This is a genomic window from Bacillus sp. B4EP4a (assembly GCF_006680105.1).
Lineage (GTDB): Bacteria > Bacillota > Bacilli > Bacillales > DSM-1321 > Peribacillus > Peribacillus simplex_E.
The window spans coordinates 1-57,671 of sequence record NZ_VHIK01000037.1; the positions used below are offsets into that span (position 1 = coordinate 1).

At 38.3% G+C, this 57,671-nt stretch carries 58 protein-coding genes, 1 other RNA gene and 4 pseudogenes (1 of these 63 running past the window's edge); 12 read left to right on the forward strand and 51 right to left on the reverse strand.

Going from position 1 to position 57,671, the window contains the following annotated elements; all coding sequences use genetic code 11:
* Nucleotides 1–867 (reverse strand): RNA-guided endonuclease TnpB family protein (locus tag FNK51_RS18065; protein WP_141994202.1); only part of this gene is annotated, 867 nt, incomplete at its 3' end.
* 219 nt (nucleotides 868–1,086) lie between these two features.
* Here FNK51_RS18065 and FNK51_RS18070 point away from each other — a divergent pair.
* Nucleotides 1,087–2,172: an MBL fold metallo-hydrolase gene (locus FNK51_RS18070; protein ID WP_286178760.1), complete on the forward strand. Its 1,086-nt coding sequence runs from the start codon at nucleotides 1,087–1,089 to the stop codon at nucleotides 2,170–2,172.
* A gap of 314 nt (nucleotides 2,173–2,486) precedes the next feature.
* On the opposite strand, the gene FNK51_RS18075 is transcribed toward FNK51_RS18070, so the two are convergent.
* The gene (locus FNK51_RS18075) at nucleotides 2,487–3,434 is read right to left on the reverse strand and encodes a DMT family transporter (protein ID WP_098372212.1); all 948 of its coding nucleotides are present in this window, start codon (nucleotides 3,432–3,434) and stop codon (nucleotides 2,487–2,489) included.
* Between the two features lie 643 nt (nucleotides 3,435–4,077).
* Between FNK51_RS18075 and FNK51_RS18080 the strand changes: the two genes are divergently transcribed.
* Nucleotides 4,078–4,404 (forward strand): YnfA family protein, encoded by a 327-nt coding sequence (locus FNK51_RS18080; protein WP_098372211.1) that lies wholly within the window; start codon nucleotides 4,078–4,080, stop codon nucleotides 4,402–4,404.
* Nucleotides 4,405–4,510: 106 nt separating this feature from the next.
* On the opposite strand, the gene FNK51_RS18085 is transcribed toward FNK51_RS18080, so the two are convergent.
* From FNK51_RS18085 to ssrS, 4 genes are all read right to left on the reverse strand, one after another.
* The gene (locus FNK51_RS18085; protein ID WP_286178776.1) at nucleotides 4,511–5,812 is read right to left on the reverse strand and encodes an MFS transporter; all 1,302 of its coding nucleotides are present in this window, start codon (nucleotides 5,810–5,812) and stop codon (nucleotides 4,511–4,513) included.
* A 279-nt stretch (nucleotides 5,813–6,091) separates the two neighbouring features.
* Complete coding sequence (locus FNK51_RS18090) at nucleotides 6,092–6,280, reverse strand: hypothetical protein (RefSeq protein WP_098372209.1); 189 nt, start codon at nucleotides 6,278–6,280, stop codon at nucleotides 6,092–6,094.
* Between the two features lie 313 nt (nucleotides 6,281–6,593).
* Nucleotides 6,594–7,961: an MFS transporter gene (locus FNK51_RS18095; RefSeq protein WP_141994203.1), complete on the reverse strand. Its 1,368-nt coding sequence runs from the start codon at nucleotides 7,959–7,961 to the stop codon at nucleotides 6,594–6,596.
* A gap of 287 nt (nucleotides 7,962–8,248) precedes the next feature.
* A non-coding RNA gene (gene ssrS, locus FNK51_RS18100) (6S RNA) lies at nucleotides 8,249–8,436 on the reverse strand.
* A gap of 374 nt (nucleotides 8,437–8,810) precedes the next feature.
* On the opposite strand from ssrS, the gene tatA reads away from it, so the two are divergent.
* The gene (tatA, locus tag FNK51_RS18105) at nucleotides 8,811–9,017 is read left to right on the forward strand and encodes a twin-arginine translocase TatA/TatE family subunit (RefSeq protein WP_141994204.1); all 207 of its coding nucleotides are present in this window, start codon (nucleotides 8,811–8,813) and stop codon (nucleotides 9,015–9,017) included.
* Between the two features lie 327 nt (nucleotides 9,018–9,344).
* Here tatA and FNK51_RS27780 read toward each other — a convergent pair whose 3' ends face one another.
* From FNK51_RS27780 to bcaP, 3 genes and pseudogenes are all read right to left on the reverse strand, one after another.
* On the reverse strand, nucleotides 9,345–9,980 hold the full coding sequence (locus tag FNK51_RS27780; protein WP_483296130.1) for a methyl-accepting chemotaxis protein: 636 nt from the start codon (nucleotides 9,978–9,980) through the stop codon (nucleotides 9,345–9,347).
* Between the two features lie 123 nt (nucleotides 9,981–10,103).
* A pseudogene (locus FNK51_RS27785) lies at nucleotides 10,104–10,643 on the reverse strand (protoglobin domain-containing protein); the annotation flags it as partial.
* A gap of 631 nt (nucleotides 10,644–11,274) precedes the next feature.
* Nucleotides 11,275–12,681 (reverse strand): branched-chain amino acid transporter BcaP, encoded by a 1,407-nt coding sequence (gene bcaP, locus FNK51_RS18115; protein ID WP_141994206.1) that lies wholly within the window; start codon nucleotides 12,679–12,681, stop codon nucleotides 11,275–11,277.
* A 513-nt stretch (nucleotides 12,682–13,194) separates the two neighbouring features.
* On the opposite strand from bcaP, the gene FNK51_RS18120 reads away from it, so the two are divergent.
* Nucleotides 13,195–14,265, forward strand: coding sequence for a DUF3900 domain-containing protein (locus FNK51_RS18120; protein ID WP_141994207.1), 1,071 nt, complete (start codon nucleotides 13,195–13,197; stop codon nucleotides 14,263–14,265).
* A gap of 405 nt (nucleotides 14,266–14,670) precedes the next feature.
* Here the strand turns inward: FNK51_RS18120 and FNK51_RS18125 are convergent, their stop codons facing one another.
* Nucleotides 14,671–15,549, reverse strand: a complete 879-nt coding sequence (locus FNK51_RS18125; RefSeq protein WP_141994208.1) for an acyltransferase — start codon at nucleotides 15,547–15,549, stop codon at nucleotides 14,671–14,673.
* Between the two features lie 505 nt (nucleotides 15,550–16,054).
* Between FNK51_RS18125 and FNK51_RS18130 the strand changes: the two genes are divergently transcribed.
* From FNK51_RS18130 to FNK51_RS18140, 3 genes are all read left to right on the forward strand, one after another.
* Nucleotides 16,055–16,918, forward strand: coding sequence for a hypothetical protein (locus FNK51_RS18130; protein WP_141994209.1), 864 nt, complete (start codon nucleotides 16,055–16,057; stop codon nucleotides 16,916–16,918).
* A 487-nt stretch (nucleotides 16,919–17,405) separates the two neighbouring features.
* Nucleotides 17,406–18,158 carry an alpha/beta fold hydrolase gene (locus FNK51_RS18135; RefSeq protein ID WP_141994210.1) on the forward strand — a complete coding sequence of 251 codons (753 nt, stop codon included), beginning with the start codon at nucleotides 17,406–17,408 and terminating at the stop codon, nucleotides 18,156–18,158.
* 7 nt (nucleotides 18,159–18,165) lie between these two features.
* Nucleotides 18,166–18,750 (forward strand): TetR/AcrR family transcriptional regulator, encoded by a 585-nt coding sequence (locus FNK51_RS18140; protein ID WP_141994211.1) that lies wholly within the window; start codon nucleotides 18,166–18,168, stop codon nucleotides 18,748–18,750.
* 333 nt (nucleotides 18,751–19,083) lie between these two features.
* On the opposite strand, the gene FNK51_RS18145 is transcribed toward FNK51_RS18140, so the two are convergent.
* From FNK51_RS18145 to FNK51_RS18160, 5 genes are all read right to left on the reverse strand, one after another.
* Nucleotides 19,084–20,688, reverse strand: a complete 1,605-nt coding sequence (locus FNK51_RS18145; RefSeq protein WP_141994212.1) for a phosphodiester glycosidase family protein — start codon at nucleotides 20,686–20,688, stop codon at nucleotides 19,084–19,086.
* Between the two features lie 713 nt (nucleotides 20,689–21,401).
* Nucleotides 21,402–21,455 carry a hypothetical protein gene (locus FNK51_RS27565; protein WP_353617923.1) on the reverse strand — a complete coding sequence of 18 codons (54 nt, stop codon included), beginning with the start codon at nucleotides 21,453–21,455 and terminating at the stop codon, nucleotides 21,402–21,404.
* 338 nt (nucleotides 21,456–21,793) lie between these two features.
* A complete protein-coding gene (locus FNK51_RS18155) occupies nucleotides 21,794–22,126 on the reverse strand; it encodes a M15 family metallopeptidase (RefSeq protein ID WP_286178762.1) in 333 nt (110 codons plus the stop codon).
* A 21-nt stretch (nucleotides 22,127–22,147) separates the two neighbouring features.
* Entirely contained in the window at nucleotides 22,148–22,276 is a 129-nt protein-coding gene (locus FNK51_RS27285; protein WP_286177114.1) for a hypothetical protein, read from the reverse strand.
* Nucleotides 22,277–22,443: 167 nt separating this feature from the next.
* The gene (locus FNK51_RS18160) at nucleotides 22,444–22,659 is read right to left on the reverse strand and encodes a hypothetical protein (protein ID WP_141994213.1); all 216 of its coding nucleotides are present in this window, start codon (nucleotides 22,657–22,659) and stop codon (nucleotides 22,444–22,446) included.
* A gap of 545 nt (nucleotides 22,660–23,204) precedes the next feature.
* Here FNK51_RS18160 and FNK51_RS18165 point away from each other — a divergent pair.
* Genes FNK51_RS18165 through FNK51_RS18175 form a run of 3 tightly spaced genes read left to right on the forward strand, consistent with a single transcriptional unit; the run spans nucleotide 23,205 to nucleotide 24,265 of the window.
* Entirely contained in the window at nucleotides 23,205–23,570 is a 366-nt protein-coding gene (locus FNK51_RS18165; RefSeq protein ID WP_098372194.1) for a DUF2089 domain-containing protein, read from the forward strand.
* 13 nt (nucleotides 23,571–23,583) lie between these two features.
* Complete coding sequence (locus tag FNK51_RS18170) at nucleotides 23,584–23,973, forward strand: SHOCT-like domain-containing protein (RefSeq protein WP_098372193.1); 390 nt, start codon at nucleotides 23,584–23,586, stop codon at nucleotides 23,971–23,973.
* Nucleotides 23,974–23,983: 10 nt separating this feature from the next.
* On the forward strand, nucleotides 23,984–24,265 hold the full coding sequence (locus tag FNK51_RS18175) for a hypothetical protein (RefSeq protein ID WP_098372192.1): 282 nt from the start codon (nucleotides 23,984–23,986) through the stop codon (nucleotides 24,263–24,265).
* 1,201 nt (nucleotides 24,266–25,466) lie between these two features.
* Here the strand turns inward: FNK51_RS18175 and FNK51_RS27570 are convergent.
* The 3 genes and pseudogenes from FNK51_RS27570 to FNK51_RS18185 all read right to left on the reverse strand — a co-directional run.
* Nucleotides 25,467–25,550, reverse strand: coding sequence for a helix-turn-helix domain-containing protein (locus FNK51_RS27570; protein WP_353617924.1), 84 nt, complete (start codon nucleotides 25,548–25,550; stop codon nucleotides 25,467–25,469).
* Nucleotides 25,522–25,584: pseudogene (locus tag FNK51_RS27575) on the reverse strand (hypothetical protein); the annotation flags it as partial. The pseudogene FNK51_RS27575 and the gene FNK51_RS27570, both read right to left, overlap by 29 nt.
* 63 nt (nucleotides 25,585–25,647) lie before the next feature.
* Nucleotides 25,648–26,221 (reverse strand): annotated as a pseudogene (locus tag FNK51_RS18185) (thiolase family protein); the annotation flags it as partial.
* Between the two features lie 749 nt (nucleotides 26,222–26,970).
* Here FNK51_RS18185 and FNK51_RS18190 point away from each other — a divergent pair.
* Nucleotides 26,971–27,885: an iron-hydroxamate ABC transporter substrate-binding protein gene (locus FNK51_RS18190; RefSeq protein ID WP_141994214.1), complete on the forward strand. Its 915-nt coding sequence runs from the start codon at nucleotides 26,971–26,973 to the stop codon at nucleotides 27,883–27,885.
* Nucleotides 27,886–28,564: 679 nt separating this feature from the next.
* Here the strand turns inward: FNK51_RS18190 and FNK51_RS18195 are convergent.
* The 16 genes and pseudogenes from FNK51_RS18195 to FNK51_RS18270 form a co-directional block, all read right to left on the reverse strand.
* Nucleotides 28,565–29,241, reverse strand: a pseudogene (locus FNK51_RS18195) (endonuclease V).
* The gene (locus FNK51_RS18200) at nucleotides 29,238–29,699 is read right to left on the reverse strand and encodes a toxin-antitoxin system YwqK family antitoxin (protein ID WP_141994215.1); all 462 of its coding nucleotides are present in this window, start codon (nucleotides 29,697–29,699) and stop codon (nucleotides 29,238–29,240) included. Before FNK51_RS18200 ends, FNK51_RS18195 begins: the two are co-directional and overlap by 4 nt.
* Nucleotides 29,683–30,408: a YwqJ-related putative deaminase gene (locus FNK51_RS18205; protein WP_286178763.1), complete on the reverse strand. Its 726-nt coding sequence runs from the start codon at nucleotides 30,406–30,408 to the stop codon at nucleotides 29,683–29,685. The genes FNK51_RS18200 and FNK51_RS18205 overlap by 17 nt, the downstream gene beginning before the upstream one ends.
* 303 nt (nucleotides 30,409–30,711) lie before the next feature.
* Nucleotides 30,712–31,179 carry an antitoxin YezG family protein gene (locus FNK51_RS18210; protein WP_141994216.1) on the reverse strand — a complete coding sequence of 156 codons (468 nt, stop codon included), beginning with the start codon at nucleotides 31,177–31,179 and terminating at the stop codon, nucleotides 30,712–30,714.
* Nucleotides 31,180–31,181: 2 nt separating this feature from the next.
* A complete protein-coding gene (locus FNK51_RS18215) occupies nucleotides 31,182–31,847 on the reverse strand; it encodes a DNA/RNA non-specific endonuclease (protein ID WP_286178764.1) in 666 nt (221 codons plus the stop codon).
* A 534-nt stretch (nucleotides 31,848–32,381) separates the two neighbouring features.
* A complete protein-coding gene (locus FNK51_RS18220; protein WP_141994323.1) occupies nucleotides 32,382–32,846 on the reverse strand; it encodes a hypothetical protein in 465 nt (154 codons plus the stop codon).
* Between the two features lie 2 nt (nucleotides 32,847–32,848).
* Complete coding sequence (locus FNK51_RS18225) at nucleotides 32,849–33,436, reverse strand: hypothetical protein (RefSeq protein WP_286178765.1); 588 nt, start codon at nucleotides 33,434–33,436, stop codon at nucleotides 32,849–32,851.
* A gap of 325 nt (nucleotides 33,437–33,761) precedes the next feature.
* Nucleotides 33,762–34,229 (reverse strand): antitoxin YezG family protein, encoded by a 468-nt coding sequence (locus FNK51_RS18230; RefSeq protein WP_141994217.1) that lies wholly within the window; start codon nucleotides 34,227–34,229, stop codon nucleotides 33,762–33,764.
* A 4-nt stretch (nucleotides 34,230–34,233) separates the two neighbouring features.
* Complete coding sequence (locus FNK51_RS18235; protein WP_141994325.1) at nucleotides 34,234–34,401, reverse strand: DNA/RNA non-specific endonuclease; 168 nt, start codon at nucleotides 34,399–34,401, stop codon at nucleotides 34,234–34,236.
* Nucleotides 34,402–34,743: 342 nt separating this feature from the next.
* The gene (locus FNK51_RS18240; protein WP_141994218.1) at nucleotides 34,744–35,256 is read right to left on the reverse strand and encodes an Imm6 family immunity protein; all 513 of its coding nucleotides are present in this window, start codon (nucleotides 35,254–35,256) and stop codon (nucleotides 34,744–34,746) included.
* Nucleotides 35,257–35,272: 16 nt separating this feature from the next.
* On the reverse strand, nucleotides 35,273–35,989 hold the full coding sequence (locus FNK51_RS26665) for a hypothetical protein (protein WP_181762296.1): 717 nt from the start codon (nucleotides 35,987–35,989) through the stop codon (nucleotides 35,273–35,275).
* Between the two features lie 443 nt (nucleotides 35,990–36,432).
* A complete protein-coding gene (locus FNK51_RS18250) occupies nucleotides 36,433–36,918 on the reverse strand; it encodes an immunity protein YezG family protein (RefSeq protein WP_141994219.1) in 486 nt (161 codons plus the stop codon).
* Nucleotides 36,919–38,946, reverse strand: a complete 2,028-nt coding sequence (locus FNK51_RS18255) for a T7SS effector LXG polymorphic toxin (RefSeq protein ID WP_141994220.1) — start codon at nucleotides 38,944–38,946, stop codon at nucleotides 36,919–36,921.
* Nucleotides 38,943–39,233 (reverse strand): YwqI/YxiC family protein, encoded by a 291-nt coding sequence (locus tag FNK51_RS18260; RefSeq protein ID WP_141994221.1) that lies wholly within the window; start codon nucleotides 39,231–39,233, stop codon nucleotides 38,943–38,945. Before FNK51_RS18260 ends, FNK51_RS18255 begins: the two co-directional genes overlap by 4 nt.
* Nucleotides 39,233–39,661, reverse strand: a complete 429-nt coding sequence (locus FNK51_RS18265; RefSeq protein ID WP_098373750.1) for a YwqH-like family protein — start codon at nucleotides 39,659–39,661, stop codon at nucleotides 39,233–39,235. Before FNK51_RS18265 ends, FNK51_RS18260 begins: the two co-directional genes overlap by 1 nt.
* Nucleotides 39,662–39,900: 239 nt before the next feature.
* Nucleotides 39,901–40,149, reverse strand: a complete 249-nt coding sequence (locus FNK51_RS18270; protein WP_141994222.1) for a hypothetical protein — start codon at nucleotides 40,147–40,149, stop codon at nucleotides 39,901–39,903.
* Nucleotides 40,150–40,531: 382 nt separating this feature from the next.
* Here FNK51_RS18270 and FNK51_RS18275 point away from each other — a divergent pair, with 382 nt between their 5' ends.
* The gene (locus tag FNK51_RS18275) at nucleotides 40,532–40,936 is read left to right on the forward strand and encodes a hypothetical protein (RefSeq protein WP_098373752.1); all 405 of its coding nucleotides are present in this window, start codon (nucleotides 40,532–40,534) and stop codon (nucleotides 40,934–40,936) included.
* A gap of 170 nt (nucleotides 40,937–41,106) precedes the next feature.
* Here FNK51_RS18275 and FNK51_RS18280 read toward each other — a convergent pair whose 3' ends face one another.
* The 17 genes from FNK51_RS18280 to FNK51_RS18360 all read right to left on the reverse strand — a co-directional run.
* Complete coding sequence (locus tag FNK51_RS18280) at nucleotides 41,107–41,400, reverse strand: hypothetical protein (protein WP_098373753.1); 294 nt, start codon at nucleotides 41,398–41,400, stop codon at nucleotides 41,107–41,109.
* Between the two features lie 343 nt (nucleotides 41,401–41,743).
* Nucleotides 41,744–42,769 (reverse strand): serine hydrolase domain-containing protein, encoded by a 1,026-nt coding sequence (locus FNK51_RS18285; RefSeq protein WP_141994223.1) that lies wholly within the window; start codon nucleotides 42,767–42,769, stop codon nucleotides 41,744–41,746.
* A 116-nt stretch (nucleotides 42,770–42,885) separates the two neighbouring features.
* Entirely contained in the window at nucleotides 42,886–43,716 is an 831-nt protein-coding gene (gene nadE, locus FNK51_RS18290) for an ammonia-dependent NAD(+) synthetase (RefSeq protein ID WP_141994224.1), read from the reverse strand.
* 34 nt (nucleotides 43,717–43,750) lie between these two features.
* Nucleotides 43,751–45,220, reverse strand: a complete 1,470-nt coding sequence (locus FNK51_RS18295; protein WP_141994225.1) for a nicotinate phosphoribosyltransferase — start codon at nucleotides 45,218–45,220, stop codon at nucleotides 43,751–43,753.
* Between the two features lie 61 nt (nucleotides 45,221–45,281).
* On the reverse strand, nucleotides 45,282–45,833 hold the full coding sequence (locus FNK51_RS18300; RefSeq protein WP_141994226.1) for a cysteine hydrolase family protein: 552 nt from the start codon (nucleotides 45,831–45,833) through the stop codon (nucleotides 45,282–45,284).
* A gap of 14 nt (nucleotides 45,834–45,847) precedes the next feature.
* Nucleotides 45,848–46,612 (reverse strand): NUDIX domain-containing protein, encoded by a 765-nt coding sequence (locus tag FNK51_RS18305; protein WP_141994227.1) that lies wholly within the window; start codon nucleotides 46,610–46,612, stop codon nucleotides 45,848–45,850.
* Nucleotides 46,613–46,805: 193 nt separating this feature from the next.
* Nucleotides 46,806–48,335, reverse strand: a complete 1,530-nt coding sequence (locus FNK51_RS18310) for a carboxyl transferase domain-containing protein (protein WP_179891086.1) — start codon at nucleotides 48,333–48,335, stop codon at nucleotides 46,806–46,808.
* A 23-nt stretch (nucleotides 48,336–48,358) separates the two neighbouring features.
* Nucleotides 48,359–49,141, reverse strand: coding sequence for an enoyl-CoA hydratase (locus FNK51_RS18315; protein WP_141994228.1), 783 nt, complete (start codon nucleotides 49,139–49,141; stop codon nucleotides 48,359–48,361).
* 19 nt (nucleotides 49,142–49,160) lie between these two features.
* The gene (locus tag FNK51_RS18320) at nucleotides 49,161–50,060 is read right to left on the reverse strand and encodes a hydroxymethylglutaryl-CoA lyase (protein WP_141994229.1); all 900 of its coding nucleotides are present in this window, start codon (nucleotides 50,058–50,060) and stop codon (nucleotides 49,161–49,163) included.
* 17 nt (nucleotides 50,061–50,077) lie between these two features.
* Nucleotides 50,078–50,290, reverse strand: coding sequence for an acetyl-CoA carboxylase biotin carboxyl carrier protein subunit (locus FNK51_RS18325; RefSeq protein ID WP_076371237.1), 213 nt, complete (start codon nucleotides 50,288–50,290; stop codon nucleotides 50,078–50,080).
* Between the two features lie 38 nt (nucleotides 50,291–50,328).
* Complete coding sequence (locus tag FNK51_RS18330; protein WP_141994230.1) at nucleotides 50,329–51,678, reverse strand: acetyl-CoA carboxylase biotin carboxylase subunit; 1,350 nt, start codon at nucleotides 51,676–51,678, stop codon at nucleotides 50,329–50,331.
* A 12-nt stretch (nucleotides 51,679–51,690) separates the two neighbouring features.
* Nucleotides 51,691–53,328 carry an AMP-binding protein gene (locus FNK51_RS18335; RefSeq protein WP_098372021.1) on the reverse strand — a complete coding sequence of 546 codons (1,638 nt, stop codon included), beginning with the start codon at nucleotides 53,326–53,328 and terminating at the stop codon, nucleotides 51,691–51,693.
* A gap of 124 nt (nucleotides 53,329–53,452) precedes the next feature.
* Nucleotides 53,453–54,595, reverse strand: a complete 1,143-nt coding sequence (locus tag FNK51_RS18340; protein ID WP_141994231.1) for an acyl-CoA dehydrogenase family protein — start codon at nucleotides 54,593–54,595, stop codon at nucleotides 53,453–53,455.
* A 60-nt stretch (nucleotides 54,596–54,655) separates the two neighbouring features.
* Nucleotides 54,656–55,327: a TetR/AcrR family transcriptional regulator gene (locus FNK51_RS18345; RefSeq protein ID WP_141994232.1), complete on the reverse strand. Its 672-nt coding sequence runs from the start codon at nucleotides 55,325–55,327 to the stop codon at nucleotides 54,656–54,658.
* Nucleotides 55,328–55,504: 177 nt separating this feature from the next.
* Nucleotides 55,505–56,263 carry a hypothetical protein gene (locus FNK51_RS18350; protein ID WP_141994233.1) on the reverse strand — a complete coding sequence of 253 codons (759 nt, stop codon included), beginning with the start codon at nucleotides 56,261–56,263 and terminating at the stop codon, nucleotides 55,505–55,507.
* 28 nt (nucleotides 56,264–56,291) lie between these two features.
* Nucleotides 56,292–57,338 (reverse strand): cytochrome d ubiquinol oxidase subunit II, encoded by a 1,047-nt coding sequence (locus FNK51_RS18355; RefSeq protein ID WP_141994234.1) that lies wholly within the window; start codon nucleotides 57,336–57,338, stop codon nucleotides 56,292–56,294.
* Nucleotides 57,339–57,353: 15 nt separating this feature from the next.
* Nucleotides 57,354–57,671, reverse strand: partial view of a cytochrome ubiquinol oxidase subunit I gene (locus FNK51_RS18360; RefSeq protein WP_098371973.1) — the end only. Its footprint extends 1,044 nt past the window's final position; 318 of the gene's 1,362 nt are visible here — the last part of the coding sequence; the start codon falls outside the window, past its right edge; it ends in the stop codon at nucleotides 57,354–57,356.

A 57,671-nucleotide genomic window follows, 5' to 3' on the forward strand; every position in this document is an offset into this window, starting at 1 on the left:
GTGGTTTTTGATGATTTCGGTAGAAACTTTATGTAAGTAATCCATTCGGGCATTTGAAATTTTTTCGTGTAGGATAGCCACTTTTCTTTTTTGTTTTTGATAGTTTTTGGCTTCAGCCAATGGGTTATTTTGATTCAAGGCTATTCCTTGTCGCCTTGAAAGAATCCGTTGTGCTTTGGCCAATTTCTTTTCGACCGTCCTGAAGAATTTTGGGTTTTGATAGACCGTACCATCTGAAAGAATCGCAAAGTTCTTCAAACCAACATCTACACCGCACGAACGATTCGTTTTAGGAAGTACTGGTACATCGGTTTCGGCTAAAACGGAAATGAAATATTTACCCGAAGGGTTCCGCCTGATTGTGGCATTAATGATTCGCCCTTCGACTTCGCGGCTTTTAGCAAAACGTACTAGACCGAGTTTGGGCAATTTAATTTGGTTTCCAATCATTCCGATATTTCCATTGGTATGTTTAGTCGTGTAGGATTGGACCGAGTTCTTTTTCGATTTGAAACGTGGTGACTTGTTTTGTTTTTTATAATATCGACTATAGGCATCTGCTAAATTTTCGACTGATTTCTGTAAGGCTATACTGTCTACTTCTTTTAGGAAAGAATACTCCTTCTTTAAAGCTGGAAGTTTTTTGATTGTTGCGTATTTATTCAGAAAAGAACCTTTCCATTCATTAGAGGGTAATTGTCCGTTTTGCTTCATTTCTTCACAGATATACCAGTAGGCATCTTTCTCCTTTTGTTTGCCTAAAAAGAAGTTGTAGACAAAACGAGAGCAGCCGATCGTTTTATTGATGAGAACTAGTTGTTCTTTAGTTGGGTATATCCGAAATTTATAAGCTTTGTTTACGACCATTAATTTCACCCCCTTATAGTTATTATCAACCACAGAACGTACGTTTGTCAAAAGATCACTTTGGCTTTGGCTTAAATGCCAACCGCCATTCATCTCCCCCTTACCGTCAGGCTCTTGCCCTTCAAACGATTGAAGAGGGAGTCTTCTGGCGGGAAATGATAAATTCTGTGATATGATATGTTTTAATAAAAGGTCTGATTATTATGGGAGGAAGCTATCATGATGAAAATTATTAAGATCCTCATTTCTTCTTTTATAATATTGTTACTTTTCCTAAACCTCTATCCTCCACTTGGAAGACGGACAAACAAAGAAAAAGTGAGAAGTTTCACTACAAAAGAGAATTTTGCCAAGGGAAAATTCCAAAATCAGATTCCTGCAAGTCAAGCGATGAGTCTTAAACATACTGGTTCCATTTTACGTGATTTCATTAAACCTAATCCAAAAAGGAGGCCCGACCGTCCCATCGTAATTGGAACAAAAGAACCTGTATCTGTGAATTCCAATAAAATCACCTGGTTTGGTCATTCTGCATTCATGTTGGAGTTAGATGGGAAAACCATTTTAGTGGATCCCATGTTTGGCAAAGCACCCACTCCCTTTCCTTGGTTTGGGAACAAGCGCTTTAGCGGGGAGCTGCCTATCGATTTGGATATGCTGCCTCCTATCGATGCCGTCCTCCTCTCACATGATCACTATGATCACTTGGATTATTTCTCAATAAAGAGATTAAAAGATAAGGTAAGTCAGTTCATTGTCCCACTAGGTGTCGGTGGACATCTTGAAAGATGGGGCGTTAAACAAGAACTGATTCAGGAACATAATTGGTGGGATGAAGTTTCATTCAAGGATTTACAATTTGTTTGTACGCCTGCAAGGCATTTTTCTGGAAGAAGTTTACGCGATGGCAATACGACACTATGGTGTTCTTGGGTAATTAATGGCAAACAAGAAAAGGTATTTTTCAGCGGCGATAGTGGATATGGCAGCCATTTTAAAGAAATCGGCGAAAAATACGGACCTTTTGATATAACTTTAATGGAATGCGGCCAATATGATGAACGTTGGTCAACCATCCATATGGTTCCAGAAGAAACTGTTCAAGCACACATCGAAGTACAAGGAAACCGGATGATCCCCATTCATTGGGCTGGGTTCACCTTGTCTTTTCATGACTGGACAGATCCGATAGAACGTGTAACAAAAGCGGCCAATGATCTTGGTGTCCAGGTCTGCACACCTCAAATAGGCGAACCAGTAGTGATTGGTTCAACAGATTTCCCTCAAACAAGATGGTGGAAATGAAAATGCCCCATTCAGTTAGTATAAAAAAGGGAGTCGGTAAACGTATCTTTCATAAAATGATGTTCTCGAACCAACTGACCCAAAGCCATACCTTCAAAACCTACTGTATCGTTTCTATTTAAATGTTATACCTAAGTTGATCGGAGCGGGTGTGCGAGACTCCTGCTTAGAAAAGCGTGTCCAAGTGAGACCCCTGCAGGCGCAAGCCGAGGGCGGGCAGCCCGCGTAAGTGAGTGCCTGGAGCGGAAATCAACGACCGAAAATACCGTAGACAAACTGAATGGTCCGTCCCTAATGGGAAGGACCATTTTCATTCACATTTTCCCTTCATTATATTCCAGATTCACTTTTATTGAATGCTCTTTCTTCACACCAAAATAATTCGTTCCTATTACACCTAAAATGATTAATATCGACCCCAAAATATCGTAGATGGTAATCGTTTCATTTAGAATGAGAGCTCCTGCTGTTATCGTTACAACTGTGGAAAGATTAGCAAACACACTCATTTGGGATGCTTTGATTTTTGATAAAATCGTATTGGATAATAACGAAGTGACCAATGAAGCCAATATTCCCAAGTACAAAATGGAACTGATGAATTCCGTGCTCGACCATGGTGTAAAGAATTCCGCCATCGATCCTTGTTTTAAGTGGGTGAAGAGGGCAGCCACGTTAAATATGACAAAGCCTGTTCCCATCATGAAAAAGGACATTTCGCCTGGTGTATAGTCCTTGGCAAGTGAACGGGTCATCGTTGTGTAACAGGCAGTTGCAATACAGGATAGCAAGATCAACAGCATCCCAAGCATGTCGGAAAAATCGATGGTGCTCCCTTTCATCACAAAAATAAAAATGACCCCCACTACCGACAAAACAATCGAAAGCTTTTGATATAAAGATGTTTTCTCCTTCAGGAAATATCCAGCTATCATCAATGTTAGAATTGGGGTGACAGCAGACAGAATTCCAGCATCGGTGGATTGCGAATACTTAAGTCCGAAAGTTTGAAAGGCAAAGAAAAGAGTTGGGAACAACAAGGATAGCGGGATCAGATTTTTAACCGACTCCCAGGAATAGCTCACCTTAATGACTTTAACGGCGACCAGGAATAAAATGATGACGAAAGAAACCGTGAATCGGAACGCCAAAGTATCAAGCGGATTCGATTCTGCAATCGCCATTTTCGTAAATAAGAAAGATAGACCGACAATACTTGAATGAAATAGCGCTAACATGTATGCAAATGTTCGGGATTTCATGGCTGCAACTCCTCAACTAGATTACTATATTCCTATTTAGGTATAGTACCCTTTGCATCTGTTTTGCAATCCAAGTTAGAGTTAAAAAATCCTGGTCTTTTTTGGGATATTTTACGTATTTGAAATTTTAAAAAAAGACAACAATGTGGTGTTGACATGTTAATTTATTAGCCTTTTTTGTTGTTTTAATTTGTAAGAACATAGGAGAAAAATGGATGCCCGCTTATCATGAGGAACGATACTCCCATTTTTCATATAGCTTGAAATTATATTGAGGATTATGAATGCATTTTGTGCTATGCAAATTAAAGCCTATTACAATAATGTATGGTTGAATTAAATCTGAATGCATCATATCGTAAGAAAGTAATAATTATTAATCGACATTGACAGTGTTTTTTTGATTGGTTTCTTCTACTTCAATGCTATTGTAGGCAATCGGTTCTTTAAAAGTGGTCTGAGCTTTCTGTTTTCTTTTCAAATACATACTAATTGTATAAGTAACACAACCTCATAACTATGTCTCTTTAATGAAGAATCCAGATGTTGCACCAGTAACTTTCAATTAGTTAGAACTTTGTTGAAGTATGATCATTTACAATTCATATATGATAAAATTTCAACGAGGAAGCGAGGTATATATATGTTAGTTACTACTTTAATTTTCATTATGGCTGGCCTAGCGGAAATTGGCGGCGGTTACCTTATTTGGCTCTGGCTAAGAGAAGGTAAATCCATTTACCTAGGTTTAGCCGGAGGTTTCGGATTGGTGCTATACGGGATCATTGCAACTTTCCAAACGTTCCCTACCTTTGGACGTGTCTATGCTGCATATGGCGGGGTTTTTATTGTTTTATCGGTTTTATGGGGATGGGGCATCGATAAGAAAACCCCTGATTTATATGATTGGATTGGTGCTGTAATCTGTTTGGTCGGGGTTTCAGTCATTATATGGGGTCCTAGACACTAAAAAAATTAAAGGGCATAAGGCCCTTTAATTTCTTTTACCAAATTCTCCATTATTGTTTGGCCGATCTTCATCTGATTTTAATACAGTGATTCAGCCTTGGTATACGTTATATCAATTTCTTTTCCTGCCTGATTGCAGTCAAGTTGCTGAAATTATCCTGAATGAAACAAATCGCCGCTGCAGCAATGATGCATGGTATGGCAAAAGCTAAAAAATTGACTTGCAATGACAACTTCATATCAAGCAGGATCCCGCAGAAAGTAGGGGCGAGTATTCCGCCAATTCTGCCGATGCCCAATGCCCAGCCGACACCTGTAGAACGGATTTCATTCGGATAATACTGGGATACATATGCATTCGTTACGATTTGTGTACCAGTTGTCGTACCTCCTGCAATGGCAATCAGTATATAAAGCATGATCATGCTTGGCTTGAAACTCAGCATTGTAAGGGTAATGAATCCAATGACCAAAAAAGTTACCAGAATCCTCTTGGAACCATATCTGTCTGCAAGCTTCCCTCCAACTATTGACCCAAAAACTGCTCCAAGGTTCAATACGACTAAGAATGTCAGGCTTGAACCTAATTCATATCCTGCCCCTCCCATGATCTTTGGAAGCCATGTACTCAAGCCATACATTACGAACAAACACATGAAAAATGCAACCCAGAACATGAGGGTGCTTAGAGTCCTCCCTTTTTTGAATAACTGTTTAACTGGAAACCCTTTCATTTCACTTTTAAGTTGCTCCTGAAGGACATAATTATCATTCATGGTGTATTGCCCGTCTACATTCACTTGATTCAGAACGTCCACCAATTTGCTTTTTTTGTTTTTTGTCATTAAATAATTAATCGACTCTGGCAACAATTTATATAATATGGGCATGAAGATTAATGGAAGTGCACCGAGCCAAACCACTGCCCGCCAATCAAAGTTCGGAATCAGATACATCGCTCCCATTGATGCGACAACTCCCCCTAAAGCGTGCCCGCTGAACATGATCGCGACCAGGGTACTTCTAAGTTTTTTAGGAGCATATTCAGTAATGATTGCAATTAGGTTCGGCATGACTCCTCCCAGTCCAAGTCCTGCAACAAAACGTTGTATTCCAAAAGAAGTTGGTTCATCAGCAAATCCCGATGTAAATGTAAATACTGAAAAAATGACCGTACAAATCAAAATGACTTTCTTTCTGCCGAATTTATCAGCCAGCGGTCCAAAGACCAACGCTCCTATCATCATTCCAAACAATGCATAGCTGCTGAATAACCCTGCCTCTACAGCAGTTATCCTCCACTCCGCCATCAAAGATGTCAGGATCGTCCCAATCATACCCGTCACAGATGATGATAAAGATACAACATAATAAAATCTGTAAATGAAAGCGGTTAAATTTTTGTTCATCAATCATTTCAGGCACTTGGATCGTGCGCATTTCCTTCCCCTCTTTCTGCTTTTCCTTGTGACATAGTCTTAAGGATGTCCCTATTTTTTAGGTCGAACTAAAATTTAATGACAACTGATTATGTAGTCAGAAAGACGAATTACACACATATAGAACTAAGTTCACTATATATTAACTTAGTTTTTAGAATATTGTCAATAATCAAAGTCGATTATCCATATATTAATCAACAAAAAAAAGCCCTCTTATCAAAGAGGGCTTTTAACGGAATATAAGGATTAAGCTTCCGAGGCTTCTTTACGCTTTCTTTTCCTTGATTCTGTTATAAGATCATAACCAAGATAAAGGATGATGGCTCCGCCTAACAATTTAATATATAACGGAATGTCCGCTACAAAGAAATAAATCATTGAGAATAATGTCCCTATAATGCTTAACCAAAAAATTATATGTTTTAAAATTTTCAAAGTAAGACTCCTCACAAAAGATGAGATTATTTTCTAGTTCGCTCCATTTTAAGGAGGAATTAATTATCCGTACCATCATTCTAACATTTATTCTTTATATTAAGAGTGACTCGTATTGCGAAATTATGAACATTTAAGCAACTTTTCTCAAGAATAGGTCAAGCCAAACAATTCCCGGAAAATCTTTCCGCGAATTCTTTTCAATTTCCCTTGTCATATAGATCCATTACTACATCAAAAAATGTAAATAAAAAACAAATATGCATGAAATGACTGCGGAGGTATCCCTGCATTGCATTCCATGCATTTAATTTTACAAGACGTTCATTTTATTGGACTCTACCACCATTTCTTCAGTTGGTTCCGAATGATCATGTTTATAATAAGCCATTTTCGCTGGAACGAATGATAAAGCAACCGCGGCAATGAGACCCGGAATAGCGAAGGCGATGAAATTCAATTGGATGGGTAGCGAGATGGATAAAAGGAATCCGCCGAGTATGGGTCCTAACATACCACCGATCCTTCCGATTCCAGATGCGACCCCTAATGCCGTAGATCTAATATTTGGTGGATAGTACTGGGAAACATAGGCTTGTACAAGATTTTGGGCACCAATGGTACAGGCTCCTGCAACCGCTACCAAAGTGTAAATCACAAAAGAGCTTCCGCCCATTCCCAATAGGGTCAAACTGACTGCCCCAAGCGCATACATCGGCACAAGCATTTTCTTGGATCCATAACGATCACAAAGTTTAGCGATGATAAGTGTCCCTACGATAGCGCCCCCTTGAAGAACGATCAAGAAACCTAAGCTTGAATTCAGCGCATACCCTGCCTCGATCATTAACTTTGGTAGCCATGTATTCAATCCATATACCATCAATAGACACATGAAAAAGGCGATCCAGAACATCAGTGTGCTTAGTGCACGGGAATCCTTGAATAATCCAACGATCGGCATATTCGTATCTGTTTTTTTCATTTCCACAATTTCGTCATTGATGTCGAATTTACTCTCCGGACTGACCTTGGATAATATCCTGATCAATTCTTCTTTTCTGCCAATTCTGATCAGATGCGTCGAAGCCTCTGGTAAACGCTTCATCATGTAGGGTAAAAATAACAACGGTATTCCTGCAAACCAAAATATTGATTCCCAGCCTAGTGAAGGCATAAGCAAGATACCCAATATCGGGGCAAGCATCCCACCGAATGAGTAACCGCACAAAACGATGGAAACGACCATGCTCCGCATCGTTTTCGGTGCATAATCCGTCAATAAGGCTATGACGTTCGGCATGATTCCCCCTAGCCCTAATCCGGCTAGAAATCGGAAAGTCGAAAACATCGTAGGCGTGTTCGCAAATCCACATAATAGTGTAAATAAACTAAATAAAATCAATGAAATAGCGATTACATTTTTTCTGCCAATCCGATCTGCTAATGTACCAAAGAAAATGGCCCCGAACATCATTCCAAATAGTCCATAGCTCCCCATTGCCCCCGCTTCCACGGAAGTAAGGTTCCACTCCTCCGTCAATACCGGGACAACCGTACCGTAAACGACGAGGTCATAGCCATCAAAAAGGATAATGATAAAACACCATGCCAGCAATCCAAAATGAAAGCGATTGAACTTACTGTTGCTAATTACCTCGGTCGTATTAATTTTAGCCATAAAATTTTCTCCTCTCTAGGTGACTGCAGTACTTCCTTCTAAATGATAGCGCTTACGTAATCCTTTTAAAAAATAACGACTCACCATCATTTTATACAAATAGTGAACCGAGTTATCTAATTGTTATTATAAATGCTAATTATCTGATATTTCAATAAAAATTTTCATATATTTTTCATAAATATCTTAAAAGGTTTTCTGATGCTATGATATATACAAAGTTCCGAACATGCGTATAAACAACAAAAAACCAGTCCCTTATCGGAACTGGTTTCTAGTTATAAAAATAGTAAGCCGCAATTGCCGTATTCAAGTAAGAAAGTTTTAAACCACCACTCCTCAAAGTGGGTGTTTGCAGAAACAATCCTGTTGTCCAAGTCAGTGACGAGGCATAACATTCCTGTCTCGATATAAAACTCCCTATTACAGCTTAAAGGTTAAAACTTAATTATCATTACGAACAACGCAGCTTGTATAGTTATAATACCGAAATATCTTCAATCTTGCAAGTTTAATCATTCCCAGACAACAAAAAAATTACATGTTACACATTAAGCTGGTGGAGCCAATTTGTCATGCCGAACCGTTAAAATTAATGGCTGCACTCTGATTTCTCATACTGTCCCCCGACTTTCATTGATATCTTTTTAAGGAATAGTATTCTTAGCATTCTTGGGTAAGTAATATTTTCAGATAGAATGTGCAAGATAAAATTGGGACGGAATTGAAGGTGTTTGTCTTGCGAAGATCATCGGATGCTGAACTGTATAGTATATCCTAAATAACATTTGCAAATACACGGAAGGAGTCTATAATATTAACTAACAGACTTGATTGGAGTGACTAGTTATGCTTTCAAACATTGGTTTTCCCGGTTTGATTTTAATCCTTATTTTAGCTTTAATTGTTTTTGGACCGAACAAGCTACCTCAAATCGGTCGGGCAGTCGGCACCTCACTAAGGGAGTTTAAGGATGCAACCAAAGGAATAACAGAAGAAATACAAGAGGAATTCAAGGATGACGTACAAGCTGCAAAAAAAGAATCGATAAAATGAAAAAGACGCCTGCACGCAGCAGGCGTCTTTGATGCGTTTGTGGCGCAGAACCGTCAGGCCACATCCCGACGTTTAGCTAAAAGCTTGTTCTTCGACTTACACAAATTAGCTCATCGCTTTATTAATATAACATTAAACTTGTTTTATATCAAGTTATTTATTGAGCAGCCTGTTAACTGCATCTTGGATTTGATTTTATTTCCTTCATGTTTGTTGCTATTCTATAAACCGCTTTAGGGCTTTTTAGAAAATATTCTATCGAGTTGTTTATTAAAATATGAATGAGCCCCGATAAGGTATTCTATCAAGCAAACTCGTTAAACTTCATTACAAGTTAATCGTTAATTGAGTCAATTGATCTGAGGAAACGGCCACTTGATTGAACGCTTCATTAATATCATCGAATATATCATTCAGCTCTGTCATTTCCTTTGTGATTTTAATATTCTGCTCTTTAACAGAAAGCATGGAGTTTGCTATTTCAGTAAAAAATATGCTAGTTTCTTTCCCTTGTTTCGTGCCTTTAGTAATTTCACCGCTAACCATGGAAATTGATGTGTTCATGACATCGGTAAAATGAGCAATTCCATTAACCAGTTTCACTACTTCCGAAACTGATTCCTTGGTATTTTCTGAAAGCTTCCTTACCTCACCTGCCACAACTGCAAATCCTTTACCATTTTCACCAGCTCTTGCCGCTTCAATCGCTGCGTTCAACGCCAACAAATTCGTTTGCTCTGCAATTGAAGTGATGATTGTGACAATTCGTTCGATTTCCTTTGACGTATTGGATAGCTGTTCCATATCTTTGGAGATGATCGTCATTTGCTCTTGCGTTTTTACCAATCTTCTCTCCAATCCTTGTAACAGTTCGACTTCTTCATTTGATTTTCCCTCTGCATGTATTGCAACCTCTGACCCTTTTTGAGTGAAATCATGAATTTCGCCTACCTTATTTGCCATTAATTGAGTTGCTGAACTAGTCTCTTGACTGATTGCTGCCAATTCCTCTGCATTATGATTGACCTGTAGTTTAATCGTTTCTTTTTCTGCTAAGTTTTTTTGGCGGATCTTCTCATTTTCAAGTTCATATGCCTCTAAAACTATTTGCTGCTCTAAATTAAAAATTTTTGTGACAGCCAGAATGTTTTCTTGATATTGCTCAATATTTTTTATATCGGAAATCACATGAATGATTAATGATTGTAATAAATCCTGAAAAGCACTCATATACCATTTTGGCTGCAGTCCAATTCGCACATGTACTTGTGCGATAATATAACGCTGTTTAACATACGCATCATCAATGGTACCGCTAAACATTTCGAACATATGGCGCTGCAGAGTCTTTTTCAACCTTTCAACAGAACTATTGTCCGAAATGATTTTCATTAATGAGGGTTCATTTTCTAGATTTTTATAAAAATTCCCTACAATTTGGGTCAAGTGTTCTTTCACTTTTTCCTGTAAAGAACGAATTATGCACAAATCCCCGATCGTCAAATGAATCATGTCCACTTGATTCAATACGCTTGGACATTCCCTGATATTAATACCAACTTGTTCTTTATATTGCATATAGTCTATTGAATCTATCCTTTGCTTACTTCTCCAGATACTTTTCATGATTGAATTGCCCTCCAATTTTTTCTGCCCATATATACTATTTCGACATAAGGTCTGTTAATCTTAATTCACTTTGATAAATTTCCCTCTTTCACACAAGACTTATGAACTATTTATGTCCAAACAAAAAAACACTCCATGGAGTGTCTAAAAAGAAGTGCCTGTTGATTTAAGAAATCTGCTCCCTTTCCACCTACTGTCTGCCAAGCGTCTATGGGGGTTGTACAATTTGAACGTAGATTTCCACTCCAGGCAACTCGCTTTCCGCGGGCGGTCCGGGAGCCTCCTCGGCGCTCTTTGCGCCTGTGGGGTCTCCCTTGGACGCGCTTTTCCCGCAGGAGTCTCGTACCTTTCGTTCCAATCAACTGGAATATTTTTTTAAGAAAAAACTTTAGTCCGGTCTCATCTCGAATAAGACTAGTTAATAATTTTGGTTATTTACATTTCTATGAAACCTTTACTAGATTGAAGAAATTTGCGACACTCCTGCCGAATAACTGGCAGGCCAATAAAAAGTAAAAAACATGCGGGATAATCAAGTTTTTTTAAAAAATCATGGTTCGGAGTGAGAGCATTCCGAAACCCTTATGTCTTCAAGGTGAAACACTCCAAAGAGTGTCTTTTTAAATGATTATTTTTCCTGCTGGTTAAGATTGGAATGCTTACGAGAATAAGTGAAGTAAATGACGACTCCGATAGCCATCCAGATCAAGAACCTTATCCATGTATGACTTCCTAGCTGAACCATCAAAAATACGGAAAATACGATTGCAAGGCCTGGAACGAGCGGCACAGCCGGACAATAAAAAGCACGTTTCATATCCGGTCTTGTTTTCCGTAAAACGATGACCGCGACGGAAATCATCGTAAACGCAGTCAATGTTCCAATGTTGACCAACTCAGCCAAATCACCAAGAGGTATGAATGCCCCCAATAAGGCCGCTATCAAACCAAATATCCACGAGGCCGCATAAGGTGTTTTATATTTTTTATGAAGTTTTGATAAGGATTTTGGCATCAGCCCATCACGTGACATCGCAAACATGATTCGGGTTTGTCCATACAACATAACCAAGATCACCGTTGTCATTCCGAGGAAGGCACCTAGATCGATGATCCCTGCAACCCAATTTTGTCCTGCGCTTTGCAAGACCAAAGAAATCGGGTGGTCAAGAGCCTTGCTGAATTGTGCATACGGTACCACACCTGTCATGATTAGACTTACGATCATATAAAGCACAACACAAATGACTAAGGATCCGAGGATTCCGCGTGGTAAATTCTTTCCTGGATTTCTTGTTTCTTCAGCAGCAGATGCAACTGCATCAAAGCCGAGAAAGGCAAAGAACATTAATGCGGCAGTTGAAAATACCCCATCTATTCCAAATGGCATGAATGGCTGCCAGTTTTCCGGTTTCACATAATAAATAGAAGAAACGATGAACAATAAGACAACCAACACTTTTATAACGACCATTATATTATTGATTCTAGTCGTTTGTTTCGTACCTATGGAAATCAAAAAGGTAATCGCCATGACTATCAAAAAGGCTGGCAAGTTCATATAAGTCGTGACACCTTCAACCGAACCCGGTGCTGCCGTCAATTTCTCCGGAAAGTTAATCCCGAGTCCACTTAAAAATGATTGGAAATATCCCGACCATCCGGCCGATACGGCACTAACAGCCAATAAGTATTCAAGGATTAAATCCCAGCCGATTATCCAAGCGGCGAATTCACCTAAAGTTGCATAAGCATACGTATAAGTCGAACCGGAGACCGGCACGGAAGCTGCAAATTCTGCATAAGAAAGTGCAGCGAATAAACAAGCAAGACCAGCAATAACGAACGATAATGAAAGTGCAGGACCAGCATTCACTGCACCAGTACCTGTTAATACAAAAATGCCAGTCCCAATAATCGCTCCAATTCCTAGCATCGTTAAATCCCAAGCACCTAGTTCCCGTTTCAATCCCTTATCGCCGGAACCTGCGTTTTTCAACAAGTCCTCAATGGACTTCTTTCTAAAAATACTCATATCCTCTCCTCCGTAAATTTTATAAACTATTCTGAAAACTACTGACAAATAATTTCGCTTAACATTTATATCGGAGAAATTTCGACAAATTTCCGCAATTCCTGAATTATCTGACTTTCAAATTACACGTATTACCCTTTCCTTCGTCAATGATTTATTATTTTAAAATTCTGTTTTTTGGATTTTCTTTGGAATGTATGCTTTATTATTCAACAGAATTATCCATCATTAACAATGAATGATTAAATAATCATTATTTTAATATTTATAAAAGTAAGATGTTGGAGTATTCCCTGTATTCCTATAAACTGTTCTTGTAAAAGTTCTTATATATTTAATTTTATAGAGAATCATTATTTATTTTTCCCTATGTATTATTATGAAATAATTCATCAATATTATTCTGATCTTTCGTGCACCAATCGTTTGACGGAATCAAAGTACATCACTATACTTATTAAGTCTTAAAAAAAGTACGGGAATTATGCTTAATAATTGAAGAAGGTGACATTCATGGATTTTACGATTACCTATCTGTCTTTTTATTTAATCCAAGTCGAAGGAAAAGGCGATCAGGCAGATAAGCGTTTTAAACATTTCCAAACTCTTGATACCCAAGAATACGAGGAAAGTCCTCTAAAGGATTTTTTGGATGGGGAATTGATGAAGATTTCCAAGCGAAAAGTGGACCGTCATCCAAAAACTGAACAAATACCGACGAAAATCGGTTCTTTCATTGTAGAAGAAGGCCATGCACTTGATTCCAACCCTAATTACAATGTATTTAACCGTGTTCGATATGCCAAAACGAAAGCAGAATTCCAAGAGGAAAATGAACAATTCACGCGGTCCTATATTGATACAAGTGCAGTCCGTGGCGGTGTCTTCATAATTGCATCGGCTAAATTATCGAAATATCTTGATGAACCATTCGTTTTCTTATTAAAATGTGATTTCGAGCCGAAAGTCGCTTCCATTTCGGATGAACGGACCTTGATTAGGCACGTTGAAATGGCAATCACCACTAAAAATATGAAATCCATTCAATACCCATACATGCCCGAAGAAGGAATGGTTGAAGAAGGCGAACTGAAAATCCACCAGGCTTCACATGCCCGCTACTTCGAGGACTTCTTGAAATTCGTCGAATATGGCGAATCGATGCCGGAAATCATGAAAAACCAGGTCATCCACATGGTCCATGAACATGTATCCGCACAATTCGAAGAAAACAGTGACGAACTGCACAAATTCGAACAAGACCTGGAAATCTGGGAAACAAGCGATAAACGGGAAATCCAAGAACGTCTTGAAACCCACCAGGTCGTAGAGGCCACTGCCCAGATTGTCGAGCATACACCTGAAGCCGAACTGCGCATGAAGCTTGGCAGTACATCTATCAAAGGACTACTAGCCGATTTTGGCGACAGCATCCATTTAGGGAAGATTAATGGGAAGTATGTATTAATGATAGAATCCGATACGATAGAGTTCGATAAAGGCGTTTCGCCGATTGAATTCCATAGGCCGGATGATTTGATGGAGATTGTGGAGCGGATTAATAGGAAAAGTATTGGGGAGTAAACAAGGAATGGTGATGATTTGTGCTCATTGTTGTGATCATTAAAACTGTGCCATATAAGGGTATTTGATCGTTTGTGTGATCAAAATTATGATCAATTTATGCTCTAAAACATGTTAATAATGGTTTCCTTTAATTAAGTAACTAATAATTAATCAAAAAAGACAGTGAGCTTATCTTTGCTTCTGTCTTTTCGTTTATAACTAAACAATTAGTTATTCAGTTGTTCCTTCTTCCGTTGTTCCCATTGCTAATTCTCTTTGGAGAATTAGCAATGGGAACAAACCTAAAAAAGACATTAAGAAACCCCTTTAATGCATTTTAAAAAACTTACAATTATTCCTGTATCCATCATTCTTAGCTACCATTTGGAATTTTCTAATTTTAATCTGGAATAATTCATTCATTTACTTCTTAATTCCTTTGCGAAAGATTCGATCGAGAAATGTTTTCTTTTTCTCAGGAGGCACAGGAAGAAAGAAACGATTCTTACTTGTTACATCAAGATAAGGCGTTAATATGTCAGTCTTCTCCTCTACAGAAGTGGCGATATTAAGCTGTTCTTCAATTTTCGCGAAATGTTTTGATGTTGAGCCTTTTGACGTATAGACAAAACGCCCATCTGGGAAATTTTGTGATTCTGCTGTTTCATTTTCAGTATATGCATGGACAGACGGACGTGCCCAAAAAACATTTTTCCGCACCACTCGTGCAGGACTTCCTGCAGCTGCTACATTTGATGGGAGCGATTTTGCCACGAGTGACTTGGCACCTAAAATTGAACCTGTACCAACTTCTACTCCTTTTAGTATCATGACGTCCTGCCCAATCCAAATGTGGTCACCTAAGTACACACTCTTTGTTGGGTTAATCCGTTTTCGAGTTGTTCCATCGTAGATCAAATGTGGATCAGCCAAACGAACGACTACACCACTTGAAAACATATTATCATCACCGATGAATAGATTCTTTTGCTCAGAGAGAATAAATCTCGCTGCTCCATTAAATGAATAGTTGCGACCTAGGAAAAATGTATTGTCATTCCAAACATTGACTCTCATCGTTGCATTACGTTTGGATTTCCCAATGATTATGAGCGAGTTGTTGCCATTAAAACTTAGCGTCGCATCTTTAAATTCCGCTCCACGTTCAATAATTAACCGATTTCCTTCACCAAACAATTTGATTTTACTATTCACAAACGAAATCTCATCTTCGGTATTTCCTATAAAGATTATTTCATTATCCGTTTCAGGTTTCTGTAATATATTAGAAATGATTTCCATACTATTCGTACCCTCTTTTTCAAAGTGTTGAAAACGTGTTCATTATACATCATTTTTCGCTCAACACAAAGAAAACCTGGGGAGATGTAAAGCTGAAGCCTCCCGATTTACGAAAAAAGGGTAATGGTAAATGAATTATGGTTTATAAATCAAAATGGACAATTGCTGGTAGATAGTCGTGAATTTGTAGAAATGTTTGGGAAAAGTCATGACCATTTAATTAGAGATATTATATGATACGTAAAGGTTTTAGAGGAGTCCGTCAGCAACTAACCCTTTCGCTTATGATAAGCTGTCACAGCTCCTTTGTTTCCACACCTAAATATCTATCATCAGCTTCGATTTTTAACGGACGCTGAATACACCCTACATCTTTTCCTTTTAATCCAATTTTTATTTCACAGAATAGCATTCATTTATCTACGTTCCACACACTAAATTTATAGTCCCTTTTTGGAAAATAATTATTTTTTTTGATATTATACTAATAATAGAGGTGATGCATATGGTAAAAAGAGCATATAGCTTAGAATTAAAAGAAAATATATCAGCAGAAACAGCTCATAAAAATTCACTATCTGGAATTTTGAAAAATAATAGAGCATTCGTATGCTCTGATAAAGAATGTAATATTAAGTTAACCTGTACTAAATGGTCGGACAAAAGTGCTAAAAGAATTTTCTTTACCCCTAGTTCAAAAAATGACCTACATATAGCTGGCTGTAACGAATCTGGAGAAGATGAAGAAAAACACCGCTCTAAATTCGAAAAAGAGAATGCTAAAACTACTATAGCAAAAAATGGTGTTATCGTTTTAAAGAAAATCTCAGAACAAAAAACAGTTAAACAAGAATCAAAATATATTAAAGATGCAATTACAATCCCAACAATTTCAAATAAATCAAGTAATGATTTTAATAGAGTGAAGCCCGAAGGTAGTTATATAACATCTATCTTGTCATTAATTGATATGTATAAGGATACAGATTTAAATAACAAAAATAAAATTTTAAAAATCTCTTCAACAGAAAATTTAACTCTAGAAGAATTCTTCTTCAATATTGATACAACCTCACCTATTCCTACTAATAAGACTAGAATTTACTATGGTAAAGTTAAAGTTTCAACTTTTAAAGAAACGGGATTAAAGATTAGCTTTATTAATTCACATATTTCACAACCATTATTTACTAATAAAAAACGAATGTTTGATAAATATTACGGGAAATACGCTAAAGAACATGTAGATAAAGATGCAGAAATTTATGTTTTCTTTCGAGGATATTTAAACGAAAAAAATAAATGGTGTTCATTTAACAATGAGTTTTATAAAGACCTATATTTTTCGAAAACTAATATTTTATATTAAAATCAATATGAAATCCCCTAAAGAATAGTAGTTTATGTTCTTGAAGGGATTTTATTCAGCTGTAGTTTTCACAGGTTCTTTAGACTTATTAGTGGCTTTACTAACAACTTATTTAGAAAAGCCAGATTCCGCTGCAACATTTATGAGCAGTTATGTGATCAATTTTATACCTTAAAATACTATTAATATCCTTAAATCTAGCTACTAACTTATGTTAGTAGTCGTCCTATAGTAACCCTGATCAGTCCTTAAACGCTCTATAATAATGTTAAAATTCGTGGAAGGATTGAAACATTGAGGCAGAAAAATTTAAATTTATGTAGAGATCACGATGCTCTCCCCCTCCCTGCTAGTTAAATACTATGGCTTTTTCTTTTAGTATTGCGTCATTATGCGATTGGAAATTAAATTGCATTATACATTGACTAAACGTTCATTCAATAATAAAATAATACTGAAAATTCAGTAAAAAAACGGAGGGGTTGCATTGGATTTACATTTTCAGATTACTGGCAGTGGTCATCCTGTTGTTCTTATTCATGGTGGTGGTGCTGATTTGAGGCAATGGACATTTTTGGCTTCTCTTTTATCTAAGGATTACAAAGTTATTGCTTTTGATGGCCGTGGTGCTGGTAAATCGCCATCCCCTATAAAACATGCAAACTATGTTGACGATGTATTGGCATTAATGGATTACCTGGAACTTAATCAGGCAACACTTATAGGCCATTCCATGGGCGGACAGATTGCAACTGATTTCGCTCTTAATTACCCTGAAAGAGTATCGAAACTTATATTAATTGCTCCTTCTTTAACAGGTTTTCCCTATTCAAAGGAGTTTGAACAATATCATCACAAGATATTGGAAAGTGCCCCCAATATAGATAAGATGTTGGATCTTGCCCTTCATTCACCAACTTATCAAGTTGTTATCGATAGTCCGCACAAAGATCTCACTGTTCAAATGCTCAGGCATCATTTTGGGCGCATGCTTAAGTGGCCCGCGGATTTCTGCATGAAATGGCCTCAGCCGACTGCAATGGAAAGATTAGAAGGATTGAACCCCGAAACTTTATTTTTTATTGGCAAAAAGGACTTGGCAGACAATTTTCGAGTTGCCGATTGTTTCCGTAAGGTTCCAAACATCCGTTTCATCGAATTAGAGGATGCCGATCATATGCTGCCCCTCACCCATTCTGAAGTTTTATATCAAGAATTCACTGCCTTTATGGAGGATTGAAGTTAAAATGCCACGTACACCCGAAGAGAATGACCGTATTCGCCAAGCATCCAAAGAAAAAATTCGTGCTGCAGCCATGGAGTTATTTATGAAACAAGGATATTACGCTACTTCTATAAGCGATATAGCCAAGAAGGCGGGTATTTCTAAAGGGTTACTCTATAACTATTACAAAGGAAAAGAAGAACTGCTTTCTGAAATGGTCGAGGCCAGAATCAGGGAAGTGGTTGAAGTCATGGAAGAAGCGTTCACCTTAAATACACCTCGTGAACAGCTTGAACATATAGTCAATGGTGCCATTGAAAATATCCACAAAAAACCGGAAGTCCATCGCTTCTATCTCCACCTGCAAACACAGCCAGAGGCTGATGAAGAGTTGATAAAATACAGTCTTCTCATAACTGAAGCAAATGCTAGACAATTTGAGTTTCAATGTAAAATATTTGAAAGCATAGGAGAAAAGGAACCAAGGAAACGATCATTATATTTTTCATCTGTGCTACAGGGTATTATGCTGATGATTTCCACCTATCAACAAGGGTTTCCAGTAGAAGAAATAAAAAACCAGATTATAAGGGAGTTTTGTAACTAGTATACCGTTTGAAAGATCATATCTTGAATAATGTAAAAATAATGAACTTTCACAATCGGGGGCTAAAATGGAGTAAAAGATTTCGTCAATTGAAAACAATCCCATGATTAACCTTTTATTATGCCACAAGTTCAAACAATAAATAGCTTAATTCTTTGTGATCTTGGTCGGATGATCCCATTATTATTAAAAAATCTCTTCAGAAAAAAATCTGAAGAGGATTTTTAGTTTATTCGTGACGGCCGGTTTGAACTAAAACTAATATCACTACTTAAAGGTATCTTCTAAATATATGGAAGAAGTTACTCTTTATCTCCTTTACATGTTCATCTATTATTTTACTATCAATATTCCGTCGGCAATCGGGCGTTCACCTGTTGCGTCAGACGGTCTTGTGACTCGGTCAGCCCCAACTGTCATGGTCGTCGATCCGCCGCCGTCAAGATTGATGGCATCTACGGCTCCTAATGACTTCATGACTTTTGCACTTTCTTCAAAATTTGCCCCCACACTCCATCCGGGTGCGCGTCCATCGATGGTGACAAATAATAGATTGCCATTCTCTTTTATTCCTGCAAGCGTTCTAGGATTACGACGTTCCCCAAAACGATAATAAAACCCAGGATCTTCTTCCCAGTGAAAGCCTTCCTCTACGGCATTAATGGAAATTTTTCCGTTTTCCAATAATCGAGGACCTCCGTTAATCATGCTAGTGGTTTGGTCTAATTTTAATAGCTTTCCATCCCCGATGATTTCACTCTTCACCTGAATCTTCATCCCTTGTTGGGCATGGCCACGAAGCCATTCTGCCGCTTCCCCCGTTCCCGCAAGAACAGAACCGCTGCTTGGAATTATTCCCCCGCGATGGTTACGAATTTCCATCACTTCCCCAGCATGATTTACTACCACTTCCACACCATCGCCCGATTCTGTCTTTTCTCCAAATACGGATGTATATTGGATAAGCTCACTTTCATCTATACAAGTATAATCATGTTTTGCCCGTTCTGTTGTCGTATCTCCTCCAACACCGCCACAATTGCGGATTAATCCCGGCTTACGATTTAATCCATCCACTTCCCTAACCGCACCATCAGATGAAGTAGCCTGAATTGACGTGGAAACAGATGCAATGTTTGCCTTCTCTTCAACAGAAGATAAAATCAGAGCTGAACGGCCATTTATCGCTTCACTGACAAGTTGACCTTTGCTGGCGAATATACCGGCAAGATCGCCTGGTGTACCATCCTTGGCTCCAACAACAAAGTATCCCGCATTAACTCCTGCAATGGCATCATTTCTGTCAGTCATTTGGGTCAATGTTTCTTTTCCTATCACTGCATCATTTGCTAATTCAGGCACCACATGCCCTTGAAATCGATCCTGATCTACTTCAATTACGTTCACTACCCATGGCCCTGTTGTTTTCTCTCCGTCTTCACCCGTAAACACAGTCCGTAGACCCGAATATCCCTTTTCCGATAACTTGTTTCTCATTTCGGCTGCATCCGCTTCCTGCTGATATTGGCCGATGCGAACAATGTATCCAAGTGGACCTTTTTCCCGGTCATCCAAGGCCCGATCCGGTTCCCTTATAATGCGAGCATTTTTGAAACCGTCTCTCTTTAAATTTCCCAACAATACCTTTGCCTGCTTCTGTGTTTCTAGAAATGCCACATCCACTGTGAAATAGTCTTTAGAAGATGTTTCACCACGATTGATTTTTGTATACGTCACTCCTGGTGCTGGATTCATAGAAGTTCTTCGCTCATGCAAAGTAGACGTTCCCAGCGGAAGCACATGATTTTTCATTTGCACTTGTGAGTGAACATTCAATTCTGCTTGAACTGGAGTTTCTGGAATCGCATTTACAATCATCAATGACGCTAGACTAATAGAGGCGATAGGCAAAATTTGCTTTTTCCATATTTTTTTCATATTTTTCCTCCAATAAAGTTATGTCCTCCTTTAACTTTATTGTCTAAATGTGATGGAAAATTAAAAAGACTATTATATTTCAGTCAATTTTAAGTGAACAAAAATGAGTATAAATGCTCGATAAATATTACAATTCATAATTGTGAAAGGACAACTTTTAAATATGTTTCCTTTGTACTCAGTAGATCAACTTTACTTTTAACAAAGCCTTAACCTTGCCTTGCTACCTAATCAGTGGATATTATAAGATATCGAGTGGGATTATCACTTTGGAGGTAAATAAATGGAGAAAGTAAAAAAGAATTTGTTATTAATACCAACCATTTTGTCGGTTATCAATGTTATCTGCCTTGCTTCATTCATCATAGGACTTAGTATTATGAACTACTCAATTTCAAGGATCTTAACAGATCTTGGCTTGCTATGCCCAATTATCGCAACCTTATCATTCTTCTATTTAGTGATTAAAGTGAAGGGTATAAATCATTCCGCATTAAAGTACTTCCATATCGTAAATGCGGTTACATTTCTTGTCCCAGTATGTATTCTTACTTTTCTTATACTACGTTTCTTGAACGATTGGGATATTTACTTTTAAAAAAACTGCTAATATAAAAATCATTTTTTATTCATACAAAAAAAGCCTTCATTTTTAGGGTTTTTTTTCTAAGCCAATTGAATTTAAGCATTATAGTTTTATTCAATTTCATATATTATCCAAATAGTTTTGCAAAGGTATTTTCACCTGCAATTCCGTCTGCAGGTATTCCCTTGGCCCTTTGAAATGCCCTTAACCGCTATTTCCGTTCCGCTTCCCAAGATACCATCTATGCCATGTGGATTTTGCCCTTCCAAATAAAGTGCATTTTGAAGGATATAGGTGATATTCCCTTTCGCCCCTTCCCTAACATTAGGTGATGCCGCTTTTGTTTGGTGTCCCCATATCCCATCAACATCTATTTTTGCATTATAGCGGCTATTTAATGTCTTTTGGATGGACTTGATAGTCTGATTGCCGCTGTCCTTTGCAGGCGTATCTTTTACAATGAATTCCGATTCGACTTATGTTGCTGGTGGAGTGGTACCATTCACTTTTGATATCAGTCTAGGTTTTGTTCCCGCTTTTCACTGAGAATAAGTTAGTCCGCCCGTCATATCCAAATTGCGGATAATCTTTAAAGCTTGACCAATCCCCGCCCCATGCAAAGCCCCAGGATTTACAAATAGCCGCTACTCGTTTCCATTTTGCATCAACAGTCCATATGGCATTCTTTCCATCATCGCTGGTTATGAAGTAATCAATGGCTAGTCCATAGTTATGGTAAGATTGACCTAGCATCGCGTTGGTCACTCTCGGTTTCGATAAATCACTATAGTTTTTTCCATCGTAGATATAACCTAGGCGACCTTGATGATATAGCTTTGCTTGCTCCTCCATAGACCGATAACCTGCGCTGATTTAGACAAAAATGCCTTCTTCGTATGCCCGTTTAACCATTTCCAATGCTGATTCTTTTACGACTGGGTGAATTCCGCTGCCCATATTCTTTTCCGAACGATTCAATAAAGCTTCTAATTTAACTGTCAATTTTATCACCTCCTAATATGTTATGGTACTTATTAGGAAATACTTGTACACCTACCTTGACGTTATAAAAAAAACGCCCTTTTATGTGGACCTAGTATAGGTTCATCATCCATACAATTCTTGTAAAATAACAAAAGCACAACCCTTAATGGGACTGTGCTTTTATTTTATAATGGCTTATTTTGATTTTCTTTATCTTTATCTTTGCTAATAACTTTTATCAATTCATCCAGCTTTTCATTTCTTTCTTGATCTAATCTTGTCTTTGCATTGATGAATTTTATTATTTTAATTATGAAATAAACACTTAAAACAATAAGTCCCAGATAAAACAAAATCGGTATGATTGCAAAAAGCCCTATTAAACTGCTGGCGTGGTCCATAAATAATTCCTCCTGAATGTAAAATATAGTATTATTATACAGGAAAAACAGGCTAAGAAGACCCCGTTCTAAATTTAGGACGGGGTTAAAATATAGTCGTTTAATTTTCGATATAAGATACTTCACTGTACTTAAAAATATGACAATAAAGTCGTTTAAAAATCTAAGTTTAGCACCCTATTCTGGAATAACTAAAATATAGACTAAGTAATTTTCAAGTTCTAAATCACAAAATAATACATCAATGCTACGACTGCTGAATCATCCTCAGGTGGAATATTAATATCAAATATCCAGGGATTATTATTCAGCATCTCATAGTCTAAGTAATCTTGCTCATTATGTATTTTCACCAAGACGAATGTCTACAATTTCCACCACTATGGTAAATATAATATTTGAATGAATAACGAAAACAGATAATCAATAATATTAAATAATAAATTAATATTATTGATTTTTTTTATTAAAAATTTAAATTTTATTATTTATCTTTTCAATCCCTTGTTATATAATCGAATCAAATAAAAGAAAGGAATTTCATTATGGCATATAAAGTAATCACAAATTGTCCTGTCTGCAGTGAAACATTGAAAATTACAAAGTTGCAGTGCTCTCATTGTCACACTACGATTGAAAATGAGTTTGAATTATCTAAGCTGGCATCCTTATCAAAGGATCAGCTTCATTTTGTGGAAGTATTTTTAACATGCAGAGGAAATATCAAAGAAGTTGAAAAGGAACTGGGGATTTCGTATCCAACGGTTCGAGGCAAGCTAACAGACATCATTTCATCCCTTGGATATGTGCAGAAGAAGAAAAATGAAATAGACGAGAAAAAAGTTGTCACCATGTTGGAAAATGGCGAAATCACACCAGAAGAAGCTATTAAGCTCTTAAAAGAGGATTAAGGAGGAATTTATCATGAAAGAGGAAATTACAAGAGTGTTAACAATGGTTCAAGAAGGGAAGATTGATGCAGATAAGGGATCAGAACTGATTCAAGTATTAAAAGAGAAAGAAGAATCAGGTAATAAGCTCTTTGAAAAACCGACTAAATATTTAGATAAAACATTAAAAATTCGTGTTGTATCAGCCGAAAATGATAACGTCACGGTCAATTTGCCTATAAAACTCGTCAAGGTCGTATTAATGGCTGGACACAGCATCGCAGCTAGTATTCCTCAATCGGAAAAATACGTTAAAGATATAAACATAAACCTTATTATTGAAGCAATCGAAAACGAATTAGATGGCCAAATTGTTGATATTAAATCGGCAAACGGGGATACCGTTTCGGTCATCATTGATTAGTGATTTGCTTATGATGCATGTAAAAGTGAAAGCAAAAGACGTTCGGTTTTCCATCCCAATTCCATATGCTATTTTAAACATTGTTATTTCAATTTTGTCTTCAAAATTTATTCAGCAAAATGCAAACAAATGGACAAAAGAGCACTTTGAAAGAAAAAAACTGGACTTTACCTTTCCACTAATAGACAAAAAAACGCTAAAGCCTATCGTCAAGGAACTGAAAAATTATAAAGGGATCGTGCTAGTAGATGTCAAAGCTAAGGACGGCACTGAGGTTAAGGTTAGACTATAATTTAATATAGAATACACCTTGATTTAAATACCCTTCCATTTAAAGAGGATTGATGTGAATAATGCACTTAAACAAACGTGTGCTTTAGTGGAATAAGGACATAAATCAAACTTATAAAAATCTCATACTTAGCTAAAAAGAGTAACTCCATTTTGAATCAATCCTTTTTCAAAATGGGGTTTTACATTTGCTATTAAATAAAGCTTAAAACACTTTTTTTAATCGATCTTTATTTTAAATCTACAAAATTGGGCATATTTAATTTATAGTGCAAAATATCTCCTAAAGTGACAGCTTCAGTTCCAAAAATCATCCAGCCTCCAGCACACTTCGCCAATCCTCAGCTTTCGATTAATTTTCATTCGTATTGTTCCATATTTTCAACCTCCAATGATTAAGCAGGTATATCCGTAAGAAAGACTGGCTTATAAACATTCAGCCATCACGGTTGAGTGTTTTTCATCTTTATATTTGCACTAATGCATCCTAATCTACAACTGCATGTCCAAATAAAAAAGGCAGCCACTAGGACTGCCTCTGTTGAACAACTTTTTACAGTTGCTTCATTCTTTTAATGATTACGGCGTTTGTTTTTTTTGCATTTACATTTACAACGCTTTCCGGGAAACCATACTGTACTGGGATCATTGTCCTCAAAACATTTTTCCTCATAACAACAATTTATCTCCATCCTAACACCCTCCTTACTATTGTATATGCTTGGACTGGTGGAAGGTGTGGACAAGTTGCTAAAAGTTTAGAAGTGAATGCAAATACTGACACCGGTTATTACCGTTTGTTTTTATTTTGGTCTCATGAGTTGAAACCGATGACGTGATGTTTAGTATTAATAGTAAAAAACTTGCAAACACGATTAAAAGTCCTTTTTTTAACTTTTTAAATGCATTTCTTCCTTTCTATACTTCCAGAAGGTCATCTATATATGCCCCCTTATTTAATAGTCCATAATATAATTATGTAAACAACTATAAGTGATAAATAGAATTTTACACAAATTCCATCAAAAAAAAGTTTTAACTCCGTACAAGTAACCCTCATTTTGGCTAATAAGGGTTACTTTATCCGAAAGTGAAAATACAGGAAACTGTAATGCAAGGACTACATAGATTAAACATTAGAAGTTTTATCCGAAAAATCATATAAATTTCATTTTAAAAATTGAGATATATTTTAATTAGAATCACTGTTCAGTTTCATTTAATTTTCTCCATAAAGTACTTCTGCTTATACCCAATAATTTTCGCTGCATCTTTTTTATTTCCATTTGTCTTTTGCAAGGCTCCTTTAATAGTATTAATCTCAACTTATCTAATTATGATACGCTCCAATCAAATGATCTTATACACATATTTCTTTATGTTTTATTCAATGTAATTTTCTACAATAATTGAGATGCCTTGTCCTCCTCCAATACAAAGAGTGACCAATCCGTACTTTTCTCCTCTTCTTTCCATTTCATGAAGTAGTTTAGTCATCAGAATCGCACCAGTTGCTCCTAGCGGATGACCAAGAGCAATCGCTCCTCCATTGACATTGACCCTTTCCAGATCCATGTTGAGTTCTTTGATCATAGCTAAAGCTTGCGCTGCTAAGGCCTATTTCAATTCGATTAACCCTACTTGTTCCTGGGATATACCCGCTCTCGATAAAGCCTTTTTCGTCGCTTCAACAGGGCCATTTCCCATAACCTCAAGCGAGACACCTGAAACAGCTTGCGAGATAATCCTTGCTTTCGGCTTATAACCATATTTTAAGGCTGTATCTTCGGAATGACCAATACAGCAAATGCTCCATCATTTCGACCACTACTATTACCCGCAGTAACGGTTCCACCCTCTTTAAATACCGGTTTTAGAGCACTAACTTTTCTTTGTTAGTTGATCGTGGTTGCTCATCTTGATCAAAAATCCGTACTCTGTTACGAAACTTGATTTCATGGTTGAAATTTTGAAACGCGGGATTCGAAGTAGCGATTCTAAGAAAATTAATTAGAGGGTATGTCCTTGATGAACAGCAAGATAGTCATAGTGATGATCTCTATCAAATAGCAGTTCGTTTTTGAGAAAGTTAGATTTTGCTAAAAAGGCTCACGGTTTAGCAAAAATTCAACAAATCCGGCCTTATTGAAATTTTCCCCCTCGACTTAGTGGATAAGTACAAGTAAGGTAGTGCCTTTTATAAACAGTACCTCGGTATTGCACATTGATAGCCCCAAGCGAACCCGTATGTCGAGATTTGGAGGGCAGCGACGTTACTTTAAAGACATTTTTTATGGCTGAACACTTAAAACTCTCAACGACTTCTTTTAAAAATCCTATAAATTGATCCACTTCCTCACTAGTGCCTTATTGAAAATGGTTCTGATCTATCTAAAAATCCCTAACCTTACCTTGGCTCTCCTCCTTCGCCACATTTAGAGCAAATACCGATTCATAGTTTTTTTCCTTCTTTACTTATTTACCAGTACCCCTTGTCCTCCATGTAGTGCCAGCCTCAAACATGTTTCTACAAGTAAGGGTGACAGTTTAGTTCACAGAGTTTAGCAATCTGGCGAAAGTTATTGACAATGATTATCATTCCTATTAACATGTTGATGTAGTCATTGAAAATGAATATCATTATTAATTAGATACTTTTTTGATATGTTTTTAACCTACACTATAATTAGTAAGGAGAAAATCAGAATGAAAAAGCTATTCATACCCTTCCTGCTCTTGTTTGTACTTATTCTTAGTGCTTGCGGGAACAAAGAGACAGCGAACGAAAATAATGCATCCAAGGCTAAAAAAGAAACAGTTACATATCAATCAGAAACAGGTCCTGTTGAGATTCCTAAAAACCCAAAAAGAATAATTGCTCTCTCAAATGGACCTAATGTATTGGCTTTAGAAGGTAATGTCGTCGGGATAGATCAATGGACTAATATGAATCCCCTTTTTAAAGATAGACTAAAGGGAGTGGAAGTCGTATCAGAAGATAACCTGGAGAAAATCATTGAACTGGAACCGGACCTTATCATAGCAGGATCCGAGATGAAAAATATTGCAAAGCTAAATGAAATTGCTCCAACTGTAGTATTCACTTGGGGGAAATTAGATTATTTATCACAGCAAATAGAAATCGGAAAACTCTTAAATAAAGAAAAGGAAGCAAAAGAATGGGTTAATGATTTCAAAACGCGTGCAGCATCCGCAGGAAAAGAGATACGTGCAAAAATTGGTGAAGATGCAACCGTTTCTGTGATTGAAAATGATGCTAAAGAGTTTTATGTATTCGGAAATAATTATGCACGCGGAACAGAAATATTGTATCAAGCAATGGATTTGAAAATGCCTGAAAAAGTAAAAGAAAAAGCACTTAAATCCGGCATTTATGTCCTTTCATCAGAAGTGCTTCCTGAATATACTGGAGATTATATAATCTTTAGTAAAAACCCGGATGTGGTTAATTCATTTGTGGAAACCGATACGTGGAAAAATATACCTGCAGTTAAGAACGATCGTATATTTGAAATAAATAGTAAAGCATCCACATACAGTGACCCAATCACTCTAGAGCATCTTCTGAAATTTTTCGAAAAATCATTTCTTAACAAATAGTATGTCAAAGAAGGAATTCTTTAATTAAGAATTCCTTCTTTCTTTTCTTTTTTTAAAAAAGAGGATAACGTACTTTCCATGGCTTGCAGCTTTATTTTTTAACATTCCTAAACGTCCATTCGTTCCTTCTCAACAAAGGATTCTTGATAGACCGTACTTGACCGCTAGTCTCTTTCTTTTCGATAAAGCGTTACCGTTTTATAAACATTTGATTATGAGTTCTTACGATGAATTCACCCATTTAATAATCTATCGGAAATTTTAGCCATAAAAAGAATGAAGTAAACCATTACTCGTGTTTTGTCCAAGTTCAAATTTCCCCTCTGATAGTTGCTTAAGAAAAGAGCATCAATAATGAAAACTTTGAAAATAAGTCACCAAAAACCTTTCGGCACCCAGGAAACACTTGATCCGATTTACTTTTAATGTCAGGTTAACCAACCACTTTCGTATACTCTCATCCCGACCTTTTGATAAATCATATTAAACGCAAAAGCACCTGTTGCCAAATAGACAATCAAGTGCTTTCTTTTTAGGTATGTTCCCTGCGTTAAAAATGTCATCTCACCTAAGTTTCGCTATAATACTTTATGATCGTACAAACCTCATAAGCTTTCGATTTTCAACAAGTTATCGCAAAAATTTTGTTTACTTGTCCTATGTCTACTTACATTATTCTTCATTTAAATAATTGTTTTCTCACTTTATGTGTTTCTATATCTGCTAATCTAATAGGAATGGGTAAACGACTCTCTTGATTGATACAGTTCATGACAATCTCCGTACTAGTTTCTAAATCAATCCAGTTCCCACATGAAACAAAAATTGGTTTTACATGATAGGAAGTCCTCAAAGTTCTGCCATAAACATTACCATGAATTAAGATGTCAGTATACGAACCCACTTCATTTTCAGGCATCGTAAAGTCAACATTTTCTATTTTTAAATAGCTCTTTGCCACACCAATAGTTGGTTTTTTTAAATACATTGAAGCATGAGTAGCAATTCCCATGTGACGATAATGTAGATACCCATTTCCATCAAACATATATAAATCAGGTTCATTAGATAATTTCTTCGCGGCTTCAAGTACTAGAGGCAACTCTCGAAAAGATTTATTTCTCCATAACTATATACCTTTTCGACAACTTCCTTTGTATTATAATCAATCATAACTATACAACATGTACCATACGTCGTTTTATTTACATCCCAGTAAGCTAAATCTACCCCAGCAATGGTTTGGATTTCACTAATGTCAAAACTATTCTCAAGAGTTACATCGGATAATAATTCAATTTGAATATTAGTAAATTGATTTAACAATTTTATATTGTTTGAATCTACATTCTTCATAGAGTATCACGTTTAGAAAAAGATTCAATCAATTTTAAATCTGTGTCTGTTGGAGAAAGTTTTTGCTTGATGATACGACCTTTATCATCCCAATCCACATAATGAAGAGCTATACCGAATTTATATTCTCCTTCAAATTTTAATTCTCCACTTTCGTACCAGATTCTTTCGGTACCATTACTTTGTCCATGTATTAAATTTTTCAAGGATTTTATATTTCCATTTTTATAAAACTCTATTAACTGGCCCTCTATAAAGCCTTTTACATAATTTGTATAATATATTAAATTCCCATTATCATACAACTCATAAGCTAAACCGGTAAAAGGTTTCCCATTTTCGTCTTCCGGATTATCTAAAACTTCATCGCTATAAGATGTAAACCATAAATCTTCGTCAAAGTCGGTTCCATGTTCTATAACATATTCTTTACTTAAAATTTCAATTTGATCTTTCAATCTTTTTCACCTCTGAACTAAATTCAAATCCTTCAGTAATATAATTACAATGTGGGCAAGTTGGCATCATCATGCCAGCTGGTTTCGATTTTTTACCAGATCGTACTACATGAGTGATAAAATTTGAAGAACTTGCTTGAGGATTTGCAAGTAACGCTTGATTTAATGAGTAAACTTCTGCGTGAGATCCAGCCCCATACGTAAATGTATATCCTTCTTTAATATCTTTCGGCATATTTATTATGCGTTGTTCTATTAAAGAGTGTAACTTTTCTGGAATCTTACCGGTAGTATTATTGATTCCAAAATAATATTTACCTGTTGTTTTATCAAAAGTTCCAGCAATTGCAGGTCCCATCTCTCTTTTAGAAATGCCAAGTTTATTTAATCTTTCAACTTCTTGTGCTAGAGCACCACGTAAGTTAATTCTATGATTTAAATCTTCTGAAGTAAATCTTCCATATTTATCATGCAAATAATCTATTCGATTTAAACTTACATTATTGTTAGATATAATACCCGTACCCTTAGGAATATTCTTCCCTGAAACACCCTCTACTTTTCTATCCTTCACCGTAAATTTCTGATAGGCTTCCTTAATTGACTGCTTTTCCATCACAACTTGGCGAAGGGTTGGTCCTCCTGCGAGGGATACTTGTTCCATACTTATCCGTTTAGAGATTTCTTTCTTACCTATTTCATTACCCATATTTTTTAACGTGGTTTTTCCTGATCTCGCTATGTCTGTTATTGTAGCTTTTGCATACTGAACCTGCTTTTGCGCAAATTCCTTACTGTAAGGGACGGACTTTGTATCACTTGTTACTTTTTCTAAGTCACCTTACCTGAGGTAAGTAAATCAATATATTTTCTAAAGAAAGTTTTTTTTGACCTGACTGCCTTTTTTCTGAGGTAACCGATATAACTTGAGATGATACATATTCTATTTCAACAATGAAAAGACCTTAACTTTTGCGTTAAGGTCATACGAACAAGCTTTTCTTGCCCTACATCATTCTTTCTTAAGGTATTCTTCTAAAATACTCTTATCATATTCAGATTCAGGTAAAAGACCCAAACGAGTATATTCCCAAATAACCCTTCTTTCGTGATCATCTGCATCTGATAGATCTTCATAATCATAGTCAACTTTAAATTTTCCTGTACTTTCTAAAGTAAAAGTTAAATTGGTCCATTGTTCTTGATTATTATTTTTAAATTCATCTGACAATATTTTCAATTCATCTAATAATTGATACCATAATTTATCATATTCTTCTTCAATTAAACTATATATTTCAGGTATATCATGACTATAAATAGGAACTTCACTATTAGGAGTATAATAAAAAAAGAAAGCAGTACCGGTACCGTCAGCAATTTCACCGTACATTAATACCTTTGACCATTCCTCTGGTATAGTTTCATTAATAGTTTGAGCTATTTGTTGATAAATACTATTAAGTTTAATTTCATTCATACTTACCTACCTCCTGATCTATTTTCAAAAATCCTTCTCTCCCAACTACTATTATCAATCTTATAATTTATTCTAAAACTAGCGGGCAGCTTCGAGTCTCCTTTATAAACTGGAGTAATTTTCACTTCAACTGTTTTAGGAAGATTACTGTCTAGAGCTTTTGCCCAAGATATTTCGAGTTTTTTCCATTCCCCCATATTCAGGTTTGCATTCATTGGGACAAGGTTATCTAGTTGACCAGACCCTTTAAAAATGCTTGCAATTAAATGACCTCCTTGATCATCTGGCAATCGATCTTCTCTTCCAGCATTTCGCTGTGCATAATTGTTTCTTTTTCCATTGCCTAAATCAAGAGAACCTTCGACACTTGTTATCCGACCCTTTTCGTCCGTTTTATATACATGACCACCAGGGGATGTATATTCAATATTCGGTTTTAAAACTTTCTTCATTCGCTCTCTTGTATAGTGCTTTCCATACGCCACTTTTGTAATTTCATTGGATCCTTTTGCTAGCACTACTTTGCCTGTACCCTTACCACCATCACTCTTCACCGCAAACTTCTGCACGATATCCTTAATCGTCGAACTATCAAATGTGACATGTTTGTAGTTGTTTCCGTATGCCGTCGCTAATTCCTCGACCCTGACACGGAGAGGCACTTTCACTTTGCCGATTTCCCTGCCGATAGCTTGAACCTTCTGAACCTGCTTTTGCGCAAATTCCTTGCTGTAAGGAATGAACTTTGTACCACTTGCTACCTTTTTTCTAAGCCACCTTGCCTTAAAGTAAATCTATATGATTTTAAGTCCTCACGGCCTATTATCTGTGGATCCAAATATGGCGTAAGATGATACATATTCATATCAACAATGAAAAGACCTTAACTTTTGGGTTAAGGTCATATAAAAGAAAAACAAGTTGCACCTTATTCGGTAAGCTCTCATTTAGCAGATTAAACTGCACATCCAGCCATGTAAAATGTCATCTCGCCCAGTTCCCGTTCTTTTTTCGTTATCATTGCATTTTAAAAAAACTCCATGATGGCTTTACCTTCATGGAGTCTCTATTTTATAAGTATCATTTTTCTTTTTGTCTAACTCAATATTTTATTTATCTTTAGTTCACTTGCCTTATGTGTTACTGATATATGACAACCTTTTGTATATCTAGCTTCGGCACTGGAGAGTGCTCTAAACCCGTTATCTTTCCTCTTTGCACAAATGAATGTACTGACCAAAATCAGGAAATACGTCCCAGTTTCTTTCAAGGGTATCGCTAATTTCGCGTTCCTCGACTGAACCGGTTGTAAAGTCTCTCTTTTCCATTGCTATATAGCCATCTTCTCGGAAGCCCAAAATCAAGCTACTTACTTCCTTATCAGTTTCATCATCATATTCCCAATACATTGCTGTTCTTAAAAAAATCTTTCCATCATTCATAACTTCAAAGTCATAATTTAGATACTTACGAGTGAAATCATCATAAAAACTTACAGAAACCCATTCATTTGTTACATTTACAATATATTGAGGTTTTTCATCTTCAGTTAATACCGCCGTATATGGTTCATGTTTTTGATGGCATGTGTATGCAGTACGTTCATCAAGAATGTTCCAAGGCTTTTTTTTGATATCTGACCACTCGTCACAATAATAAACTTTCATAGTCAATTATACACCTTCCCATTAATATCCTTAATAATAATTCTGTTTTTTGTTGCTTCATCAAGAATTGTTTGCGGAATTAGTTTATTTTGAACTGGCACTTCTAATATTAATTCACCTTTAAGTCGCCCTCCTTTGAGAGCGTTTGGATTAAAAGAGCCATTTGATATTTTAGAGCCTGAAGGATATTTTTTTGTAATTTCATTTAAGTAACTCTTAGCTGTCTTTTCTTGCACTTCACTAAGTTGAGTGAATTTTCTCGATACTATTTCCTTATTGGGTGCATATGAATCAACTACGTACTTTTTGCCGCCTACTTCTTTCGCTTCCAACTCTACCTCATTATAAGGGTAACGAGGACGATTTTCCTTATTAAAATTATTACCTGCTTCCCATCGCTCTTTAAGCCAAACCGGTACAGTTTTCTTTTTAGGTGTAACTTCATCCGTACCCTTAGGAATACTCTCCCTTGAAACACCCTCTACTTTGCTATCCTTCACCGTAAATTTCTGATAGGCTTCCTTAATTGTCTGCTTTTCCATTACAACTTGGGGAAGGCTTGGTCCTCCTGCGAGGGAAACTTGTTCCACACTTATACGTTTAGGAATTTCTTTTTTACCCAGTTCTTCACCTATATTTTTTAACGTGGTTTTCCCTGATCTCGCTATATCTGTTATTGTAGCTTGAACTTTCTGTACCTGCTTTTGCGCAAATTCCTTGCTGTAAGGGACGAACTTTGTACCACTTGCTACTTTTTTCTAAGCCACCTTACCTTGAAGTAAATCTATATGATTTTAAGTCCTCACGGCCTATTATCTGAGGAGCCGATAGATGATACATATTCATATCAACAATGAAAAGACCTTAACTTTACCGTTAAGGTCATACTAAAGAACGAGCTTTTCTTGCCCTACATCATTCTTTCTTAAGGTATTCTTCTAAAATACTCTTATCATATTCAGATTCAGGTAAAAGACCCAATCGAGTATATTCCCAAATAATCCTTCTTTCGTGATCATCTGCATCTGATAGATCTTCATAATCATAGTCAACTTTAAATTTCCCTGTACTTTCTAAAGTAAAAGTTAAATTGGTCCATTGTTTTTGATTATTATTTTTAAATTCATCTGATAATTCTTTTAAGACCTTTATTAACCTCCGCCATGTTTCTCTATACTCCATTCTACTAATACTATGTAGTTCAGGGATATCATGGCTATATATAAGTGTATCATTAATATTAGACTGATAGAAAAAGAACGCAGTCCCTGTCCCTTCAGTAATTTCTCCATACAAAATTACTTTACTCCATTCTTCTGGAATAATCTCATTTACAGTTTGAGCTATTTTTTGATAATAGTCATTTAGTTTTGATTCATTCAATTTTTTATCCTCCTGCTCTATTTTCAAATGTTCTTAACTCCCAACGACCATCGTCAATTTTATACTCTATGTCGAAACTTGTAGGTCGAGTTGAATTTCCCTCATACACAGGATATATTTTCACTTCAACTGTTTTAGGAGGATTACTGTCTAAAGCTTTTGCCCAAGATATTAAATCTCTGAATTTTCACTGCTCATTAATGTCATATTAACCCTTCTCTAACCTTACCTATTTTTCTATTTATTTTTGATTGAGCACCAATGTGTCTATACTCTCGATGGACGATCCCATGTATCCCCTTCTGTTGGTTTTCTAATAACAATAATTGGAGGATAGTATCTTTTGTAAGAGATAGTCACTTGTAATCATCAATAATCTTTTCAACTTCATTGATTCTCCCTTATTCAATTGGTCCCATGAATTGAGTAAATAGATAAATATAATCAAAAAGTCTCACCTTTTTCAGATAAAAAAAACCTTCTCCCTTTAGGAAGAAGGTCTATTTTTTTGTTTTTAGGTCAGTGGTAAACTATCCCTTTTTATATAATTATAGGTTTCAATATTATCGTTTAATGAATAGTTTTCCAATAAGTATTTTTTTACATTAATTAGACTTTCAATCTTAAAATAACCAGATTCAATCGCATTTTCACCTAATATTCTTAACGTTTCGTCATCAATCACTTCAACCACTTGAGGAACAAATTCTCTTTTTTCCTTTTTATATGCTTGATAAGTTGTATAAGAAACAGCATCTAAAACTGAATACCATGCATATTGTTTTTGTACATCCTTTTCTTTATTTGCAAACTCAGCTACATCTACATAATCTTCGCTATCTATGTAGTTACACAAATCATCCGCATCGATTTTTTCACCTTCAAGCCATTTCCAACAAGAATCTAGAGCTTCTCTACCAGTTTTATATCCGGGTTCATCCGTACTAATTATGTTATACATATTTTCAGCTATTACCAATCCTATTGCAACCTTAGCCACTGCGTTTAGATTATCGATAAAATCCATAACTATCATTCCCTACTTATTTTCTTATTTTAACCACATTTTCTGGCAAACCATTTATTACCTCATAGGACAATGTATCTCTTGGATATGGTAAACTAGGATTTATTTCAGTCGATACCTTAATTTTTAAATTAGGATACATATCAGTCATTTGCTTAAATATTCCTCTTTCATCATCTGGAACAGGATCAAACAAACCTTTTGTACATTTATTACAAATTCCGTTTGGATTAGACTGATGAATATATAGTGTTCCCTTCATATCTTCTGGTTTAAGACGTGCTTTTTTAACAGCATCCTCAAATTCAGCTATTATACCTTCTTCTGCATGATCCATGAACTGTGCATGGCCTCTTATTGCTCTATTATAAGGAGCTTTAATTTCACGACCAGGATAAAGTTCATCCAAACTTGGTAAACCTGCTTCTTTTCTAACTTTAGGTGAGCCACCCTCAAATATTTTACCTTCTAAACCTTTTACATCTGTTTTTCCAATAGCGATTGTTTGAGTTTTAGGAACACCTAGTTTTTTTCTAAGAGTTTCCAAATCCTCTTTTCCAATGTTAATACCCGATTTACTTCCAGTTCCATTTAAACCCTTACCACCATCACTCTTCACCGCAAACTTCTGTACAATATCCTTAATAGTCGTTTTATCAAAAGTGACATGCTTGTAGTTGTTTCCATACGCCGTGGCTAACTCTTCGACCCTGATACGAAGAGGTACTTCCACATTGCCAATTTGCCGACCGAATGCTTTTGCCTTCTGAACCTGCTTTTGCGTAAATTCCTTGCTGTAAGGGACGAACTTTGTACCACTCGCTACCTTTTTTCTAAGCCGCCTTGCCTTGAAGTAAATCTATATGATTTTAAGTCCTCACGGCCTATTATCTGAGGAGCCTGATATGGAGTAAGATGATACATTTTCATATTTCAACAATGAAAAGACAAAAGACCTTAACTTTTGCGTTAAGGTCATCCAAAAGAACAAGCTCTTCTTGTCCTCAAATATTCATTCTTAAGGTTTTCTTCTAAAATACTCTTATCATATTCAGATTCAGGTAAAAGACCCAAGCAAGTGTATTCCCAAATACCCCTTCTTTCGTGATTATCTGCATCTGAAAGATTATCTTAACCATAGTCAACCATAAATTAAAATTTTATTAACAGGTATGTTTATTTAGTAGTATTCTTAATTTTTTTATATTCTTCAATTATCTTGAAATCCCGTTTTCTATTCGCTTTTGGCATTATGCCTAATTTTTCATATTCCCAAATTACTTGTTGCTCATAGCTATCATCATTTTCTAAATTTCTATAATTATAATCAATATTAAATTTTCCATTTGATGTCAATTCTAATGTTAAATTAGTCCACTGCTCTTGTTTTTGATTTTTAAATTCATCCCATAATTCTCTTAGAGATTCATATAATTGGTGTAATTGTCTATTAACTTCGTCCTCATTAACATTATCCATATCTTCAATATCTAAACTATAAATAGGTGTTTCTTTATTATGAGGATAATAGTAGAAATAGGTTCGATTACTCCACTCTGTTACTTCAGAATATAATAATACTTTGTCCCAAGATTCAGGAATAATAAAATTTAATTGTCGTCCTATATTTTGATATAGTTGCTCCATTTTTTCTTTATTCATTTATTTACCTCCATATATGTTTTCCAAGACTTCCACAGATTTTTTACCATCAATTTTATACTTTATTTCAAATCTACTTGGTCGTAAAGACTGCCCTTCATATATTGGTTTTATATCTACCGAAACATGTTGACCTTCTCTTAAAGCTTTTGCCCAAGCATATTCAAGTTTTTTATAAGCACTTACATTAACATTACCATTCATTGCAACTATATTATCGATAAGAGGAGAACCATTAAATTGAGTACCGATTAAATGTCCTCCATGATCCCCTTTAGTACTAGGAGCTATTATTCTCTCATCCCCTCCAGCAGCTAACTGATGTTTGGTATCACGAACACCCATTTCCAACGTTAACTCTCCTGAAGCCTTCTCAATTCTTCCTAAATCGTCTGTTTGATATCGATATCCATTTGTTTCATATTTAACATTTGGCTTTAATTTAAACTCATCTAAAAAATGACTACCGTCTTTAATTATATCATCAACACTCTTACTACCTTTACCCGTACCCTTAGGAATATTCTTCCCTGAAACACCCTCTACTTTTCTATCCTTCACCGTAAATTTCTGAAAGGCTTCCTTAATTGTCTGCTTTTCCATCACAACTTGGCGAAGAGTTGGTCCTCCTGCAAGGGAAACTTGTTCCATACTTATCCGTTTAGGGATTTCTTTTTTACCTAGTTCTTCACCTATATTTTTTAACGTGGTTTTCCCTGATCTCGCTATATCTGTTATTGTAGCTTGAACTTTCTGTACCTGCTTTTGCGCAAATTCCTTACTGTATGGGACGAACCTTGTACCACTTGCTACTTTATCTGCGACTTTCGCCGCACCTGCCACACCGCCGATTCCGAGTGCCATCAACAGTCCGTTCTGGCGCTGTTCCTCGGTTAGCTGGTTGCCGAACATGTCTTTGCCGGTGACTGCTTCACCGAGGCCGTTGGCTGCGAGGAGTCCATATATCCCGTATTCGGTTTTCTGGAGGAGGCTAAAGCCTTTTGTCGTTTTATAGGCATCGAGGGCGTGGTTCGCTGCGTTGAGCCCTTTGGCCGTTTTGTAGATGGCGCTGCCGCCTTTGATGGCCCTGCCGGCCCAGCCGACGACGGGGATGAATCCAGCGGCTGCCATGGCGCCAGCGGCGATTCGTTCGGCTTCGGACAGCTTGCGGCCCGTTACTGGATCGACTCCGGTTGATGCCCTGATTGAATCATAATATCCCGTGAATTCCCCTGTAAAGGTTTTTGTCGTATCCCAGGCTTTTTCGTACCATGGGCGGTTTTCGAGTTCTTCCATTTCTTGTTCGATTTTCCGGGCTTCGGCTTGTTGTCTTTTGAAGGTTTGATAGTCTTTCATCTGATCGGCGACTTCATCCTTCACTTGATAGACGTCACTATTCTTGAAGGCCGATTGGTTGAACGTCATCGGAGAAACGGTGCCGTCCTGTTTGGTGGCGTCAAGTAAGGCGCGGAAGAGGCCAACGGCCACGTTTTCCTGCCCGACGGACACATCATATTCCTCGACCAATTGCCGGTCGACATTCTCGACCTTTGTCACGGTGTCATCCAGCCTCTGTCCGGCTAGCGTGATTTTTTCATTAAAGTCCTTTTGGTCGAACCTATCAAGAGGCAGGATATCGTCAATGCTGTCGAGGATCCTTTGGAGATCGTTCGCTTGTTCATCGACAAGCGACTTCGCTTGGTTAATGCCGTTCGACACTTCGCCATCTAAAAAGGGAACCTCGACCACCGTATTTCCGGAGAGGTCCGCCTCTTCCAGGCTGGCTGGAATGCCTTCCAAAAAACTGATCTGGGTCGTGAAAAGTTCCATCCAGGCGTCGGCCACCTCGATTTGCGCTTCATAGAAGCTTTTGATGGCGGCGGCACCGGCCCCTTGAAACTCGTTATCCAGGCCGACGATGCCCTGAAATTCCTTTTTCAGGGCTGTGACTTCCTTCTTTAGTTCTTCATATTGCTTGGCGCGCGACTTGGTTGCGGCCGTCAATGTCTTGGCTTCATATATTTTCATCGCGGCTGATACCCATGTGAAGACGCATGGGCGATGGCTTCATCCTGTTCTTTTAATAAGTCAATGTTGGCACGGGTATCTTCCACGTTTTTCTGGACGATTTTGATATATTGCTCGAAGACCTTCTCCAGGTTCGTTTCCCGGTCGATCCATTTCGAGGTGAATTCCAATTTATTGTTGCCAAGCTCGCCTGCCGGCAAATTTCCAAGCGTGACTGTACCAAGTGCCGTCTTCACCTGATCGACTTGCTTCGTTACGGCAGGATGATTCAGTTTGATTGTCGTCATTAAAACAACCGCCTTTTTAAATCTGATATTTTACTTTCCAGCTGCTCAAATGCCTCTTCGCCTTTGCTCAAAAGGGAGTCGGCTTCTTGGGCTATATTCCCTGCTATGCTCAGTAGAGTATTTTCGGCATTCAGCTTTGTAATCATTGCCTCGATTTTCCATTGGTAATCGTCATAATCGTCATGAATGATACTAAACATCACATTATAGGCATCATGACGGGCTTCCTGAAATTGATCCGAGCGATTCCCTGTCCAGCTGCCACCTAGCTCAGGGTCTTTTATTTTCCTAATCTCGTTCAGACACATGCTCTGCTCTTTTATAATATCGTTTTTCGCATTTTCTAAACGTTCAATTTTCACATTCAAATCAGCTTTTTTACTGGAGATAGCAGAGTGTATATTACTCAAAATATCTGCATAAACCATGAAACTCACCTCAGAAACAGTATAATCCTACACTAAATGTCATATTTTCCTATTTAACATTATAAGGATTAAAGTCCGAGAGTTAAATAGGGAGAAATATGCTATTTTGTCAGTTAAAAGAGAAGATTGGCATAAAAAAGTTCCTACATACCATATTCTTTATACCCTGCATTTTACCAATTTTAAACAAGTGGGCAGAATGTCATCTCATTGGATTCTCTATAAAAATTGCCCCCACTTCATTCAAACTGCCCTATATTGTATCTGTGCAACAAATCATCCCGAACAAACTCCCTGCAAGTGGAAGATAGATGTGACCGCTCAGGATGTATCAAATCCCCAAAAGGCAAATCACCGACAAACTTAACTTCGCCTTCAAAATCCTGCCCGGATTCACCATCAAAACCGATGACTTTCACAAAGCAAGTTTTGTGACCGGTTTTCATAAAATCAATTACCGTTAACACATGATTATGTACATCATTCATTCTTTTTTCCTCCAACCATGAAAGCATTAAGTAAAGATATTTTTTACTAGCATTATAATAAAGAAACCGATCAAAACAACCATGGCTAAGATCGCTAAAGGCATTAAAACATTGGAAATAGACACACCTACTTTCCATGAATGGCTTATACTTTAATTTTTTATGTAATTTGGTTGATCTATTAAGTATAACCTTAGTTAAACTGACGTTGAATGTCCTGACTTCACAATTCATTCACTTATGCTTTTTTTACGTTACCCGGAATATACTTCCCTTAGCATGTCTATGATTTCATAATACTTCCATCGAAGGTCAGTCTGGCAACCCCCTCTTCTATATAGATTTATAACCTGCTATAATCTAAGGATTGGAGGTGTGAAAAATGAAAGAAATAATCCAGATATTAGCTGAAATCGTCAATAATCTTCACGATTTCATCCTATTCTTTGTGAGTGACACATTAAATTCAAATGCAACGGATAAAGATTTGCATTTTTGGATAATGGGAATCATCGGTATCATCATATTTTTGTTCGTGTTATTTTTATCTAATTTAATTTCCCGGATGCGTTTTGGGATAACGATACTCTCTTTCCTTTATACCTTTACAGTCATGGTTGTTTTAGTTTTCGCCATTGAAATACAGCAAGCCCTTACCAGCAGGGGGAATATGGAGTTTCAAGATGCGGCGGTAGGCCTTTGGGGGTTCATCGTATTTTTCATGATTTTTGCAGTACTATCATCCATATTCCTTTTGGTGAAGAATTTTTTCAAGCAATCAAAATAAAGGTAACGATAGGTCACCTTGCTTAAAACATTCCTAATGGCCTTTCAATAACTTTAAATTCGGATTTTGTATTGGCGGGAATGATAAACTCTCTGTAGCATCATCTTAAATCGCAAGGAAGGTTACAGAGAAGAAAATTTGATTCGGGGTAAATAAGCATATACTATCAATTACTTCGGATCACTTTCATTGAATAAATCAATGCTAAACAGATTGAAAGAATCGTCGTCATTAATACGTTCCTGGTCATTTCCAGATATATCAGGACTATTTTCCCTGCGACGGCGATTTACTTCCCTTAATTCCGCTTCCAGGAATTCCGCTTGATCGTGGGAAAGCTTGATCGTGATTTCATTATTTTGATCATCTGCAGCTTTCAAGAGGACATAACTATCCGCCGCATTACGCAAAGTCACATTGCTTACTGTTAAGTTCATGTTCGCGAGTTCATATCTTGCCTTCATAAATTAAAAAGAACCTCCATCGGAAAATACCGGTTAAAATAATGTTATATTAAATATACTCTACTTCAAGATATCTAAATATACAAATTCTTTGTTTGAAAAAGCCTTGATACCTAAAGCAATCTACCTCCTTAAAGTTCTTCCCAATACAAGAAATGCGCCGCATCTTGAATAAAGATACAGGTGAATTATCTTTACTTGAAAATCCAGAAGTTCTGGAAACAATGGAGCAATTGGATGCAATTCCGTCCCTTTTTAAATCTAAAACAGGATATCAATGATTGAATTCACATTGACTATAAACAAAGGGAACCCTTTACTCGTTGAAAGGTTCTATTTGTTTTTATAATTCTTTCTCAATCGCGCAAGTAATATGGTATGGACCCGTGCTTTCATTTGAAGTAATGACGGTTTTCAATCGATTTGCCGGATATACCGCTGAATTGAAACTTACACCCGGGTCATACCCCATAAGATGATATTTGAAAATCGCTTCATTTTTTTTACTTATCCATATGCCGTATCCATAGTAATCCCCTTTATCTTCCGTAGCAATATGGGGCTTCAATAAAAGATTGGTATATGCTTGATTCAGTAATTGATTGGAAAATAACCCCTCCCAAAACCTGAACATATCTGATGTTGTAATATACGCACCTCCATCCGCACCGCCTTTGATCGGAAGGGAATAAACATTTGTTCTCCATGCTCCATTTTCTTCGTCAATGTACCCTAATGCAGTATTTTTAGGAAGCTGGTCCATGGAAAAATAACCGGAATTTATCATTTCACAAGGCAGAAAGATGCTCTTGTCTATATATTCGGAAAATTCAAGTCCAGTAAGTTCCTCAACAATCAATCCTAGTAAAATATAGCCTGCATTATTGTAATGAAATCTTTCCCCAGGATCGAACATCATCAACTCATCTTGAAACATTGGCAGGAAATCTTTTAATCTTTTTATATGGTACATCGGATTTTTCTGCCAAAGCTCTTCAAAATCCTCCATCACTTCTTCATCAAAGTAATCAGGAATGCCCGAAGTGTGTGTTAAGAGGTGATGTATGGTTACGTTTTGGTTAAAATCAGGAAACACGATTGGAAGACAGTCTTTAAGCTTAGAATCGAACCTAAGTTTCCCTTTTTGTATTAACTGGCAAATGGCTATCGCCGTAAACAGTTTACACCCAGAAGCAATTCCGAACTTTGTTTCGGTCGTATTCATGATTTCATCCGCTCGATTGGAATAGCCATGTGCTGAGCTATGAATCAGGTCATCTCCCGCTTTCACACCGATTACACCCGAGAATCCAATTCCCTTGCTCGTTTCTTCAATAATCCTGGATAAATCCATATGTTGAGTCGACATTTAGTTTTCCCCTTTGCCGGTAAAATTTCAATACTGATGTGCTGGCCAAGGTGCTCGTTATGTTCTTGCAAAAAAACCCGCATCTTATGTGATGCGGGAAAACTTATCAGCTTCTTTTATTTCCACCAAGTATCATAAACGTTAATGGCTTCATTGCGTTTATGTTCGGTTTTAGTATACCAACCTTCGATGATTTCAGCAGCTTCCGTTCTGATTTCCTTGCCTTCAAGGTAATCATCGATTTCATCGTAGCTAACGCCTAAAGCCGCTTCATCAGGAAGTAAGGGTTTGTCATCTTCCAAATCGGCCGTTGGTATTTTCGTATAAAGACGCTCAGGCGCACCGACGAATTTCAGGATTTCTTTTCCTTGCCTTTTATTTAATCGGTATAATGGAAGGATATCCGCTGCGCCGTCACCATGTTTCGTAAAGAAACCTGTGATCGCTTCTGCTGCATGGTCCGTACCAAGCACGACGCCTTTATAAAGTCCAGCTAAATCATATTGTACCTTCATTCGCTCACGTGCTTTAACATTTCCCCTTAAGAAATTCGATAGCTTTTCAGAAACTGCTTCTTCCACAGCTTTTACTGATGCATCCACCGCTTCCTTGATGTTGACTGTAACCGTTTGGCTTGGCTTGATGAATTTTAACGCAAGCTGCCTGTCATCTTCATCAGCCTGTACTCCATATGGCAAGCTTACAGCAACAAACTTATAGTCGCTGCTATTCGTTTCTTCATTCAATTCATTGACAGCGGTTTGGGCAATATACCCCGCCAGTGTTGAATCTTGCCCTCCAGATATTCCAAGTACAAAGCTTTTCAGAAACGTATTTTTATTCATATACCCTTTTAATAGATCAACACTTTTCCTGAATTCGACTTCAGGATCGATCGTTGGTTGGACAAGTAATTTTTTTACGATTTCTTTTTGTAATGGACGCATTGGCAAAGCCCCGCTTTCTAATAAAATAGGATTGTCATTTCGTTAGCATTCTTTCTACATTGGCTTTAACTTCATCTATATTCCTCATTTTATTATCCCAACAATCCTGGCTTAGATCTACCGGGTATTCTTCAGGATTAAGTGCACGCAGGTACTCCGGCCATAATACTTGGAGATTTTTTTGCGTGAATGCCTTGATTTCATCTATGGTTGGCAATTCATAAATCAAACTTCCATCTTTGAAAATATCCACATGGAGATCAACCGCATCGAAATCCGTGACGAATTTACTTAGGAAGGTATGGACAGGATGAAACATTTTTAATTTTTCCTGTTCCTGCGGCTTCTCATATTCCATCGCCAAATAATCACCTTCAGCATGATGGTTCACTTTATTGATGATTCGATATACTCGTTTTAAGCCAGGTGTCGTAACCTTTTCAGGGTTAGAAGAAATTTTGATGGTATCTCTCATATTCCCATCTTCACCCTCTATTGAAACCATTTTATAAACGGCACCGAGCGCTGGCTGGTCATAAGCCGTAATCAATTTGGTTCCGATGCCCCAAATGTCTATTCTTGCTCCTTGTTGTTTCAGGTTGATGATCGTATATTCATCCAAGTCATTTGATGCGACAATCTTCGCATCATGGAACCCTGCAGCATCAAGCATACGTCGTGCTTCTTTTGATAAGTAAGCTAAATCACCGCTGTCAAGACGGACGCCAATGAAATTGATTTTATCGCCCAGTTCCTTGGCAACACGGATTGCATTCGGGATGCCAGAACGCAATGTATCGTAAGTATCAACCAAGAATACACAGTCTTTATGGGAAACAGCATATTTATGAAAAGCGGTATACTCATCTTTATAAGCTTGGATCATGGAATGTGCATGAGTCCCTGAAACCGGAATGCCGAACAGCTTTCCAGCACGTACATTACTAGTGGAATCAAAACCAGCAATATAGGCCGCTCTCGCTCCCCAAATTGCAGCATCCATTTCTTGCGCCCGCCTTGAACCGAATTCAAGGGCAGATTCTTCACCGATGACCTGTTTGATGCGCGAAGCTTTTGTTGCCACGAGTGTGTGATAGTTCACAATGTTAAGCAGCGCAGTTTCAATGAGTTGAGCCTCACCGAGCGGTGCCTCCACCCGTAAAATCGGTTCATTGCCGAAGACAAGCTCTCCCTCTTTCATGCAGCGGATCGCTCCCGTGAAACGGATGTTTCGCAAATAATCCAAAAATTCTTCATCATAGTGCAGATCATTTTTTAAATAGTCGATATCACTTTCCGAGAAGGAAAAGTTTTGAAGGTAATGGACAATTTTTTCAAGTCCCGCAAAAATCGCATATCCGCTGTTAAATGGAAGCTTTCTGAAAAATATTTCGAAAACTGCCTTTCGGTTATGTGTTTTGTCCTGCCAATAAGTTTGGGCCATATTGATTTGGTAAAGATCAGTGTGTAATGCGTAACTGTCGTCGTTGTACTTTTTTTCCATGGATAGTTCCTCCCAAAAGAGAAGCATTCGCTTCCCTTCTATTCTGTTACGTTAATGAATATTATAGAATGGTTGCTCCAAGAGATCCTTTAAAATGTCCAAGCGCCCAATGGTGACCGGCATCATTGAACGAGGCTACTGCATTTTCATATACAAAGATTTTATAGCCTAGATTATAAGCGTCCATTGCCGTATGCAAAATACAGATATCTGTACAAACCCCGACTAAATATACATCGGTAATGTGACGTTCCCTTAGACGGATATCAAGGTCCGTTCCTGCAAAGGCCGAATAACGTGTTTTATCTATATAATGAACATTCTTTTGATTTTTATTTGTTTCATATTCCTCTTTTAACGCCCCGTATAGGTCTCTACCCATTGTACCGCTAATATTATGCGGTGGAAACAAATTCGATTCGGGATGTAAGCGGTCTCCTTCTTCATGTAAATCAATCGCGAAGACCGTGTATTCACCTTGTTCTATAAAATCCTTGGTTATACTGACAAGAGCCTTCTCGATATCCTGGCCTGGCTTCCCGCAGGTCAATGAGCCCCCGTCTGCCACGAAGTCATACGTATAATCTATATTGATCAATGCCTTTTTTCCCATTGCACGATTCCCCCTCAATAGTAAATAGAGTCCATGACAACCTCTGCATTAAATCGGTAAAGCTGTGAAGGCCGATACGAATTACGTTTCGTTTTCTTCTGCATTCCCTTTTCATCCAAGACTTTCTCCAAAAACGGGAGTTTCGGGGCTTTTGCATAAAAAAGTGAGTCAGCGCTGATTTTTGCATCATCTCTGGCTGTCAGCAAAACCCGTTGCAGTTCAGAAAGTGTAAATTCATCCGGCAGGAATTTTTGGGCTATCGTCGTTTGCACCATTTCTTTTTTCATTAAATTCATCGCATCGTTTATAATTGTATAATGATCGAATGCGAGATCTAATTGTAAGGCTTCCTGAATCGTGAACAATTCAACTTCGGCTGCATCGTCATTCGCTTTTCTTTGATGAAGAAACTCTTCCTGGACAATTGCATAAAAAGCATTGGATATGATCCATCCCCTGGGATCGCGTCCCGGCCGGTCATAAACCCCGAAATGCTTGACATGGAATCCAGCTACACCCGTTTCTTCTTTTAATTCTCGTTTAGCTGCTTCATAAGCAGTCTCGCCAGCATTGACGAAACCTCCGGGTAAGGCCCATTTATCTCCTTCTACATTGGGGCTTCCTTCCTTATCTTTTGTGGCACGTTTGATTAATAATAGCTTCAAAAACATTTCAGGCGGGGCTTTCTCTGCCGTTTTCTTCGTAGTAATCGTAAAGATCGCAATATCTGCCGTATATCCATCTGGAGTAATATATTTCTTTTTTTCCTGCTGAGCCATGGCAACTCTCACTTTCTTTCACTAAGTATGGAATTAAGTAATTAGTAAATCATTAATTACTAATTATAGTACTCTTCCTTGTGTAATTTAGCAACTCAAAATCAGAAAAATTTTCTAATTATTTAAAAAATCATTTATTTTCATACATGATAAATAGCCCGGTCATGATGACCGGGCTTGTTTATTGAATTCTTTAAACGGGATAGACTCCATGTTTACGATCGGTAAATGTCAATTGCTTACTGCTATACGCTTCAAACCGGGTGCTCAATTCATCACGCAGGTCATTTGGCTGGATGATGCCATCAACAATCATTTCGGAGGCTAAGCGGTAGATATCGATATCTTCATTATACTCATTGCGCTTCTGTTCGATGAATGCCGGGCGCTCTTCTGGTTCCATCGCATTTATTTTATTGGCATAGACTGCATTGACCGCAGCTTCTGCCCCCATGACCGCAATCAATGCCGTCGGTAAGGCAAGTACGCAGTCCGGTTCAAAAGCGGGACCAGCCATCGCGTATAGTCCAGCACCATAAGCCTTACGGACAATGACAGAAATCTTGGGAACCGTGGCTTCACTCATGGCCGAAATCATTTTCGCACCATGGCGAATGATCCCAGCCTGTTCGACCTTCGTCCCAATCATGAATCCTGGAATATCCACCAGGAACAACAGCGGTATATGGAAAGCATCACATAAATTGATGAACTTGGCTGCCTTATCAGCTGAATCATGGAACAGGACGCCGCCCTTGACACGCGGCTGATTGGCTATGATCCCTATCGTTTGTCCATTTAGCCTTGCAAGCCCAGTAATTAATTCGGGTGCAAATAGTTTCTTGATTTCACAAAACGATTGCCTGTCTATAACCCTATCGATCAGGTCATACATATTGAAGGGTGCATTCTGATTTTTGGGAATCAGGTCTTCCAATGTTTTTTCGAAATCTGCAGGCAGCTCAGGTTTTACGCTTTTAGGTCTTTCTTGATAATTTCCTGGAAAATAGCTTAAGTATCTGCGCGCAAACGCGATGGATTCTTCTTCCGACTTGACAAGCACATCGCCGCATCCTGAAACAGAACAATGCATTTTCGCCCCGCCCATTTCCTCTTCGCTTACCTTTTCGCCAATGACCATTTCTGCCATTCTCGGTGAACCTAAATACATGGATGCATTGCCATCAACCATTACGACAATATCACAAAAAGCTGGGATATATGCCCCGCCTGCGGCAGACGGACCGAACAATAGACAAATTTGCGGGACTTTTCCTGATAACTTCACTTGGTTGTAAAAGATGCGTCCTGCTCCGCGGCGTCCCGGAAACATTTCTACTTGATCCGTAATTCGTGCCCCGGCAGAATCGACTAAATAAAGAAGCGGCAACTGCAGCTTTTCAGCTGTTTCCTGAATGCGAATGATTTTCTCGACGGTCCTTGCTCCCCAGGAACCAGCTTTTACAGTCGAATCATTGGCCATGACACAGACCCTCTGACCATTGATTTTCCCGATGCCTGTAACTACACCATCAGCAGGTAATCCATCACTGGCACAATTAGCAAAGAATGCGTCCTCTATTTCAACCCCTTCATCGAAAAGCAGCTCTAGCCGTTCACGTACGAAAAGCTTTCCTTTTTCAGCGTTTTTTTGATGATATTTTTCTAAACCGCCTTTTTTAATCGTTTCAACCGTTTCGGTTAGTTTATCCGTCGTTACCATCCCTGTTCCTCCTTCAATTGAAATCATTGGCCCTTAAAAACCGGTTTGCGCTTTTCCTTGAATGCTGACAGACCCTCCAGTCGGTCACGGGTTTTTAAAGTTGTCTGATAGCAGTCTTTTTCAATTTGCAATCCTGTTTTCAAATTAGTCTCAGCCCCTTGATTGATCGCCGCTTTTGCAGCCCTGAGTGCTAATGGGGCATTGACTGCAATTTCCCCAGCCAATTTTTTCGCTTCCTCTAGTAAATGTTGGGGTGAGTATACATGACTGATGATTTTCAAGGCATGTGCGGTTTTTGCATCCAACCTCCTTGCCGTATAAATCAGTTCTTTCGCTGTCGGCATTCCGACTATCCGCGGCAGTCGCTGAGTACCGCCGGCGCCTGGGATGATGCCCAATGACGTTTCTGTCAGTCCAACCTTAGCCGTTTCCGATGCGATGCGTATGTCACAAGCGAGTGCCAATTCCAGCCCTCCGCCAAAAGCCGAACCGTTAATCGCGGCGATGACAGGAACTGGAAGGTTTTCTACAGCCGTAATCGTGTCACCAATCAACTTGACTGTCTCCCTGACTTTATCATCATTCATACCTGCTCGTTCCTTAAGATCCGCACCTGCACAAAACGCCTTTTTACCTGCTCCCGTTAAAATGACCGTTCGTAAATTGGAATCTCTTCTCAATTCATACAGCCCTTCAACTAAGCAATGAAGCAGTTCTGTGGATAGAGCATTAGCAGCATCAGGCCGGTTTAAAGTCACGAGGGCAATTCCATTATCTTCATGACTGATCTCCACTAATGAAGTCATAAATTCACCTCAATTTCTCTTATTGTGCGTTATAAACAGCCATCTGATGGCTAGGCAATGGTTTTTCCAAAAAGCTTTGCATCATGGCCGCAGCCTTCATTAATTTTTCTGGATTGATTCCCGTTTGAATTCCCATTTTATGTAGCATATGGATCAGGTCATCTGTTGCCACATTTCCGCTCGCACCTGGTGCATACGGACATCCCCCTAATCCTCCGAGCGAAGAGTCGAAAGTGTCAACACCATAATTCAGTGATTCAAGGACATTTGCGAGTGCCATACCCCTTGTATCATGAAAATGGAGGGCAATTCGGCTTATATCATATCTTTTTACTGCCTGTTCTAGGAACAAGGCGACCTGTCTTGGAGATGCGACCCCAATGGTATCACCCAATGAGACCTCATGGATTCCATATTCAAACAGTTGATCACAAACACGGAAAACCTGTTCGGTCGAAACCTCCCCTTCATAAGGACAGCCGAAAACAGTTGAAATATAGCCCCTAACCGTTTTCCCGCTGTTTGCTGCTGTCCCGATGACATCCTTCATTATTGGAAAGGTATCAGAGATCGATTTATTAATATTTTTAAGATTATGCGTTTCACTGGATGACATGAACACGGAAATTTCATCGATATTAGCTTCAAGAGCCGACTCCAGTCCCCTTTGATTGGGTACAAGGGCCGCATAAGTGATACCGGGATTGCGCTTTATTCCCTTAGCAACAAGGGCGGCATCACTCAATTGGGGAATCCACTTTGGATGGACAAAAGAAGTCACTTCTATATAAGATAATCCCGTGTCAGAGAGCTGATCGATCCATTCTATTTTGCTTTGTGCAGGTATCATGACCTTTTCATTTTGCAGCCCGTCACGCGGACCCACTTCCTTAATTGTCACTTTTTCAGGCCAATTCATCTTACCCCTCCGTCCTTTTATTCAATGACGGCCAAAATGTCGCCCTCATTTACGAAATCTCCCTCATTCACTTTAAGTTCTTTGATGGTGCCAGCTTCTTCGGCTGCAATGGGGATTTCCATTTTCATTGATTCCAAGATAATGATGTCCTGTCCGTCTGTTACACTTTGCCCCTCATTCGCTACGATTTTCCAAACGCTTCCTGCCATGCTTGCCTTTAATTCTGCCATCTTACATTCCTCCTGATCATTTTGTTTTAAAATATGCGTTATACAGTCAATTTTTTAATATATTTCGCAATGAAATCCGTAGTCGTATCTCCTTGGGAAAAAGCTTCATGAGAAATTATTTCCATAAGCAAAGGAAGGTTTGTTTTTATTCCTTCTATTTTATAGTTTGCCAGCGCTTCTCTTAATCTCTTGATCGCTTTATCCCTTGAATCGCCGCTCACTACCAATTTGGCGATCATCGGATCATAAAAGTGGGACACGACGGAAGTTCCATGAACCGCCAATTCATGACGGATCCCTTCCCCTTCCGGAAGTTCCATGCTGGTGATTCTCCCCGGTGCTGGATAAAACGTTTTCGGGTCTTCAGCGTATATGCGCACTTCAATGGAGTGTCCATCCTGTTTAATCTCACTTTGAGTGAATTCCAATTTGTTGCCCGATGCAATTTTAATTTGCTGCTCGACTAAATCCAGCCCCGTAATTTCTTCGGTGACAGGATGCTCAACCTGAAGACGTGTATTCATTTCCAGGAAATAAAAATTTTTATCACCATCAACTAAAAATTCGAGGGTGCCCGCATTGCTATAACCAATGGATTTTACCGCTGTCACTGCAGCCATTCCCATCCTGTTTCTTGTTTCTTCGTCAAGGAAAGAAGAGGGAGCCTCTTCTACGACCTTTTGGTGGCGCCTTTGAACGGAGCATTCCCTTTCCCATAAGTAAACAGCATTCCCAAAGGAATCCGCCAATACCTGAATTTCGATATGACGAGGCTTCTCAATCAGTTTTTCTATGAACATATCTCCATTGCCAAAAAACAATTGGGCACGTTTTTGATTCCCTTCGAAGGCCTTGGTCAATTCATCTTCATTAGCAACGGCCTGCATGCCGATTCCCCCGCCGCCTGCTGCTGCTTTTAACATGACTGGATAGCCAATTTTTTCGGCAACGGCTGCCGCTTCTGCACTATCAATTAACGGACGTGAAAATCCAGGCACCAATGGAAGTCCCGCTTGTTCCATCTTTTTCCGTGCCTCGACTTTATTGCCCATCTGCTGGATGATTTCTGGTTTTGGACCAATGAATATCAAGCCCGCTTCTTCGCATGAACGTGCGAAATCTGCGTTTTCACTAAGAAATCCGTATCCAGGATGAATGGCTTCCACTCCCGTTTTCTTAGCTATTTCCAAAATCTTTTTGACGTTTAAATAGCTTTCCTGTACTCTCGGGCCACCCAATAAATATGCCTCATCCGCCAATCCCACAAATGGCGAATCCGCATCTGCTTCCGAATGGACGGCGACAGTAAGTATTCCCAACTTCCTGCATGTACGAATAATGCGTGATGCTATTTCTCCCCTGTTTGCGATAAGAATTTTTCGAATCATTCGATACCCTCCTTATTTAGTGCGTTCCGATAATAGATCAAGAGTTTGTTGCCGAAGCTTATACTTTTGGATTTTCCCGGATGCAGTCATGGGATAAGCATCGGTAAATTGAATGTAACGGGGAATTTTATGAAAAGATATTTTCCCTTTGCAATACTCTATCAATTCTTTCTCCGTCAGTGTTTCTCCTGCTTTCAAAATGATCCATGCCGCTACCTCTTCCCCATACTTCTGATCTGGAACGCCGAGTACCTGGACATCGACAATTGCAGGATGTTGATAGAGGAATTCTTCAATCTCACGGGGATAGATATTTTCCCCTCCGCGAATGATCATGTCTTTCAGCCTACCTGTAATCTTGCAATAACCCCTTTCATCCATCACCGCTAAATCACCCGTATGAAGCCAGCCTTCCCGGTCAATCGCCTGCTCAGTGGCCTCCGGGTTATTATAATATCCCTTCATTACATGGTATCCCCTCGAACAGAGTTCCCCTTGTTTGCCCCGCTGGACTTCTTCCCCGGTAACTGGATCGACAATTTTCACTTCCACTTTCGGCAAAGCCCTTCCCACTGAGGAAACACGAAGTTCGATCGGATCGTCCGTTCTTGTCATCGTAATTCCTGGAGACGATTCCGTTTGACCATAAGTAATCGTGATTTCCGAGATTCCCATCTTATTCACCACGCTTTTCATGACTTCAATCGGACATGTGGAGCCTGCCATGATTCCAGTCCGCAACGAACGTAAATCATACTGGTCAAAGTCATCGAGATTAAGTTGAGCGATGAACATCGTCGGAACACCATGAAGTCCCGTACATTTTTCGGCTTCAACGGTTTGAAGGACGACGCGTGGATTAAATTCCACAATCGGCACCATTGTTGCCCCTACAGAAACCGAGGCCATCGTACCAAGGGAACAGCCGAAACAATGAAAAAACGGAACCGGGATGCAAAGCCGGTCAACTTCGGTAAGTCTCATGCATTCCGCGACATTCAATCCGTTGTTGACCAAGTTTGAATGCGTCAACATCACTCCTTTTGGAAATCCTGTCGTCCCTGATGTATATTGCATATTAATCACATCATCGGGAGCCAATTCCTCCATCCTCATGTCCAGTGACTCCTCCGAAATGGATTCGCTTCCGCTAATGACATCATCCCACGAAAACGTTCCGGGATAACGCGCTTCACCTAAAACGATGATATTTTTCAATTTTGGCAGTTTCTCAGATTGTAATTTTCCTGGTTCTGCATTTTTCAATTCAGGTACGATTTCGTACAGCGTATCTATATATGAATGATCCTTATATTGTTCCATCAGGATGATCGTGGTCGCATCCGATTGCTTAAGCAAGTATTCCAGTTCACTTGTACGGTAATTAGTGTTGACCGTAACCAGCACCCCGCCCATTTTCGCGGTGGAAAATTGGGATATAAGCCATTCCGGTTTATTGGACGCCCAAATGGCGATATGTTCCCCTTTTTTTATATCGAGTGACATGAACCCCCTGGCCGCCTTTCGGCAAATCTTTTCAAATTCGCGATAGGAATGGCGGAGGCCCAGTTCATGGTACACCACAGCTTCATTATCACCATATTGTTCAGCTGTCCTTTCAAGCAATTTCCCGATAGTAATATCTAGCAAATCAGACATCAAACTCCTCCTAATCAAATAAAAGTAAGAATGAACGCGTTTTGCTGTATAGATAACATCTGCTTTTCACCAAAATGAACCAAAGCATCATCGTTCATTTTACGTTCCATAAAGATTAACAGCCTAATTGTCTGGCGATAACGATTCTTTGAATTTCGGATGTGCCTTCACCAATTTCCAATAACTTAGCATCTCTTAAATAGCGCTCCACTTCATATTCGCGCATGTAACCAGAACCGCCATGTATTTGAATCGCTTGATTGCTGGCCCGGAAAGCGGTTTCACTTGCAAAAAGCTTGGCGTATGCCGCTTCCTTTGCAAAAGGCTTTTTATTGTCTTTTAACCAAGCCGCCTTATATACCATATTCCTCGCCAGTTCAATTTCCATCGCCATGTCTGCCAGCTTGAATTGAATGGCCTGGAAATTTGATATCGATTTACCGAATTGTATGCGCTCTTTTGAAAAAGCTAAAGCTTTATCAAAGGCAGCCTGAGCGATACCGACGGCCAAAGCTGCAATGGAAATCCTTCCTCCATCCAGAGTGAATAAGAATTGTTTGAACCCTTTGTCTGGATCTCCCAATAAATTTTTCTTTGGTACCCGGACGTTATCCAGAATGATTTCACAAGTATTGGAAGCCCGAACTCCCATTTTTTCATAATTGCTATTGATCGTAAGCCCTTGGGTATCGGTTGGCACGATGAATGCCGAGATGATATTCTTGCCCTTGGAATCTTTGCCCGATACAGCAGTGACGGTAACGGTTCTTGAATAGCTGGCATTTGTAATCCATGTTTTCTCACCATTGATCACATATTCATCACCTTCCAACACAGCAGTGGTTCTCGTACCGCCAGCATCGGAACCCGCATTAGGCTCTGTCAACCCGAAAGCTGCCAGAGTTTCACCGGTCGTGATTGGAACCAGATATTTTTGCTTCTGTTCTTCGGTTCCAAAATAGTAAATTGGACTTGCTCCGAGCGAAACTGCTGCAGCATAACTTAAGCCGGTTCCCCCGCACGCCTTGCCAACCTCTTCAACTGCAATGGCATATGAAATCGTATCTCCGCCCGAACCGCCATATTCTTCAGGAAATGGAATTCCAAGTAACCCGAGTTTCCCCATTTTTTTGAATACATCCTCCGCAAACATGGACTTTGCATCCAGCTCAATCGCAATGGGTTTAATTTCCTTTTCGGCAAATTCCTTAACCATTTCCTTAATCATCTGCTGTTCTTTTGTAAGTGAAAAATCCATATGTTCATTCCCCTTTCAATTGAGACCGACTAGTTGGTCTGTACAAATCAAGTTAATTGTTTAATCGACAACAACATTGTTCTTCAGTAGAAATGGTTGGGTGATTTCCGCATCTTTTTCTTCATCTGTCAATAGGGCATTCAGAATTAGATCTACGTAAATATCACCGATTTCATCAATCGTTTTTCCACCGTCCCTTTTGTACCATTTGTAGGACCAGTTCACCATGCCCAGAATTGACATTCCGGTAATTTCCACTGGCAATTCGCTGCGGAACACTCCTTTGTCAATGCCTTCTTTAATGACGGTAAAAATGATTTCTTTATACATTTGACGCTTTTTTTTAATTGCTTCAACATAAGGTGGTTTTAAGTAAATGCTTTCTTGATAGAAAACTGAGATGTGTGGTTTATAGAGGTCAAAAACTTTAACGAATGATTGAATGATCTTTTGCATTTTTTCTGTTGGATGGGTACTTTCTGAAATGGCTTCCTGTGCTTTTATTAAAACATATGAAATAAAGTAATCATGAATGACAAATAGGAGTTCATCTTTGGAAGAGAAATGGTGATAAAACCCCCCCTTGCTAGTTCCGCATGCCTTAACGATTTCGTTAACGGAGACACCATGAAAACCATGCTGATCGAAGAGAGTCAGCGACGTTTCAATTATTTTTTCTTTTAACTCCGTAAGACTGCACCCCCCTTTGTATCCGCTTACATTTAACAACATAATGAGTGTGGATATGTAGTTAACTGGATTTATTTAGATTTTACCAAATATTTAAAAATTGTCAATTTTTAATTTAAACAAAAAACAGCCCTCAATACCAAGAGCTGTCATCTTCTTTATTTAACTAAAGTATGCCTGAACTATGTCACATGCAAGCCTATCCCATGATAACATTCACTATTTATTTCTTCCCTTGACCGGTTTAACTTGGGCTTTTACAAGCTGCCAACCATTGTTATACTTCCATACTGATTTGATTTCCAGTATCGAATCACGTTCATCGGACCCTTTTACATTTTGGACTCCCACAAGCGCTTTCCCTTTCCCAAAAACGTTCTTTAAGTCCAGTGAAGAATATGGATCAACCATAAGCTCTGTCGGTTCATTTAATTTTCCATTTAGATAAATGCCCATTTCATCATAAGCTTGTTTTCTGGAACTGACATCTATCACCACAGGCTTTTGACCTTCAATGATGATTTTCGCTTTGTATCCGTCAAGAAATTGGGCCATTACGGGAACGGATGGAGGGATTTCCAGTTTCCTCACTTTTCCATCCTTGAACGTATAGGCGTAACTGGTTATCAACCGCTCTCTACCTTCCATCAAAACCGTGACCAATACATCCTGGACCCCATCATTATTCAAGTCGGCAACCTTGAGATCTGGATTATACCCAGCTTCAAGCGGGACGCTGATTGTACGTCGATTGCTTTCCACACTTAACTCAATTTTCTTCAGAAACTTGCTTCCTTCCTCATATGGCAAACCCTGAACCTGGATGATGTCTATTTTCTGGTCACCTGTTACATCTCTTTTTGTTGAAATATAAGTGCCATCGACCTGAAAATTTTTATCATGCGCTTCAACCGCTTGATAGCTCAAAAAGAGTGAGATGACTAAAACCGCATATTTTAGCAGATCTAACTTTTTCATAGTGATAACCTCTCTTTTCCAAGATGAACTAATTTGACATTTGCCGCCGTTTGAACTTTCGACGCTGATCTTTCATGAAGATGGACCAGAAATAATAGAACCCTGGCACTAATATCGCAAAGCCCACGATATATGTGGCAAAAACGGCCCGGAAAGATGTTGGATCGGTAAATCCTGAAAGAATCGTGACATTTGGATATATGATATAAGGTAAATGTGCGATACCATAAACATAACTGCCGATTAAATACTGAATGATAATCGCTATTACAGCGACGCGAGGCATCCCTTTAACCTCCTGCTTAGAAAAATAGGGTAAGTACAGTGCTATCCCGCTAATGATAAAAAAAACGAGCGAGACGAATAACAATGCCGAGTTTTTCATCATTTCTTGGTAGATCCAATTCGCTTCGTTTTTTAACGTGAGCATAACCAACAGAGCCATGACTAACATAAGCGGTCCCGTTATCATCGCATCCCTGCGATATATTTTGAATGCTTTCATTTCGTCAGCCTGCTTTGAGTAATCAGACAGGAGCAAAGATGATAAAAAAAGCGTGCTCATGATTCCAAACCCCACAAATGCATACTCATTCGGACTCGTGAAAAGTTTAGTTAGATTCAATTCTTCATTTCCTCTCACGCCTTCGACAAATCCAAGATGGGTGATGGGCAATACACTGATTAATAGCCCGGGTATGATCAATCCCGTCAATCCTGAGATATATGTTAACGCTTTTTCATATTTGTCTACGCTATGCGCGAAAACCAAGAAAGCGCTCCTAATACATAGCAAAACCAATATCAGGCTCGCAGGAACGATCAAGGCTACCCCAATCGGGAAAACCGCACCTGGAAATAAACTGTAAATCGCAATTACAAGACCAACCACAAAAGTATTAGTCACTTCCCAAGTCGGTGATAAATAGCTATTTGCAATCTTCGTAGCATTCGTTTCTTCCTTTTTAATGTAAGTCATTGCCCAGAAGCCGGCGCCAAAATCCATAGAGGCCATGATGGCATAAAGAAAAATAAAGCCCCAGACCAATGTTATTGCAAGAAGAGCATCACTCAACCGCCTTCCCCCCTTTTATGAATTCGAATCGAAAAGCCTTACATCTTTTTGTTCTGCTTTATAAATATCATCCATAACGGAATGACGTTTGAAATAATACAAAAGTGTAAATACGACAGAAACGCATAAAATGATATATACAATAATGAACATCGTGAATAAAAATCCAAGGTTTTCGTACGAAGTGACTGAATCCTCAGTAGTCAGCATCCTGTATATCGTCCATGGCTGTCTGCCTGTACAAGCAAAAATCCAACCGCATTCAATCGAAATCACCGAAAGCGGACCTGCAGCAACAAACAGCCAGAGAACCCATTTCGGATAAGTTTCCCT

Bases quoted from the DNA above. Each gene is read 5' to 3' on its own strand.
- FNK51_RS18070 (WP_286178760.1), top strand. From the start codon at position 1,087: ATGATGAAAATTATTAAGATCCTCATTTCTTCTTTTATAATATTGTTA.
- FNK51_RS18075 (WP_098372212.1), bottom strand. From the start codon at position 3,434: ATGAAATCCCGAACATTTGCATACATGTTAGCGCTATTTCATTCAAGT.
- FNK51_RS18080 (WP_098372211.1), top strand. From the start codon at position 4,078: ATGTTAGTTACTACTTTAATTTTCATTATGGCTGGCCTAGCGGAAATT.
- FNK51_RS18085 (WP_286178776.1), bottom strand. From the start codon at position 5,812: ATGAACAAAAATTTAACCGCTTTCATTTACAGATTTTATTATGTTGTA.
- FNK51_RS18095 (WP_141994203.1), bottom strand. From the start codon at position 7,961: ATGGCTAAAATTAATACGACCGAGGTAATTAGCAACAGTAAGTTCAAT.
- tatA (WP_141994204.1), top strand. From the start codon at position 8,811: ATGCTTTCAAACATTGGTTTTCCCGGTTTGATTTTAATCCTTATTTTA.
- FNK51_RS27780 (WP_483296130.1), bottom strand. From the start codon at position 9,980: ATGGCAAATAAGGTAGGCGAAATTCATGATTTCACTCAAAAAGGGTCA.
- bcaP (WP_141994206.1), bottom strand. From the start codon at position 12,681: ATGAGTATTTTTAGAAAGAAGTCCATTGAGGACTTGTTGAAAAACGCA.
- FNK51_RS18120 (WP_141994207.1), top strand. From the start codon at position 13,195: ATGGATTTTACGATTACCTATCTGTCTTTTTATTTAATCCAAGTCGAA.
- FNK51_RS18125 (WP_141994208.1), bottom strand. From the start codon at position 15,549: ATGGAAATCATTTCTAATATATTACAGAAACCTGAAACGGATAATGAA.
- FNK51_RS18130 (WP_141994209.1), top strand. From the start codon at position 16,055: ATGGTAAAAAGAGCATATAGCTTAGAATTAAAAGAAAATATATCAGCA.
- FNK51_RS18140 (WP_141994211.1), top strand. From the start codon at position 18,166: ATGCCACGTACACCCGAAGAGAATGACCGTATTCGCCAAGCATCCAAA.
- FNK51_RS18145 (WP_141994212.1), bottom strand. From the start codon at position 20,688: ATGAAAAAAATATGGAAAAAGCAAATTTTGCCTATCGCCTCTATTAGT.
- FNK51_RS18155 (WP_286178762.1), bottom strand. From the start codon at position 22,126: ATGGAGGAGCAAGCAAAGCTATATCATCAAGGTCGCCTAGGTTATATC.
- FNK51_RS18160 (WP_141994213.1), bottom strand. From the start codon at position 22,659: ATGGACCACGCCAGCAGTTTAATAGGGCTTTTTGCAATCATACCGATT.
- FNK51_RS18165 (WP_098372194.1), top strand. From the start codon at position 23,205: ATGGCATATAAAGTAATCACAAATTGTCCTGTCTGCAGTGAAACATTG.
- FNK51_RS18170 (WP_098372193.1), top strand. From the start codon at position 23,584: ATGAAAGAGGAAATTACAAGAGTGTTAACAATGGTTCAAGAAGGGAAG.
- FNK51_RS18175 (WP_098372192.1), top strand. From the start codon at position 23,984: ATGATGCATGTAAAAGTGAAAGCAAAAGACGTTCGGTTTTCCATCCCA.
- FNK51_RS27570 (WP_353617924.1), bottom strand. From the start codon at position 25,550: ATGGAAATAAAAAAGATGCAGCGAAAATTATTGGGTATAAGCAGAAGT.
- FNK51_RS18190 (WP_141994214.1), top strand. From the start codon at position 26,971: ATGAAAAAGCTATTCATACCCTTCCTGCTCTTGTTTGTACTTATTCTT.
- FNK51_RS18205 (WP_286178763.1), bottom strand. From the start codon at position 30,408: ATGGGTAATGAAATAGGTAAGAAAGAAATCTCTAAACGGATAAGTATG.
- FNK51_RS18210 (WP_141994216.1), bottom strand. From the start codon at position 31,179: ATGAATGAAATTAAACTTAATAGTATTTATCAACAAATAGCTCAAACT.
- FNK51_RS18220 (WP_141994323.1), bottom strand. From the start codon at position 32,846: ATGAAAGTTTATTATTGTGACGAGTGGTCAGATATCAAAAAAAAGCCT.
- FNK51_RS18240 (WP_141994218.1), bottom strand. From the start codon at position 35,256: ATGGATTTTATCGATAATCTAAACGCAGTGGCTAAGGTTGCAATAGGA.
- FNK51_RS18250 (WP_141994219.1), bottom strand. From the start codon at position 36,918: ATGAATAAAGAAAAAATGGAGCAACTATATCAAAATATAGGACGACAA.
- FNK51_RS18255 (WP_141994220.1), bottom strand. From the start codon at position 38,946: ATGAAAATATATGAAGCCAAGACATTGACGGCCGCAACCAAGTCGCGC.
- FNK51_RS18260 (WP_141994221.1), bottom strand. From the start codon at position 39,233: ATGACGACAATCAAACTGAATCATCCTGCCGTAACGAAGCAAGTCGAT.
- FNK51_RS18265 (WP_098373750.1), bottom strand. From the start codon at position 39,661: ATGGTTTATGCAGATATTTTGAGTAATATACACTCTGCTATCTCCAGT.
- FNK51_RS18270 (WP_141994222.1), bottom strand. From the start codon at position 40,149: ATGAATGATGTACATAATCATGTGTTAACGGTAATTGATTTTATGAAA.
- FNK51_RS18275 (WP_098373752.1), top strand. From the start codon at position 40,532: ATGAAAGAAATAATCCAGATATTAGCTGAAATCGTCAATAATCTTCAC.
- FNK51_RS18280 (WP_098373753.1), bottom strand. From the start codon at position 41,400: ATGAAGGCAAGATATGAACTCGCGAACATGAACTTAACAGTAAGCAAT.
- FNK51_RS18285 (WP_141994223.1), bottom strand. From the start codon at position 42,769: ATGTCGACTCAACATATGGATTTATCCAGGATTATTGAAGAAACGAGC.
- nadE (WP_141994224.1), bottom strand. From the start codon at position 43,716: ATGCGTCCATTACAAAAAGAAATCGTAAAAAAATTACTTGTCCAACCA.
- FNK51_RS18295 (WP_141994225.1), bottom strand. From the start codon at position 45,220: ATGGAAAAAAAGTACAACGACGACAGTTACGCATTACACACTGATCTT.
- FNK51_RS18300 (WP_141994226.1), bottom strand. From the start codon at position 45,833: ATGGGAAAAAAGGCATTGATCAATATAGATTATACGTATGACTTCGTG.
- FNK51_RS18305 (WP_141994227.1), bottom strand. From the start codon at position 46,612: ATGGCTCAGCAGGAAAAAAAGAAATATATTACTCCAGATGGATATACG.
- FNK51_RS18310 (WP_179891086.1), bottom strand. From the start codon at position 48,335: ATGGTAACGACGGATAAACTAACCGAAACGGTTGAAACGATTAAAAAA.
- FNK51_RS18315 (WP_141994228.1), bottom strand. From the start codon at position 49,141: ATGACTTCATTAGTGGAGATCAGTCATGAAGATAATGGAATTGCCCTC.
- FNK51_RS18320 (WP_141994229.1), bottom strand. From the start codon at position 50,060: ATGAATTGGCCTGAAAAAGTGACAATTAAGGAAGTGGGTCCGCGTGAC.
- FNK51_RS18325 (WP_076371237.1), bottom strand. From the start codon at position 50,290: ATGGCAGAATTAAAGGCAAGCATGGCAGGAAGCGTTTGGAAAATCGTA.
- FNK51_RS18330 (WP_141994230.1), bottom strand. From the start codon at position 51,678: ATGATTCGAAAAATTCTTATCGCAAACAGGGGAGAAATAGCATCACGC.
- FNK51_RS18340 (WP_141994231.1), bottom strand. From the start codon at position 54,595: ATGGATTTTTCACTTACAAAAGAACAGCAGATGATTAAGGAAATGGTT.
- FNK51_RS18345 (WP_141994232.1), bottom strand. From the start codon at position 55,327: ATGTTGTTAAATGTAAGCGGATACAAAGGGGGGTGCAGTCTTACGGAG.
- FNK51_RS18350 (WP_141994233.1), bottom strand. From the start codon at position 56,263: ATGAAAAAGTTAGATCTGCTAAAATATGCGGTTTTAGTCATCTCACTC.